Annotated in this window: 55 protein-coding genes (1 of these 55 only partly in view); 31 read left to right on the plus strand and 24 right to left on the minus strand. The window is 63.7% G+C overall.

Annotated elements, in window-relative coordinates; translation table 11 throughout:
- Nucleotides 1-188 precede the first annotated feature (188 nt).
- Complete coding sequence (locus C7G61_RS22315) at nt 189-1,196, minus strand: VOC family protein (protein WP_108518426.1); 1,008 nt, start codon at nt 1,194-1,196, stop codon at nt 189-191.
- Nucleotides 1,197-1,525: 329 nt separating this feature from the next.
- Between C7G61_RS22315 and C7G61_RS22320 the strand changes: the two genes are divergently transcribed.
- Nucleotides 1,526-3,688 (plus strand): anthranilate synthase component I, encoded by a 2,163-nt coding sequence (locus tag C7G61_RS22320; protein WP_108518428.1) that lies wholly within the window; start codon nt 1,526-1,528, stop codon nt 3,686-3,688.
- A 16-nt stretch (nt 3,689-3,704) separates the two neighbouring features.
- A complete protein-coding gene (locus C7G61_RS22325) occupies nt 3,705-4,244 on the plus strand; it encodes an adenine phosphoribosyltransferase (protein WP_108518430.1) in 540 nt (179 codons plus the stop codon).
- 182 nt (nt 4,245-4,426) lie between these two features.
- Here the strand turns inward: C7G61_RS22325 and C7G61_RS22330 are convergent, their stop codons facing one another.
- The 10 genes from C7G61_RS22330 to C7G61_RS22380 all read right to left on the minus strand — a co-directional run bounded on the left by C7G61_RS22330 (nt 4,427) and on the right by C7G61_RS22380 (nt 14,942).
- Nucleotides 4,427-4,756 carry a GIY-YIG nuclease family protein gene (locus C7G61_RS22330; protein ID WP_108518433.1) on the minus strand — a complete coding sequence of 110 codons (330 nt, stop codon included), beginning with the start codon at nt 4,754-4,756 and terminating at the stop codon, nt 4,427-4,429.
- A 97-nt stretch (nt 4,757-4,853) separates the two neighbouring features.
- Nucleotides 4,854-5,522, minus strand: a complete 669-nt coding sequence (locus tag C7G61_RS22335) for a P-loop NTPase family protein (protein WP_190241921.1) — start codon at nt 5,520-5,522, stop codon at nt 4,854-4,856.
- Between the two features lie 60 nt (nt 5,523-5,582).
- Nucleotides 5,583-6,335, minus strand: a complete 753-nt coding sequence (locus C7G61_RS22340) for a P-loop NTPase family protein (protein WP_108518437.1) — start codon at nt 6,333-6,335, stop codon at nt 5,583-5,585.
- Between the two features lie 166 nt (nt 6,336-6,501).
- Nucleotides 6,502-7,683, minus strand: a complete 1,182-nt coding sequence (locus C7G61_RS22345; protein ID WP_108518439.1) for a M48 family metallopeptidase — start codon at nt 7,681-7,683, stop codon at nt 6,502-6,504.
- 31 nt (nt 7,684-7,714) lie between these two features.
- Nucleotides 7,715-8,275, minus strand: coding sequence for a LemA family protein (locus tag C7G61_RS22350; protein WP_108518441.1), 561 nt, complete (start codon nt 8,273-8,275; stop codon nt 7,715-7,717).
- 260 nt (nt 8,276-8,535) lie between these two features.
- A complete protein-coding gene (locus C7G61_RS22360; protein WP_108518443.1) occupies nt 8,536-9,504 on the minus strand; it encodes a small ribosomal subunit Rsm22 family protein in 969 nt (322 codons plus the stop codon).
- A 167-nt stretch (nt 9,505-9,671) separates the two neighbouring features.
- Nucleotides 9,672-13,136 carry a chromosome segregation protein SMC gene (gene smc / locus C7G61_RS22365; RefSeq protein ID WP_108518811.1) on the minus strand — a complete coding sequence of 1,155 codons (3,465 nt, stop codon included), beginning with the start codon at nt 13,134-13,136 and terminating at the stop codon, nt 9,672-9,674.
- A 237-nt stretch (nt 13,137-13,373) separates the two neighbouring features.
- Complete coding sequence (locus tag C7G61_RS22370) at nt 13,374-14,027, minus strand: DsbA family protein (protein ID WP_190241922.1); 654 nt, start codon at nt 14,025-14,027, stop codon at nt 13,374-13,376.
- 116 nt (nt 14,028-14,143) lie between these two features.
- Nucleotides 14,144-14,623 (minus strand): DUF721 domain-containing protein, encoded by a 480-nt coding sequence (locus C7G61_RS22375; RefSeq protein ID WP_108518448.1) that lies wholly within the window; start codon nt 14,621-14,623, stop codon nt 14,144-14,146.
- Nucleotides 14,624-14,654: 31 nt separating this feature from the next.
- On the minus strand, nt 14,655-14,942 hold the full coding sequence (locus tag C7G61_RS22380; protein WP_108518450.1) for a HigA family addiction module antitoxin: 288 nt from the start codon (nt 14,940-14,942) through the stop codon (nt 14,655-14,657).
- 168 nt (nt 14,943-15,110) lie between these two features.
- Between C7G61_RS22380 and C7G61_RS22385 the strand changes: the two genes are divergently transcribed.
- Nucleotides 15,111-16,226, plus strand: coding sequence for an A/G-specific adenine glycosylase (locus C7G61_RS22385; protein WP_108518813.1), 1,116 nt, complete (start codon nt 15,111-15,113; stop codon nt 16,224-16,226).
- A gap of 38 nt (nt 16,227-16,264) precedes the next feature.
- Here the strand turns inward: C7G61_RS22385 and C7G61_RS22390 are convergent, their stop codons facing one another.
- The gene (locus tag C7G61_RS22390; RefSeq protein WP_108518815.1) at nt 16,265-16,534 is read right to left on the minus strand and encodes a DUF2798 domain-containing protein; all 270 of its coding nucleotides are present in this window, start codon (nt 16,532-16,534) and stop codon (nt 16,265-16,267) included.
- A gap of 278 nt (nt 16,535-16,812) precedes the next feature.
- Here C7G61_RS22390 and C7G61_RS22395 point away from each other — a divergent pair, with 278 nt between their 5' ends.
- Nucleotides 16,813-17,268, plus strand: coding sequence for a PaaI family thioesterase (locus C7G61_RS22395; RefSeq protein WP_108518452.1), 456 nt, complete (start codon nt 16,813-16,815; stop codon nt 17,266-17,268).
- Here C7G61_RS22395 and C7G61_RS22400 read toward each other — a convergent pair.
- Together C7G61_RS22400 and C7G61_RS22405 are read right to left on the minus strand one after the other, a co-directional pair.
- Nucleotides 17,237-18,523, minus strand: a complete 1,287-nt coding sequence (locus tag C7G61_RS22400; RefSeq protein WP_108518454.1) for a flavin-dependent oxidoreductase — start codon at nt 18,521-18,523, stop codon at nt 17,237-17,239. The genes C7G61_RS22395 and C7G61_RS22400 overlap by 32 nt on opposite strands.
- A gap of 97 nt (nt 18,524-18,620) precedes the next feature.
- Nucleotides 18,621-18,995 (minus strand): nuclear transport factor 2 family protein, encoded by a 375-nt coding sequence (locus C7G61_RS22405; RefSeq protein WP_108518456.1) that lies wholly within the window; start codon nt 18,993-18,995, stop codon nt 18,621-18,623.
- A 323-nt stretch (nt 18,996-19,318) separates the two neighbouring features.
- On the opposite strand from C7G61_RS22405, the gene C7G61_RS22410 reads away from it, so the two are divergent.
- The 3 genes from C7G61_RS22410 to C7G61_RS22420 all read left to right on the plus strand — a co-directional run bounded on the left by C7G61_RS22410 (nt 19,319) and on the right by C7G61_RS22420 (nt 21,212).
- Entirely contained in the window at nt 19,319-19,969 is a 651-nt protein-coding gene (locus C7G61_RS22410; RefSeq protein WP_244608417.1) for an MmyB family transcriptional regulator, read from the plus strand.
- Nucleotides 19,970-19,988: 19 nt separating this feature from the next.
- Nucleotides 19,989-20,465 carry a nuclear transport factor 2 family protein gene (locus C7G61_RS22415; RefSeq protein ID WP_190241923.1) on the plus strand — a complete coding sequence of 159 codons (477 nt, stop codon included), beginning with the start codon at nt 19,989-19,991 and terminating at the stop codon, nt 20,463-20,465.
- Between the two features lie 129 nt (nt 20,466-20,594).
- Complete coding sequence (locus C7G61_RS22420) at nt 20,595-21,212, plus strand: glutathione S-transferase family protein (RefSeq protein ID WP_108518463.1); 618 nt, start codon at nt 20,595-20,597, stop codon at nt 21,210-21,212.
- Nucleotides 21,213-21,229: 17 nt separating this feature from the next.
- On the opposite strand, the gene C7G61_RS22425 is transcribed toward C7G61_RS22420, so the two are convergent.
- On the minus strand, nt 21,230-22,150 hold the full coding sequence (locus tag C7G61_RS22425) for a LysR family transcriptional regulator (protein ID WP_108518818.1): 921 nt from the start codon (nt 22,148-22,150) through the stop codon (nt 21,230-21,232).
- An 88-nt stretch (nt 22,151-22,238) separates the two neighbouring features.
- Here C7G61_RS22425 and C7G61_RS22430 point away from each other — a divergent pair, with 88 nt between their 5' ends.
- Together C7G61_RS22430 and C7G61_RS47495 are read left to right on the plus strand one after the other, a co-directional pair.
- Nucleotides 22,239-22,670, plus strand: coding sequence for a nuclear transport factor 2 family protein (locus C7G61_RS22430; protein WP_108518466.1), 432 nt, complete (start codon nt 22,239-22,241; stop codon nt 22,668-22,670).
- 97 nt (nt 22,671-22,767) lie between these two features.
- Entirely contained in the window at nt 22,768-22,899 is a 132-nt protein-coding gene (locus C7G61_RS47495; RefSeq protein ID WP_420836787.1) for a DUF1127 domain-containing protein, read from the plus strand.
- 53 nt (nt 22,900-22,952) lie between these two features.
- Here C7G61_RS47495 and C7G61_RS22440 read toward each other — a convergent pair whose 3' ends face one another.
- From C7G61_RS22440 to C7G61_RS22450, 3 genes are all read right to left on the minus strand, one after another.
- Nucleotides 22,953-23,639 (minus strand): glutathione S-transferase family protein, encoded by a 687-nt coding sequence (locus tag C7G61_RS22440; RefSeq protein WP_108518470.1) that lies wholly within the window; start codon nt 23,637-23,639, stop codon nt 22,953-22,955.
- A 183-nt stretch (nt 23,640-23,822) separates the two neighbouring features.
- Complete coding sequence (locus tag C7G61_RS22445) at nt 23,823-24,119, minus strand: hypothetical protein (RefSeq protein ID WP_244608418.1); 297 nt, start codon at nt 24,117-24,119, stop codon at nt 23,823-23,825.
- 279 nt (nt 24,120-24,398) lie between these two features.
- Nucleotides 24,399-25,532 carry a site-specific DNA-methyltransferase gene (locus tag C7G61_RS22450; protein ID WP_108518475.1) on the minus strand — a complete coding sequence of 378 codons (1,134 nt, stop codon included), beginning with the start codon at nt 25,530-25,532 and terminating at the stop codon, nt 24,399-24,401.
- A 279-nt stretch (nt 25,533-25,811) separates the two neighbouring features.
- Here C7G61_RS22450 and ypfJ point away from each other — a divergent pair, with 279 nt between their 5' ends.
- Together ypfJ and moaB are read left to right on the plus strand one after the other, a co-directional pair.
- Nucleotides 25,812-26,750, plus strand: a complete 939-nt coding sequence (ypfJ, locus tag C7G61_RS22455; protein ID WP_108518478.1) for a KPN_02809 family neutral zinc metallopeptidase — start codon at nt 25,812-25,814, stop codon at nt 26,748-26,750.
- A gap of 127 nt (nt 26,751-26,877) precedes the next feature.
- Entirely contained in the window at nt 26,878-27,441 is a 564-nt protein-coding gene (gene moaB, locus C7G61_RS22460; protein ID WP_108518481.1) for a molybdenum cofactor biosynthesis protein B, read from the plus strand.
- Between the two features lie 147 nt (nt 27,442-27,588).
- Here moaB and C7G61_RS22465 read toward each other — a convergent pair whose 3' ends face one another.
- Both C7G61_RS22465 and C7G61_RS22470 read right to left on the minus strand, forming a co-directional pair.
- Nucleotides 27,589-28,518, minus strand: a complete 930-nt coding sequence (locus tag C7G61_RS22465; protein ID WP_108518484.1) for a bifunctional helix-turn-helix transcriptional regulator/GNAT family N-acetyltransferase — start codon at nt 28,516-28,518, stop codon at nt 27,589-27,591.
- A gap of 153 nt (nt 28,519-28,671) precedes the next feature.
- Entirely contained in the window at nt 28,672-29,244 is a 573-nt protein-coding gene (locus C7G61_RS22470) for a glycosyltransferase family protein (RefSeq protein ID WP_108518487.1), read from the minus strand.
- Between the two features lie 189 nt (nt 29,245-29,433).
- On the opposite strand from C7G61_RS22470, the gene C7G61_RS22475 reads away from it, so the two are divergent.
- The 5 genes from C7G61_RS22475 to C7G61_RS22495 all read left to right on the plus strand — a co-directional run bounded on the left by C7G61_RS22475 (nt 29,434) and on the right by C7G61_RS22495 (nt 34,271).
- The gene (locus tag C7G61_RS22475; RefSeq protein WP_108518490.1) at nt 29,434-30,594 is read left to right on the plus strand and encodes a PA0069 family radical SAM protein; all 1,161 of its coding nucleotides are present in this window, start codon (nt 29,434-29,436) and stop codon (nt 30,592-30,594) included.
- 151 nt (nt 30,595-30,745) lie between these two features.
- A complete protein-coding gene (locus C7G61_RS22480; RefSeq protein ID WP_108518492.1) occupies nt 30,746-31,195 on the plus strand; it encodes a VOC family protein in 450 nt (149 codons plus the stop codon).
- Between the two features lie 61 nt (nt 31,196-31,256).
- Nucleotides 31,257-31,832: a GNAT family N-acetyltransferase gene (locus C7G61_RS22485; protein ID WP_108518820.1), complete on the plus strand. Its 576-nt coding sequence runs from the start codon at nt 31,257-31,259 to the stop codon at nt 31,830-31,832.
- Between the two features lie 58 nt (nt 31,833-31,890).
- Nucleotides 31,891-32,682, plus strand: a complete 792-nt coding sequence (locus C7G61_RS22490; protein ID WP_108518495.1) for a ribonuclease HII — start codon at nt 31,891-31,893, stop codon at nt 32,680-32,682.
- 80 nt (nt 32,683-32,762) lie between these two features.
- Nucleotides 32,763-34,271 (plus strand): glycosyltransferase family 39 protein, encoded by a 1,509-nt coding sequence (locus tag C7G61_RS22495; protein WP_108518497.1) that lies wholly within the window; start codon nt 32,763-32,765, stop codon nt 34,269-34,271.
- A 48-nt stretch (nt 34,272-34,319) separates the two neighbouring features.
- On the opposite strand, the gene C7G61_RS22500 is transcribed toward C7G61_RS22495, so the two are convergent.
- Complete coding sequence (locus tag C7G61_RS22500) at nt 34,320-35,156, minus strand: uracil-DNA glycosylase (RefSeq protein ID WP_108518822.1); 837 nt, start codon at nt 35,154-35,156, stop codon at nt 34,320-34,322.
- A gap of 133 nt (nt 35,157-35,289) precedes the next feature.
- Between C7G61_RS22500 and C7G61_RS22505 the strand changes: the two genes are divergently transcribed.
- The 3 genes from C7G61_RS22505 (at nt 35,290) to C7G61_RS22515 (ending at nt 39,905) form a co-directional block, all read left to right on the plus strand.
- Nucleotides 35,290-36,948, plus strand: a complete 1,659-nt coding sequence (locus C7G61_RS22505; RefSeq protein WP_108518500.1) for an electron transfer flavoprotein-ubiquinone oxidoreductase — start codon at nt 35,290-35,292, stop codon at nt 36,946-36,948.
- Nucleotides 36,949-37,211: 263 nt separating this feature from the next.
- Nucleotides 37,212-38,993 (plus strand): tetratricopeptide repeat protein, encoded by a 1,782-nt coding sequence (locus C7G61_RS22510; RefSeq protein ID WP_108518503.1) that lies wholly within the window; start codon nt 37,212-37,214, stop codon nt 38,991-38,993.
- A 27-nt stretch (nt 38,994-39,020) separates the two neighbouring features.
- Nucleotides 39,021-39,905, plus strand: a complete 885-nt coding sequence (locus C7G61_RS22515; protein WP_108518506.1) for a 4-(cytidine 5'-diphospho)-2-C-methyl-D-erythritol kinase — start codon at nt 39,021-39,023, stop codon at nt 39,903-39,905.
- Nucleotides 39,906-40,001: 96 nt separating this feature from the next.
- On the opposite strand, the gene C7G61_RS22520 is transcribed toward C7G61_RS22515, so the two are convergent.
- On the minus strand, nt 40,002-40,631 hold the full coding sequence (locus C7G61_RS22520) for a LysE family translocator (protein ID WP_108518508.1): 630 nt from the start codon (nt 40,629-40,631) through the stop codon (nt 40,002-40,004).
- A gap of 105 nt (nt 40,632-40,736) precedes the next feature.
- Nucleotides 40,737-41,744 (minus strand): polyprenyl synthetase family protein, encoded by a 1,008-nt coding sequence (locus C7G61_RS22525; protein WP_108518510.1) that lies wholly within the window; start codon nt 41,742-41,744, stop codon nt 40,737-40,739.
- A gap of 133 nt (nt 41,745-41,877) precedes the next feature.
- Between C7G61_RS22525 and C7G61_RS22530 the strand changes: the two genes are divergently transcribed.
- The 7 genes from C7G61_RS22530 to C7G61_RS22560 all read left to right on the plus strand — a co-directional run bounded on the left by C7G61_RS22530 (nt 41,878) and on the right by C7G61_RS22560 (nt 48,104).
- Nucleotides 41,878-42,105, plus strand: a complete 228-nt coding sequence (locus C7G61_RS22530) for a putative signal transducing protein (protein WP_108518513.1) — start codon at nt 41,878-41,880, stop codon at nt 42,103-42,105.
- A complete protein-coding gene (locus tag C7G61_RS22535) occupies nt 42,098-42,865 on the plus strand; it encodes a tRNA1(Val) (adenine(37)-N6)-methyltransferase (protein WP_108518516.1) in 768 nt (255 codons plus the stop codon). The genes C7G61_RS22530 and C7G61_RS22535 overlap by 8 nt, the downstream gene beginning before the upstream one ends.
- Nucleotides 42,866-43,107: 242 nt before the next feature.
- Nucleotides 43,108-44,019, plus strand: coding sequence for a S49 family peptidase (locus C7G61_RS22540; protein WP_108518518.1), 912 nt, complete (start codon nt 43,108-43,110; stop codon nt 44,017-44,019).
- A gap of 120 nt (nt 44,020-44,139) precedes the next feature.
- Nucleotides 44,140-44,331, plus strand: coding sequence for a hypothetical protein (locus tag C7G61_RS22545; protein ID WP_108518521.1), 192 nt, complete (start codon nt 44,140-44,142; stop codon nt 44,329-44,331).
- Between the two features lie 120 nt (nt 44,332-44,451).
- Entirely contained in the window at nt 44,452-45,399 is a 948-nt protein-coding gene (locus tag C7G61_RS22550) for a glycine--tRNA ligase subunit alpha (RefSeq protein ID WP_108518523.1), read from the plus strand.
- Complete coding sequence (glyS, locus tag C7G61_RS22555) at nt 45,399-47,498, plus strand: glycine--tRNA ligase subunit beta (RefSeq protein ID WP_108518525.1); 2,100 nt, start codon at nt 45,399-45,401, stop codon at nt 47,496-47,498. Before C7G61_RS22550 ends, glyS begins: the two co-directional genes overlap by 1 nt.
- A gap of 3 nt (nt 47,499-47,501) precedes the next feature.
- Complete coding sequence (locus tag C7G61_RS22560; protein ID WP_108518527.1) at nt 47,502-48,104, plus strand: class I SAM-dependent methyltransferase; 603 nt, start codon at nt 47,502-47,504, stop codon at nt 48,102-48,104.
- A 119-nt stretch (nt 48,105-48,223) separates the two neighbouring features.
- Here the strand turns inward: C7G61_RS22560 and C7G61_RS22565 are convergent, their stop codons facing one another.
- A complete protein-coding gene (locus C7G61_RS22565; RefSeq protein WP_108518824.1) occupies nt 48,224-48,586 on the minus strand; it encodes a DUF1236 domain-containing protein in 363 nt (120 codons plus the stop codon).
- A 235-nt stretch (nt 48,587-48,821) separates the two neighbouring features.
- Here C7G61_RS22565 and C7G61_RS22570 point away from each other — a divergent pair, with 235 nt between their 5' ends.
- The 5 genes from C7G61_RS22570 to acuI all read left to right on the plus strand — a co-directional run.
- Nucleotides 48,822-48,977, plus strand: coding sequence for a DUF3096 domain-containing protein (locus C7G61_RS22570; RefSeq protein WP_082649707.1), 156 nt, complete (start codon nt 48,822-48,824; stop codon nt 48,975-48,977).
- Between the two features lie 190 nt (nt 48,978-49,167).
- Nucleotides 49,168-52,038 (plus strand): pyruvate, phosphate dikinase, encoded by a 2,871-nt coding sequence (gene ppdK, locus C7G61_RS22575; protein WP_190241924.1) that lies wholly within the window; start codon nt 49,168-49,170, stop codon nt 52,036-52,038.
- 415 nt (nt 52,039-52,453) lie between these two features.
- Complete coding sequence (locus C7G61_RS22585) at nt 52,454-53,902, plus strand: cell wall hydrolase (RefSeq protein ID WP_108518535.1); 1,449 nt, start codon at nt 52,454-52,456, stop codon at nt 53,900-53,902.
- A gap of 286 nt (nt 53,903-54,188) precedes the next feature.
- Entirely contained in the window at nt 54,189-55,439 is a 1,251-nt protein-coding gene (locus C7G61_RS22590; RefSeq protein ID WP_108518826.1) for an MFS transporter, read from the plus strand.
- A 43-nt stretch (nt 55,440-55,482) separates the two neighbouring features.
- A protein-coding gene (gene acuI, locus C7G61_RS22595) for an acrylyl-CoA reductase (NADPH) (RefSeq protein ID WP_108518538.1) crosses the window boundary here: on the plus strand, nt 55,483-56,304 show its 5' portion. 165 nt of this gene lie beyond the right edge of the window; 822 of the gene's 987 nt are visible here — the first part of the coding sequence; it begins with the start codon at nt 55,483-55,485; its stop codon lies off the right edge, out of view.

A 56,304-nucleotide genomic window follows, 5' to 3' on the forward strand; every position in this document is an offset into this window, starting at 1 on the left:
CACGAACTCAAGGAGCGCATCATGGCCGGTATCGACGACGTCAATCGCCATCCGGTCATCCACACGTGGACCTACAAACTCGCCGACGCCGCCTGATATGATTCGAACCAAGAAAACGCTAATCTAGTCATCGTTCACGTTCGACATGCGCGCCGCGATGCGCCGTCAGAAATACAGGGATCGGTCCGCTAGCGAGAACCGCTTTCGCGCACCCCATCCCACCACGCGCACGTCCCCGACATCAGCTTGTAGTTGCCTTCCATCACCTGCACCGGCGCGCGCAGTCCTGACGCCGCCGCTCGCAGGCGCATCTCGCGCGCGACCGCGCGGTCTTCGGGCGGCAGCCAGACCCGTTCATGGCCCCACAGGCTCGGGCCGTCATGCATCTCGACCGGCTGCCACGTCGCGGGGTCGATCTCGCGGCCGCCCCAGCCGCATTCGATCATGAAGGACGACGGCGTTTTGGCGTAGAACGAGGTCATGAAATCGTTGGTGTGCCGGCCGAGCGTGACGCCGACGCGGTCTTCTTGCGTCAGCGCGATGTCGTAGCACTGGCCGACATCGTCGAGCGAGAACAGCTCCACCATCAGATGGTGCATGCCGTTCCTGCCGGTCTCGATCAGGGCGAGGCTGTGATGCCGCGCGTTGACGTGGAAGAAGTAAGCGCGGAACGGTTTTTCGATGTAGTCGGAAAGCCCGAAGCCGAGCACGTCGACATAGAACGCCATCACCGGGGCGATGTTTTCGACCGTCAACACGGCGTGTCCAAGCCCGAGCGGGCCGGTGCGGAATCCCGAAATCGATCGCCCCGGCAAGAAGGGCGTGTCGTCGATCTCGGCGCCGTAAAAGGCCTCCAGCCGGTTGCCGGCTGGATCATGAAACGAAATCAGGCTGCGGACGCGCCTGGCATCGGCCAGCGTCTGCGGCTCGGCGGTGACAGACACGCCGGCTTTTTCCAGCCGCGCCGCCAGCGCATCCAGCGCCGCGCTGTCGGCGACCTCCCAGCCGAAGAAGCGCGTCCCTTCGCCCATCGCGCGGTCGATCACGATGCGCTGCTTGCGGTCGTCCATCCGGAACGCCAGCAGCGAATTGCCGCGCTCGACCGCCTGCAGCCCGACCATGCCGGTCCCGAACTGCCGCCAGTCCTCGAGGTTATCAGATCCGAAGCCGGCATATCCCAGACCCAGCAATGCCATCGCCTGCCTCCCTTGTCTGCAATCTTTGCGCGTCAGAAAGCGCCGCTGCTTGCTCAAATCCTACGCAAGTTTTCCGCTTTCCGACACCCCAAGATGGACCCGGGGCGGGGGCGTCCTGGCCTGTCCCTCACTTGACATCGTCCGCGGCGGATGTGATTAGGCTCCCATGAACACCGTTATCAGCCAATCCCGTCTTTGGTGGCGCACCTCTTAAAGAGGTGGCCGGTGCGATTTCATTATTTCAATCGTCGAAGGTCGCCATCGCAGTGCGACGGTCCCTTCGTTTGTCCTGTGTGGCGCTCCCTCCCGAAGTTTCGTAAGAGGATCACATGAACAGGACAGCCTTCTCCCTGCCGGAGCACAGCGAGTACCGGACCAGCGGCGGCCTCGCGATTTCGCGCGCCGTCGAGCAGTTCACCGGCAACGCCAAGCGCCTCGACGACCTGATCGAATTGCTCGACCGCCGCCGCGGTGTGGTGCTGTCCTCCGGCACCACGGTGCCGGGCCGCTATGAGAGTTTCGACCTCGGCTTTGCCGATCCGCCGCTGGTGCTGGAAACCGCAGGCTCCAATTTCTCGCTCTCTGCGCTGAATGCGCGGGGCGAGGTGCTGATCGCGTTTCTGGGCGACGTGCTGCGCGAGCCCTGCGTGGTCATCTCTGAAAAAAGCCCGACGCGGCTGGCCGGCCATATCATCCGCGGCGCCGCGCCGGTCGAGGAAGACCAGCGCACCCGCCGCGCCAGCGTGATGTCGCTGGTGCGCGATCTCGTCGCCGCCTTGTCAGCCAATGACGACCCGCTGCTCGGCCTGTTCGGCGCCTTCGCCTACGACCTCGTATTCCAGATCGAGGACCTCGTGCAAAAGCGTGCGCGCGAGAGCGACCAGCGCGACATCGTGTTGTATGTGCCGGATCGCCTGCTGGCCTATGACCGCGCCACCGGCCGCGGCGTGCTGCTGAGCTATGATTTCACCTGGAAAGGAAAATCCACCAAGGGTCTGCCGCACGACACCGCCGAGAGCGTTTACGCCAGGACGCCGCGGCAGGGCTTTGCCGACCATGCGCCCGGCGAATATCAGGCCACCGTCGAGGTCGCGCGCGCGGCGTTCGCGCGCGGCGATCTGTTCGAGGCGGTGCCGGGGCAGCTCTTCGCCGAGTCCTGCGAGCGCTCGCCGGCCGAAGTGTTCCAGCGGCTATGCCGCATCAACCCGTCGCCCTACGGCGCGCTGATGAATCTCGGCGACGGTGAATTTCTGGTGTCGGCCTCGCCGGAAATGTTCGTCCGCTCCGACGGCAGGCGGGTCGAGACCTGCCCGATCTCGGGCACGATTGCGCGCGGTGTCGATGCGATCGGCGATGCCGAGCAGATCAGGCAATTGCTGAACTCGGAGAAGGACGAGTTCGAACTCAACATGTGCACCGACGTCGACCGCAACGACAAGGCGCGGGTGTGCGTGCCCGGCACCATCAAGGTGCTGGCACGGCGGCAGATCGAGACCTATTCAAAGCTGTTCCATACCGTCGATCATGTCGAAGGCATGCTGCGCCCGGGCTTCGATGCGCTGGATGCGTTCCTGACCCACGCCTGGGCGGTGACGGTGACGGGCGCACCGAAATTGTGGGCCATGCAGTTCGTCGAGGACAATGAGCGGTCGTCGCGGCGCTGGTATGCCGGCGCGATCGGTGCGGTGAATTTCGACGGCAGTATCAATACCGGGCTCACCATCCGCACCATCCGCATGAAGGACGGCTTGGCCGAAGTGCGCGTCGGCGCCACCTGCCTCTTTGATTCAGACCCCGCGGCGGAAGACCGCGAGTGCCAGGTCAAGGCGGCGGCACTGTTTCAGGCGCTGCGCGGCGATGCGCCAAAACCGCTGTCGGCATTTGCGCCTGATGCCACCGGCTCTGGCCGCAAGGTGCTGTTGATCGACCACGACGACAGTTTCGTGCATATGCTGGCGGATTATTTCCGCCAGGTCGGCGCCAGCGTCACCGTGGTCCGGCACGTGCATGCCCAGGAGATGCTGAAGAAGAATTGGGATTTGCTGGTGCTGTCGCCCGGGCCGGGACGTCCTGAGGACTTTGGGATTTCGAAAACCATTGGCACGGCGCTCGACCGGAAGCTTCCAATATTCGGCGTCTGTCTTGGCGTGCAGGCGATCGGCGAATATTTCGGCGGCCAGCTCGGCCAGCTCACCCATCCCGCGCACGGGCGGCCGTCGCGGGTTCAGGTGCGGGGCGGGCGGCTGATGCAGAACCTGCCGAATGAGATCGTGATCGGCCGCTATCATTCGCTCTATGTCGAGCGCGACAGCGTGCCGGAAGTTCTCGAGGTCACCGCGACTACCGAGGACGGCGTCGCGATGGCGATCGAACACAAGACCCTGCCGGTCGGCGGCGTGCAGTTTCACCCGGAATCGCTGATGTCGCTCGGCGGCGAAGTAGGATTGCGTATCGTCGAGAACGCGTTTCGTCTGAGCGTACCCGTCAATTGAGGATTGCGAGACACCGATGACATTCGATCATGATCTGAAGGCCACCGTCCGCACCATTCCGGATTACCCGAAAAAGGGCATCCTGTTTCGCGACATCACGACACTGTTGGCGGATGCGCGCGCCTTCCGCCGCGCGGTCGACGAACTGGTGCAGCCCTGGGCCGGTTTGAAGATCGACAAGGTCGCCGGCATCGAGGCGAGGGGATTCATTCTCGGCGGCGCGGTGGCGCATCAGGTCTCCGCCGGCTTCGTGCCGATCCGCAAGAAAGGCAAGCTGCCGCATACCACAGTGCGCATCGCCTATTCGCTGGAATACGGCCTCGATGAAATGGAAATGCATGCCGACGCGGTCCATCCCGGCGAGCGCGTCATCCTGGTCGACGATCTCATCGCTACCGGCGGCACCGCGGAAGGCGCGGTGAAATTGCTGCGCCAGATCGGCGCCAACGTCGTCGCGGCCTGCTTCATCATCGACCTGCCCGATCTCGGCGGCGCCGCCAAATTGCGCGCGATGGAAGTGCCGGTGCGTACGCTGATGGCGTTCGAGGGGCATTGAGTTTTGATCTAACGCACTCGTAGCCCGGATGGAGCGCAACGAAAATCCGGGGCCTGTCCTTTCGGTCGAATTGGTTTTCCCGGATTACGCTTCGCTCCATCCGGGCTACGCATCTGCCATCTTGCCCTCAACCGCGAGAGCAACGCGGTATGGGACCTGCGTTCGCCGGGACGACAACAACGTCACACCGCCTCTGCATTGAGCTGCGACCGCCAGTGCAGCGCGCGCTCCTTCAGCAGCGCATCGCGGATGTAGGACGTTTCTTCCTCTTCCAGCCGTTCGCATTCCTCGAACGTCAGGCTGTCAGGCCCATGCGCGGTCCATGCCGCCTGCATGCTGCGGCAGGTGTGGCTGCCCTGGCGCAGCGTGAACCAGATCCGGTTCTGGATCTTCTCCAGATTGGGCGTCTGGCCGACCCATGCCTGGGGCGAGGCCTTGCAGCGGATGACGAAAACCCCTGCGAAGGTTTTCCGCTCCTTGTAGGCGATCGCCGCCTTTCTGTCTGATGTCACGGGATGGCCTCGCCAGTTGCGGTCAGGCGGAGGCGATACCAGACGAGGCGGACTACGTCAATATTACCCGGGTAATATTATCAACCTTGCGGAGGCTTCACGACCGTTCTGAAAGCAGGCTGAACTCAAGCTCGCGAAAGCTGGTGTAGTTCCTGCGGATCCACTGGTGCAGCTCGGTCGATGAATCCCGTTCGTTGCGCAGATAGTCCGTGAAGGAAAAGGTCAGCCGGCCGACATAGGTCTTCAGGAACGAGGGCAGGGCCGTTATTCGCAGCACGCGCCCCAGGCCCATCTGCTCGGGCAGTTCGCCTCGCACCACATACTCGTTGTCGACCGTAATCAGCGCTTTCAGTGGAATCTGCTCCCGTAACGTCGGATAGGCGCGCGCGGAAACGCGGTCGGTATCGGCTACGAACAGGATGATCGGCGCGACGCTGCGCCGTGTGGCCTCTTTCAGGAAACCGATCTCGTTGGTCATCTTGAAGAACTCGTCGAACGCATGAAAGCCGAGGTCGACCACCTTGGCGATGCCGTCATGGACGATCAGGCGGTCCATGAGCTGCATCTTGCCAAAGGTGTCCATGACGTCGGCCGTCTCGGTCAGGCGCGGCAGATATTCGAGCAGCGAGGGTTCCTTCAGGTTGATGTCGAAGGAGGACACCGCGCCGTCTTTCAGCAGCAGGAACTCGCTCAGGAGCCGCGCGAGCAGCGTCTTGCCGACCAGCGGCCGGGGCGAGCAGATGATGTAAACGGGCGTGGAGCTCATCACCCGCTATATCAAGGGAATTCTTCGCCTATTCCAGCCCCCATCGCGGCGGGTGCGCGACTATTTTTCACCGCCGCGCACGCCAGGCTTGGCGCCGACCAGATCGGTCAGCTTGATGCGGTCGAACTCGCTCCAGACATTGGCGAGCCAGTGCCGGACATAGCCGCGCAGCACGAACGAATAGTTCGCGGCTTCGTCTTCCTTGCCCTTGTTGGCGACGAATTTGAGGAACGGCACCGAGGAGACCTCGACCTGCTCATAGGCCATTTCATTGAGCTTGGGGATGACGAGGTCGGTGGCGTCCTTGATGCGGTGAAAGTAGGAGTTGTAGGTGGACTGGTCCCACTGGAAGAACTGGGTGTCGTTGATGAAGTTCTTCACCAGGAAATATTTGGCGCCCTGCATGAAACCTGCGGTCTCGGCGATTTCATCCAGCGAGGCGATCGAGGGGCCCAATATATGGAACACGGCGAAGGTGATCTGGCCCGCCTTTGCCGCGTCGAGAAAGCCGATGTCGCGCAGCGAGGCGAGCGCCGGCGACAGCAGTCCGGCGCGGACGTCGATCACGGTGACGGACGGGCTGGCCGCGTTCAACGTATCGAAGATCTTCATCTGATCCGACGTCGTCGTCATGTCGACGATCTCGGTGATCTCGGGGTGGAAGCGCTTCAGGGTGCCGCGCGGCGATTCGGTGTCGAATGCCCGAGTCGGCACATTGTTGGCGCTGAAGTAATCCAGGAGCGTACGCGACACGGTCGTCTTGCCGACCCCGCCCTTGTCCGCGCCCACCACAATCACAACTGGCTTTGCCATGGAATTCCCTTGAACAACGTCCCCGATCGCGGGAGCGATCGGTAGGCCCCATTCCCTGCTTTGGGCGCGAACATGGCAGAAACAAGGGAGAATTCAATTCCTTAGACGGCCATCGCCATTATTCATACGGGAATTCGTTAATCCGGGGCGGCGACAGGGCGGCTGCTTAGCGGTGCGGGCCCCAAGGGCCCTCTGATGGGCCGGGACGAGTGCCCGGAACACCGGCGGGCTCGCTGGGATCGCTCCACGGGCCGCGGGGAACCGGCGGTTGGAGTTGCCCGGTGGCCGATTCCTCCGGCTCGTCCGATTCGTCCGCCGTATCGGACGGCAAGGCGAGCGGGCCGGGATCATGACCGCCGGCAAACTGCACCAGCGCCTTGACGCGGTTGTCGACCGACGGATGGGTCGCGAACAGGTCGGCAAATCCTTCGCGCGGATTGTCGACGCAGAGCTCCATAACCGCGGACGTTGCGCCGGGCAGCTCGCCGCGGTTCTCGATCTTGCGCAGCGCCGTGATCATGGCGTCGGGATTCTTGGTCAGTTCGACCGAGCCGGCGTCGGCCAGCAATTCGCGCGACCGCGACAGTGCCAGCTTGACGACCTGCGACAACAGCCAGGCCAGCAGGATCAGCGCCACCGCAATGATGATCGCTATGATCGCGCCGCCGCCACCCTTGCTGTCGCGGTCGGATGATGACGACGAGGAGGAAGAAGAGGACGACGACCCGCCGCTCGAATTCCACGACAGGTTAGTGAACATGCGAAAGAACAGTTCGCCGAAGAAGCCGACCACGCCGGCAATGATGACCGCGATCACCATCAACTGAACGTCGCCGTTGCGGATATGTGTCAGCTCGTGGCCGAGCACGGCCTCGATTTCCTGGTCGTTGAGCGCCTGCAGAAGCCCCGATGTCACCGTAACGGCGTATTGCCGCTGGTTGAGACCGCTTGCGAACGCGTTCAGCGCCGGGCTGTCCATCACCTTCAGCTTCGGCATCGGGATGCCGCGCGAGATGCAGAGATTTTCCAGGAGATTATAGAGCCGCGGCTGCTGCTGCCGCGTCACGCTCTCGCCGCCGGTCACGGCGTCGATCATGTTCTGGTGGAAGAAATAGGCGATGACGATCCAGAGCGCGGCGGCAAGGGTGGCATAGGGGAAGGCCGCGATCAGGTCGCGCCGGGCTTGTATCAGGTAGAAATCGACCGATTTGTTGCTGTACAGCAGCACCTCGGCGACCAGCGCGCCGGCAAAGACGATGACATAAATCAGGAGAAACAGCCCGGCGAGCAGCAGCATCGAACGAATCTTGTTCGACGAGATATGCGTGTAGAGACCGTACGCGGCCATGATGGGGCTGCTCTGCCGGATGTTTGAAGCGTCAGAACTTCACGGTCGGCACGGCCTCGACTTCGGTGCGGCTGGCGCCGAGATCGAAGAACTCCTTGCGGGTGAAGCCGAACATGCCGGCGAACAGCGCCGCGGGAAGCTGCTGGATGCCGGTGTTGTATTCCTGGACGGCGTTGTTGAAGAAACGCCGGCTGGCCGCGATCTTGTTTTCGAGGTCGGACAGTTCGCTCGCAAGCTGCTGGAAATTGGCGTTGGCCTTGAGGTCCGGATAGGCCTCCGACAGCGCGATCAGGCGCCCAAGCGCGCCGCTGAGCTGGTTTTCGGCGGCGGACACCTGCGCCGGCCCCTGCGCCGACATCGCCGAATTGCGCGCCTTGATGACGTCGTCGAGCGTGCCGCGCTCGTGGCTGGCGTAGCCCTTCACGGTCTCCACGAGGTTCGGGATCAGATCGTGGCGCTGCTTGAGCTGCACGTCGATGTCGGCAAAGGCCTGGCTGACGCGCTGGCTGAGCGCGACCAGGCGGTTATACGCCGCGAAGGCAAACAGCACGATGATGACGATGACGCCGAGAACGATCCAGCCGGTCGACATGACGGACAACTCCTGTGGGACGAAAAGACAGGGAAACTAGACGAAAAACCGGGCAGGCGGCAGCCCACCCACGATTTGGGGCATGGCTTTAGTCGGAAGTGGGGCGGGATAAGTTCAAGGCCAACGCTCCGCGGTCATTCCGGGGCGATGCAAAGCATCGAACTCTGGTGCGCAATTGCGCACCTGAGAATCTCGAGATTCCCCGATGCGCAATTGCGCATCTGAGGTCTGGTCCTTCGGACCATCCCGGAATGACCGGATCAATTGACCGCATCGCCCCAGCGCCAGCGCCGAGCGCCGGCATAATCCGCCTTGGCGCGGCGGGGCACCTTTGTGACGGCAAGGCCAGCGGGCGTGCAGAGCTTCGCTGTTATCTCAATCTTGGTAACCGCGGGTTGCGCCAGCACGCGGGAGGGCCGTGTTTCAATCAGTTCACGCGTCAGCGCGACATAGGCGAATTTTTCGTCCTCGAACGGCAGCTCCGCGCCTTTGACCTGCTTGTGCGCGCGCGAGCGCTGCAGGCGCTGGGTGAAATGGCACCAGTCGGGCGTTTGAAGCGGGCATCTGCCGTCATGCGGGCAAGGCGCGGCGACATGCGCGCCCAACGCGATCAAGTGCTCACGCAGCGCGATGATCCGGGCATAGCCGGCAGGCGTGCCGGGTTCGACGACGAGCAGCGTGTCGTGGGTCTTTGCCCACATCAGTTCGGCGAGCGCGCGCTGTTCGGTATCACTGATTTCGCTGATCATGTAGCTCGCCATGACAAGGTCGGCGGCATCCGCTTTGGCGAGCGCGGCGCGGGCTTCGCCGCGCTCGTAGCTGAGGTCACGCAGGCGAAAGCTGTCGCTGACGAGGTCGAGCGCCAGCGCACGCAAGGTGACGTTTGCGTCAAGCAGCGCAAATTTTTGCAGCGATGGGAATGCCTCCGCCGCCGCCCAGGTGGCCGTGCCCGGCCCGGCGCCGATATCGAGCAGGCTATTCGGGGCGAAATCGGGCTTGATCTCGACCAGCGCGTTCAGGCTCGCCGTGACCGCGGCATAGGTCGCGGGCATCCGCGCCAGCGCATAGGCCAGCGCATCGGCCTCCGAGCGGATGGCGCCGGAGCCGCCGCCGTCGCGGTAGGTTTTCGAGATCGACGCTGCGCGGCCGGCGGCGTCGCTGCGCGAAAAACCGCGCAGCTTGCCGTCGAGCGCGGCTTTCAGTTCGGCGGGGAGGTCAGGCGAGGTCATTTCGTGTTCTTTCCCTCTCCCCTTGTGGGAGAGGGTGGCACGGACGCGCGGAAGCGCGTTCGTGACGGGTGAGGGGTATCTCTCCGCGAGTTGTGTCTTCGTGGAGAGATACCCCTCATCCGGCGCTTCGCGCCACCTTCTCCCACAAGGGGAGAAGGGAAGACAGATCACGCCACGTTCTGGTCGAGGATTTTCACGGCGTCGTCGAGGCCGACCGAGACCAGTTGCGACACGCCGCGTTCGGCCATGGTGACGCCGAACAGCCGGTTCATCCGCGCCATCGTGATCGGATTATGCGTGATGATGATGAAGCGGGTTTCCGTCGACGACGTCATTTCGTGCAGCAGGTTGCAGAACCGCTCGACGTTATGGTCGTCGAGCGGCGCGTCGACTTCGTCCAGCACGCAGATCGGCGACGGGTTGGTGAGAAACACCGCAAAGATCAGCGCCAGCGCGGTCAGCGCCTGCTCGCCGCCTGACAGCAGCGACAGCGTCTGCGGCTTCTTGCCGGGCGGTTTTGCGATGATTTCCAGACCGGCTTCCAGGGGATCGTCGCTTTCGATCAGATGAAGCGCCGCTTCGCCGCCGCCGAACAGTTCGGTGAACAGCCGCTTGAAGTGCTCGTTGACGGTCTCGAACGAGGTCAACAGCCGCTCGCGGGCTTCCTTGTTGAGGCTCTGGATGCCCTGGCGCAGCCGCTTGATGGCCTCGACCAGGTCGTCGCGTTCCGTGGTCAGCGCGGTGTGCTGGGTCTCGACCTCGCGCAGCTCTTCCTCGGCGCGCAGATTGACGGCGCCGAGACGTTCGCGGTCGCGGCGCAGCTTTTCGAGGCTTTCCTCGATCTCGCCCAGCGGCGGCAGTTCCGCGCCCGGTTCGATCTCGGCGAGCGCTGCAACCGCATGCGGCTCGACTTCGAGCATGTCGTGGATTTCGCGCTCGATGTCGGAAAGCCGGCGCTTGGTGCCTTCCATGCGTTCCTCGGCGCGGGCGCAGGCCTCGCGGGCGGAGGAGAGCGCTTCGAGCGAGGCCTTGGCTTCGCGGTCGGTCTGCGCCATCACGCTCTCGGCGGCGGCGAGCGCGTCGGCGGCGACGCGGCGGGCGCTTTCGGCGGATTCGATTTCGTTGATCAGCGCGCGGCGCTTTTCGGCAAACAGCGCCGGGGCATCGTCAAGCCCGGCGCGCTCGGCCGTCACTTCGGTGATACGCGCCTCGACGGTGGCGACCTGGGAGGCCGAGCTTTGCCTGCGGTTCTGCCATTCGGTGCGTTCGGCCGTGATCGCCTGCACACGTTTGTCGGCCAGTTCGGCCTCGCGCGCCAGCGCCTGGGCTTCGGCCCGCACCTGCGCGGCAAAGCGGCGGTGCCCGTCAATCTCGCCGCGAACGGCGGCGAGCCGCGTCTCGGTGTCGAGGGTCGGCGGCAGCTCGGCCAGCGCGGCGTTGGCGCTCTCATGCGCGGCTTCGGCCTCGCTGCGGTCGGCGGCGAGACGGGTATGGGCTTCGGTCAGCGCGGATTTGCGCGCGGCGTGGCGATTGATCTCGCGCTCGGTCGCGGCATGGCGTTCGCGCGCCGCATCCGCCTCGCGCTGTGCGGCCCGCCAGGCCTCGCGGCCGGCGGACTCGGCGGCGGAGGCCACCTTCAGCTCGGCCTCGGCTTCTTCCAGCGCCTGCCGCTTGTTGGCGGTATCGGTGCGGGCCTGCTCCAGCTCATGCTCAATATCGACCAGACGCGCGCGTTCGGCGAGACGCCGTGCGGCGCCGGTCGGCGCATGGGCGGCTGTTACAAAACCGTCCCAGCGCCAGACGTCGCCCTCCAGCGACACCAGCCGCTGGCCGGTCTTCAATTGCGACACCAGTTCCGCGCCGCGCTCCTTCGGCACGACGCCGATCTGCGCGAGCCGTCGCGCCAGTTCGGACGGTGCCTCGACGTGAGCGGCGAGGGCCTCGACGCCGTCAGGCAGGGCCGGATCGTCGAAGCTCGCACCGGCATTGGTCCAGCGCATCGGCGCCGAGGGATCGACGGGCGCGTCAAGATCGTCGCCGAGCACGGCGCCAAGCGCCTTCTCATAGCCTTTGGTGACGGTGACGCCGTCGATAATCGGCGGCCACAGATTTTTGGTCTCGCCATTGACGAGTTTTGAAATGGTGCGCGCCTCGGTCTCAAGCCGCTGCACGCGCTTTTCGGCCTCAGTGAGCGGGGCGCGGGAGGCTTCGAGCTTCTGTCGCGCGGCGACGTGGCCGGTCTCGCTGGCCTGTGCGGCGGCCTCGGATACCGCCAGCGTTTCCTGCGCGGTCTCCATGGCCGCGGCGAGCGCGTCGAGGTCACCGAGATTGCCGGTTTCCTGTGCGAGTTTTTCCTCGTCGGCCTGGACGCTGGCGATTTCCTGATCGAGCCGGGCCAGCCGGTCGCGGTGGGTGCGCACGCCGGCTTCGAGCTGGTTGCGCTTGGCGGTGAGGTCGGCGAGCGCGGTGGTGAGTTCGCCGAACATGCGCTCGGCGGCGGAAAGCGTCGCTTCCGCTTCAGAAGCACGTTCATCAACGCCGGAGCGCTTTTCGACGCGCGACTTGATCTCTTCCTTTAACTCGGCGTCTTCGGCGTCGAGCCGCTGCAGCGCCACCTCGGCATCCGAGGTCTGCTGCTGTTCGCGCGCGATGTCGGCGGCGAACTGCGTCAGCCGCCGGTCGAGCTCGGCGACGCGCTCCTTGGCGCGCTCTTCCTCGCGGTCGAGCAGTTCGCGCGCATTGGTGAGCCGCTGCAGTCCCGCCGCGGCGCGGGCTTCGCCCTCGCGCAAGGCAGGAAGCTCGGAGGCGCGGATTGCCTGGATGCGCGCAGCCTCGGCCTGCTCGCGGGTGCGCTCGGCCATCTCGCGAACGTTGATGTCGTGGGTATGCCCGGCTTCCGCGACGTCGGCATTGGCCTCTAACCAGCGCAGATGGAACAGCGTGGCCTCGGCCTTGCGCACCTTGGCCGCAACTTCGCGGAAGCGAATGGCCTGGCGCGCCTGCTTCTTCAACCCGTCGATCTGGCCGGACAATTGCCCGATCACGTCCTCGACGCGGGTGAGGTTGGTTTCGGCCGCCCTCAGCCGCAGCTCGGCTTCGTGGCGGCGGGCATGAAGTCCGGCGACGCCGGCGGCGTCTTCCAGCACGCGGCGGCGCTGTTCGGGCTTGGCCTGAATGATCTCGCCGATCTTGCCCTGGTGAACCAGCGCCGGCGAACGCGCGCCGGTGGCGGCATCGGCAAACAGGATCTGCACGTCGCGGGCGCGCACGTCGCGGCCGTTGATACGATAGGCCGAGCCGGCCTCGCGCTCGATGCGGCGAGAGATCTCAAGAAGCTGGCTATCATTGACGGCGGCCGGCGCCGTGCGATCGGAATTGTCAATCGTCATGACAACTTCGGCGTGGTTCCGCGCCGGGCGGTTGCCGGAACCGGCGAAGATCATCGCATCCATGTCGGCGGCGCGCAGCGATTTGTGCGAGGTTTCGCCCATCGCCCAGCGCAGCGCCTCGACCAGATTGGATTTGCCGCAGCCGTTCGGCCCGACCACGCCGGTGAGGCCGGGTTCGATCATGAAATCAGTGGGTTCAACGAACGACTTGAAGCCGTGGAGGCGGAGGCGCGTGAGTTTCATGAACACAAATCTCGGTTGGCCGGGCGCGAATCTCCCTGCCGTGACAATACCATAGAAGGCAATGTCGGTGTGGATGGATAGCCCATTGCGGCTCTTATGAGCCGCGACAATGGCGAGGCCGGGGCCGAAGGGCAACGGCCCTACGCGGCTTTTCCCAAGGGTTTTAAGAGGGTTTTGATGCGTTTTTGTCCAGCCTTTTGCTGGACTTATGGCCGGATATGAATCCGGCGGCGCGAATCAGCTCTTCAACAGCGAATTGATGCGCTTCGAGAATTCCTCGAAGCTCTGCTCGCCCTTGAGCATCTCGCCGTTGATGAAGAAGGTCGGCGTCGACTGCACCTTCAGCACCTCGGCGGCAAACTTCTGGTCGGCCGCGATCTTGTCGAGCAGCGCCTGATCCTTCAGGCAGTCCTCGACCTGCGTCTGGGTGAGGCCGGCCTGCTTGCCGATCCGGCTCAGCGTCTCCGTGGTGTTCTTCACCATCCAGTCGTTCTGCTGCCTGAACAGCAGATCGATCACGGCAAAAAATTTCGGCGCGTCGTCCTTGGCGATGCAGCGTGCCAGCATCGATCCCGCGGCGGCCTTGATGTCGAGCGGGAATTCGCGGAACACGAAGCGGATCTTGCCGCTATCGATGAATTCCGACTTGATCTTCGGAAACACCTTTTCGGTGAACGCCGCGCAATGCGGGCAGGTCATCGAGGCGTATTCGGTGATGGTGACGGTAGCATTGGCCGGTCCAAGCGCCATGTCCGGCAGGGATTGCGGCTTTGCGACGTCGGCGCCCTGCGCCATCGCGCCCGTGATCAGCCGCAGCGGCGAGAAGCCGGCGAGGGCGGTCAGCCCGGTCAACGACAGGGCGGCGGTGAAGGCGCGGCGCGTGATCATCAAAGTCTGCTCCCGAATGGCGCGTTCACGCCCGAAAGAAGTACGAAAAGAAGCCTTCGCTAGCTTGAAACGCCAGTTGTGGCAATGGCGCGTTGCAGGGGCGGCGCTGCGCCCAGGGCTCAATTTCGCTTGATCGCAGCGCCGAGCCGCGCCAGTGCGGCACGCAGTTCCTCGTCCTCCACCGCGGACAGGGTTTCTGCGACTTTTGCCACCGCTTTCGGGTCCGGCGCGCGAGAGGGCGCGGGGCGATTGCGGCGCGACAGCGGCGCCTGCCGCAGCGCCAGCCGCCCGACCGCGCTCCAGCCGAAGAAGCGGTTGACCCGTTGCAGGATGACGTCGGACGAATGCTGGATCTCCAGCGCCATCGGGCCTTCGACCCGCAATATCAGCGTGGCCGGTTCCTGCGGCTGCCCTTCCACCGGCCGCGGCCATTGCATCTTCAGCGGCTCGGAATGGGCGGCGATCTGAGGTCCCGCGATCTCGGCCCAGCGCGTCACCAGTTCCCGCGCGGCAAATCCCTGCTTGGCGTAGGCATCAGAAAACACGTCGCTGAGCAGGACGGAAAGCGGTTTTGCCGAGATCGGGCCGGGTTTGGACATGGGTGTCTTATAACCGGGGCGGCGACCTGGGTCACGCCGCGCGTGGCCGTATCGCTTTCAGATCGCGGTCGATCTCGCGCCGCCGCTGCATCAGATCGTAGTCCATCTGCAGGCCCAGGAAGAATCCTTCGGAAAGACCGAAATAGCGCGCGAGCCGAAGGTCGGTATCCGCGGTAATGTCTCGCTTGCCCAGCACAATTTCGTTGATGCGGCGCGGCGCCACGTGAACGGCACGCGCCAGCCCGTTTTGGCTGAGCCCCATCGGCTTAAGGAATTCCTCAAGCAGAATTTCGCCGGGATGCGGGTTGGGTTTTGCCATGTGGGATTGTATCACGTTGCAGATTTCGATGGGAATAGCGGTACGTCATGGCCGGGCCTGTCCCGGCCATCCACGTCCTGAGCCAAAGCATCGAAGAAAGACGTGGATGCCCGCGACAAGCGCGGGCATGACGTGGAGAGGTCGCCATCCAACGACTACACTGCCTTCATGAATCCTGCCGTGGCATCTAAACCGAAACGACGAGGAAGTGACACGGCCAGTCGCCCCGCGCTGCTGCTCGACTGGTACGACCGTCATCGCCGCCGCTTGCCGTGGCGGCCGCCGGCGGGCGAACGTCCTGATCCGTATCGGGTCTGGCTGTCCGAAATCATGCTGCAGCAGACCGGCGTCAAAACGGTCGGGCCGTATTTCGAGAAGTTTCTGGCGCGCTGGCCAGATGTCGCCTCGCTCGGCCGCGCCTCGCAGGACGACGTGCTGCGGATGTGGGCAGGGCTCGGCTACTATTCGCGCGCGCGCAATCTGCACGCCTGCGCGGTCGCGGTGCTGCGCGACCATGGCGGGGTGTTTCCGGATACCGAGGAAGGCCTGCGCAAATTGCCGGGGATCGGGCCCTACACGGCGGCGGCGATCGGCGCGATCGCCTTCGACATCAGGACCATGCCGGTCGACGGCAATATCGAGCGCGTGGTGTCGCGGCTGTTTGCGGTGGAAGAACCGCTGCCGCAGGCGAAGCCACTTATTCAGCAATTGGCGGCGACGCTGCTGGGTCCATCCCGCGCCGGCGACGAGAAGTCCCGCGCCGGCGATAGCGCGCAGGCGCTGATGGATCTGGGCTCCTCGATCTGCACGCCGAAGAAGCCGGCCTGCGCGCTGTGTCCGTTGAACGAGGATTGTGTGGCCCGCACGCGCGGCGATCAGGAGACGTTCCCGCGCAAGGCGCCGAAGAAGACGGGAACTCTGCGCCGCGGAGCCGCCTTCATCGTCACGTGCGGCGACGAACTTCTGGTTCGAACGCGGGCTGAAAAGGGCCTGCTAGGCGGCATGACCGAAGTACCGGGCTCGGAATGGCTGGCTGGACAGGACGACAAGGCGGCGCTGAAGCAGGCACCTGCGCTGAAAGGTGTTGAACGCTGGCATCGCAAGGCCGGCGTCGTCACCCACGTGTTCACGCATTTCCCGCTCGAGCTTGTGATCTACACCGCCGACGTCACCGCGTGCACGCGGGCGCCCGAGGACATGCGCTGGGTGCCGATCGCAACGCTCGCTGGCGAGGCGCTTCCCAATGTGATGCGCAAGGCGATCGCACACGGGCTGGGGGAATGAGGCGCGCCCACCTCGCGGCGGCGCGCGCCTGTATCGGGTTAGTTTGACCGCGGAGTCTCGACGGCGAACGCCACGATCTTTCGCACCAGCGGCAGCACCGCGAGCAAGGTCGGAAACGCCACCAGCCACGATATCGCCCATGCAGCGGGCCAAGTCGCAACGAAAGCAGGCGTTGGACCGAGACTCCTCAGGGTCGAGATCGCGGATACAACGAAAGTCATCAGCACTGACAGCACCAGCGGCATGACGATCGCCGCGTAGCGCGCTGGCAATTTTCCGCGCGGGCGCGGAGCATGAAACCTGGTCATGATATCACTCTTTGGAATTTGGTCGGTCGATCGCGAGCGGCGCATGACGCATTCCTCCGGGGTCGAACCGACCGGTTGAATGCGTTGCCTGACGTGAGACGCTTACGGTGCGCATAGGCGCAGCAGCCGTTTCCTATCGAAGGTGCAGGGCTGGCGCCAGCCCTCTCATCTGGAAGCTGTCAAAATCGGCAGCCGGCGGCCGGTGAGCAACGCCCGCAGCTTGCTGACACCATGCTGGCAGCAGGCCTGCCGTAGGAAGGGGCCTCACGGAGGTTTCCATGATCCGCACCGCTCTCGACAATATCCCCACGCCGCCGTCTTCCAGACTGCTCGGCTGGCACGTGCTCGACGCGCGGCCGAAGGACGGCTGGATCCGGATCGGCTTCGACGGCAAACGGGATTTCTGCAACCCGGCCGGCTTCGTGCAGGGCGGCATTCTCTCGGCGATGCTCGACGACACCATGGGGCCGGCCGTTTTCGTCATGACCGAAGGAAAACTCTACACGGCGACCATCACCATGACCGTGAATTATCTCGCGCCGGCCAAACCCGGGCCGATCACGGGCGAGGCCAAAGTCACCCAGCTCGGCAAGACCGTTGCCTTTGTGGAGGGGCGGCTGACGGCCGTGGATGGCACGCTGCTGGCGACAGCCACGACCAGCGCGCGGCTGGTCGAGACCGCGAAGGCCATCGCTTCCTTTGTCAGCTCGCAGCCCGCGGCGTTGCCTGCGTGATCTGGACGATCGGCGGCTTGGCGTTGAGGCCTTCGACCTGGAAGCCGGCGACGCGCTTGTAGTTGGCGGCGATGTCTTCCAGCTCCGGCAGCGAGAGCACGTCGGTGACGACGTCGTAGCCGTCGGGCGCGCGCTCTTCGATCATCTGCATGACCTGCTCGGGACCGTTGCGGCGGTTGAGCATCACGAGATCGGTGGTCGCCGGGCGGCGCTCGGCTTCATATGCGACCAACGCGGCGTTGGTCGCGCCATGCGCCAGGATTTCGCGGGTGATGACGCGGGCGTCCAAAATCGCCTGCGACGCGCCGTTGGAGCCGATCGGGTACATCGGATGCGCGGCATCGCCCATCAGCGTGACACGGCCGAACGTCCATTGCGCAACGGGATCGCGATCGACGAGGGGGTATTCATAGGCGTGCGGGCACCTCTCGATCAGGCCGGGCACATCGAGCCAGTCGAATTTCCAGTCCTTGAACCAGGGCAGAAACTCTTCGAGCCGGGCGGTCCGGTTATAGTCCTCGCGCCGCCACTGATAGGTCGGCGGCATATGCCGCTCGGCCACCCAGTTGATTTTGAACTTGTCCGCGCTGTCTGCCTGTTTCGAAATCGGATAGCAGACGAATTTCAGGATCTCGTGGCCGGCCATGATCATGGTGCGGCCGGACAGGAAGGCGTCGCTTTCGGTGATGCCGCGCCACAGGATACGCCCGTTCCAGATCGGCGGGCCTTCGCCGGGATAGAGCTTTTCGCGAACCGCCGAATGGATGCCGTCGGCTGCGATCAGCAGCGCGCCCTCGTGAGCGCCTTTCGATTTGCCGGTCGCCTTGTCGATGAATTCGGCGCGCACGCCATTCTCCGTCTCGCTCCAGCCAGTGAGGTGATGGCTGGTCAGGATGTTCTCCGGCCCCAGCCGCTCGATCGCGGCATCGAGCAGGATCTGCTGCAGCGTGCCGCGATGGATCGAGAATTGCGGCCATTTGTAACCGGCCTCGATGCCGCGCGGCTCGCTCCAGATCGGCTTGCCGTGCTTGGAGAAATACGCGAGCTCCCTGGTGCGGACAGCGTGCGCATCGAGCCTGTCGTGCAGGCCGAGCTCGATCAATTCGCGTACCGCATGGGGCAGCACGTTGATGCCGACGCCGAGGGGTTTCAGCTCGGACACGCTTTCGAAAACTTTGGCGGGAACGCCGATCTGGTGCAGGCTGAGTGCCAGCGTCAGCCCGCCGATGCCGCCGCCCGCGATGAGAACAGTCATGTTACGCCCCTCTTACTGCCTGGGCGTCATGGCATGAGAGGCGGCAAGGGGGCAACTGCGAAGGTAGGCGGCGGATAGGCTCACGGCGGCAGACGATTCAACCGAGCGGTGGCGGAGCACCGAAGAAGCCGACGATTTTGACCAGCCGGCCGTCGGGACCGACCTCGCCAAAATCGATCGACGTGTCGCCGCTGGTTCCATCCGCGCGCACCAGGCGCCAGAGGAAGCGGACCACATGGTGGTGCACATCGATGCCGCTCATGAACTCGAGCCGTGCGCCGGGCCGGCTGGCCAGCACCTCGCCGATCTTCGTCGCCAGCGCGTCACGCCCGGCCAGCGAGACGTTCGGATCGAGATAGATGCCGTTGTCGCTCCAGCATTGCTCGAGCAAGGCGTGTCGGGCCGCATCGTCCGGCTCGTTCCATGCCGCCATATATTGTGTCACGATCTTCGTGATCGCATCGTCTTCCATGAGCGCTCCTGTCCTTCCCTGTATTCCCTGCACGATCGAGGCGGGCAACTCATCGCGCGTTTCGCCGTGAACTCTTGCAAGGAATCGTCGGACAGTCACTTACATCCGAGGTAATTGCCCTTCCGACGTGATGGTCTAGATTGCCGCACATGAGCGCGCCAAACCAGAATTCGCAGGACGTCGCGAACGGGCATTTCAGCAGCCTGCTGAAGCACTGGAGAAACGTGCGCCGCCTTACCCAGATCGAACCGGCGGTTGATGCAAATGTCTCGGCCAAACATCTGTGTTTTCTGGAAACCGGCCGCTCTCAACCGAGCCGCGAGATGGTGCAGTTGCTCGGCAGTGCGCTCGATCTGCCGCTCGAGGAGAGGAACGCGCTGCATGTCGCGGCGGGCTTCGTGCCGCCCTACGGCGACAAGGGGCTGGCCGCCGATAATCTGCAGCCGGTGCAGCAAGCGCTGGATTTCATCCTGCGTCAGCAGGAGCCGTACCCGGCGATTGTCATCGACGGCCGCTGGGACGTCCGCATGCGCAACCAGGGATCGGCGCGCCTGCTGAAACCCTTTCGCGATTCATACGAGATGGCGGCCGGGCTCGCCGACAACGCCATGCACGTCGTCTTCCATCCGAAGGGGCTGCGGCAGTTCATCGTGAACTGGGATGAGTTCGCCGGCCAGCTGATCCAGATCCTTCATCGCGACGTCGCGCAAGGCAGCCGGGCTGCGGCGCAGCTGCTCGGCGAAATCATGGCCTATCCCGGGCTGTCGGCCGAATGGAGGCTTCCGCGACAAGCGTCGGCATCCGCTCCGGTCATGACGATGCACCTTGCCAAGGGTGACTTTCACCTCGCCTTCTTCTCCACCTTTACGACGCTGGCGATGCCGATGGATGCGGCGCTGCAACAGATCAAGATCGAGTGTTTTTTCCCGGCGGACGACGCGACCGCCGAGAAGGCGCGACAACTGGCACTCTAACAAAACTCAGGAGATGGAAATGCAACATGCTCTGCGTAATCAATCGGCTGAGACGATGAACGAATTGCGTGCGTTGAACGCCCGCTTCATCCATAATTTCGTGACCAACGACGTGGCTTCGCACGACGCCATTCTGCATCCCGGCTTCATCAACATCTTGCCCACGGGCCAGCGGTGGGATCGCGCGACATATCTGAAATACTGGGCTACGGCCTTCGATCCTGATGTCATCGTCTACTGGGACGTCCGCGATGAACTCATTACCGTCATCGGCGACGTTGCGCTGGTGCGCTCCACCAACAAATGCACGCGCCGCCGCGATGGCAATGAAGTCACCGGCATGACCACCTATACCGACACCTACCTGTTCGAGAACGGTGCGTGGAAGTGCATCCAGGCCCAGATCACGGCGGTCGCGCCTGAGCATTATCCCGCCGATGACACGATCGTCAGCGTCTATATCAAGGGAAAGCTCCAGCACCGCGCGGCGGCGTGAATGCGCCGGCTGCGGGCAAGCCGGCCGGCATGCCCTGGCTTGCGTGTAGCGCAGGGGCGCTTCAACGCGCCGGGGATGGACGGCGGACAGGCGCGCGGTTAACCTCCGGCTTCCCCCGTGAGGATCACCATGTTCAAGCTCTATACCGCCCCCGGCACCTGCGCGCTGGCTTCGCATATCGCTCTGGAGGAGGCCGGCGCCTCCTATGCGGCGGAGCGGCTCGACTTCAAGAACGGCCAGCAGACTACCCCGCAATATCTTGCGATCAATCCAAAGGGGCGGGTGCCGGCGCTGGTGACCGACCGTGGCACCCTGACCGAAACGCCGGCGATCCTCGCCTACATTGCGCAAAGCTTTCCGCAGGCCAAGCTGATGCCGGACGACCCGTTCGCCTTCGCGCAGGCGCAGTCCTTCAACAGCTATCTCTGCGCGACGGTGCACGTCAATCATGCGCACAAGGGGCGCGGCTATCGCTGGGCGGTCGAGGAATCCTCGTTCGCCGACATGAAGCGCAAGGTGCCGGAAACCATGGCCGCGGCGTTCGCGCTGATCGAGCGCGACATGCTGAAGGGACCGTGGGTAATGGGCGAGCAGTACACGGTGTGCGACCCCTATCTGTTTACGATCGCCGGTTGGTTGGAGGGCGATGGTGTCGATCTCGCGGCGCTGCCGAAGGTGGCCGCTCACCGCAAGCGGATGTCGGAGCGGCCGGCCGTGCAGAAGGTGCTGGCGGACGTGAAAGCCTGAACGCGCAGGGTGGCACCCTACGCAACCTTTTTCCCGCGCTCCATTTCGCGACCGATGCCGAGCATGATGTTGCGCAGCCAGATCGAGCCCGGGTCCATCTGGGCGCGGGTCGGGTAGAACATGAACTGCTCGTCGATCCCGGGATCGAGCGGTGGCGAGACCGTTGTCAGCGATAGTTGCTTCGACAGCGCGGCGATCAGCCGGCGCGGCACGAAGGCGACGAGATCGGTGCGCGCGGCGACATGCAGCGCCTCGATATAGCCGGGCACGACCAGCGCGATCCGCCGCTCGATGCCCTTGGGGCGCAGCCAGATGTCGATCAGGTCCTCGCTCTGGCCGCGGATCACGACCGCGACGTGGCGCGCGTCGAGAAACACGTCCGGCCGCTTCAGCCGCGCGCCGACAGGGTGGCCCCGCCGCACCGCGAGCGCGTCGCTGTCGGTGTAGAGCCGTTGCCGGTGAAATCCGGTAAAGGCGTTGCCGATCGAGATCACCATGTCGATCGTGCGGGCGAACTCCGCGGTGAAGATCGCAGGTCCGCGCCACGGCACGACGTCGATCCGGACGTTCGGCGCTATCTTCGTGATCTTCGCCATCAGCGGCGGCATCAGAAGCTCGACCGCCAGATCCGGCATCATCAGGCGAAACTGGCGCTCGCTTCTGGCGGCGTCGAACTCATCGGCGATGAACAGGGAGCGCACCTGATCGAGCGCCTGCGCCAGGGGCGCGCGCAGCGCCTGTGCCCGCGGCGTCAGCTCCATCCGCGCTCCATTGCGAACCAAAAGGGGATCGCCGATCAGGTCGCGCAGCCGCTGCAACGCATGGCTGGCGGCCGGCTGCGACAGCCCGATCCGCATCGCGGCGCGGCTGACATTGGCTTCCCTGAGCAGCGCGTCGAGCGCGACCAGCAGGTTGAGGTCAAGCGAGCTCAAATTCATGGGGTGAATATATATCATACTCATTATCGATTGGAAGAATGGCATGCCGCGCGCGATGATCTGCAGCACAGATCAAAGGAGAGCCGCCATGAGCGCAGAAGCGAACAAGAAACTAGTGCAGCAGGTCTACACAGATTCCGCCAACCGGAGCGGCACCACCTTCGTCGATAACCTCGCCGAGGATGCCACCTGGATCGTGACCGGCCAGTATTCCTGGTCACATGAGTTCAGGGGCCGCGACGCTATCCAGAACGGCCTGATGGGCCATTTCCGCTCGTTCTTCGCCGTGCGGCCGCGCACGGTCGCGTTCAACTTCATCGCGGAGGGCGATTATGTCGTGGTCGAAGCCCGCGGCGATAACGTCACCAAGGCCGGGCTCCGCTACGACAATCAATATTGCATGGTCTGGCGCATCGAGGACGGCAAGATCAAGGAGATCAAGGAATATTGCGATTCAGCGCTGGTCGAGCGCGTGCTTGGGCCGTTTCCGGCAGAGCGAAAGCTCGCCGCCGTGGTTTAAGCGATTGAGCAGTGTTTGCGCGGAGAGCAGGCCGCATCGACGACCTGGCTCGCAAAAGTCCGGAACCTTTGCCGTCGCGGCAAGCGCGCTCGCGCTTGTGCGCATCTGGCGGAAGCGCAGCCGCACACGGCGTCAATTGGCGGCGATGAGCGGGCGCGAGTTGCAGGATATCGGCACGTGCTGGGCGGAAGTTGCCAATGAGGTGGCCAAGCCGTTCTGGCAAAGATGAAGACTGAAACGAAAACGGCGCCCTTGCGGGCGCCGTTTCTAATGATGCTGCGCTCAGGCCGCCTTCACCGACATATGCTTGAACATGTTGCTGCGGGCCTCGTCGTCCATCTCGGCCTTGAACTTGAAGCTGTCCTTCAGCGCGATCGCCTTTGCCGCCGCCGGACGGGCCGAAATCTCGTCGACCAGCCGCTTGACGTTGGGATATTTCGCGACTGCGTCGTCGCCGAGAACGAAGGGGAGCATGCGGGCCCAGCCCCAGACGTCCATGTCGACGATGGTGTAGGTGTCGCCGACCATGTAGCGGCGGTTTGCGAGGTGGTCGTTGAGAATACCGAAGTGCCGCTGCGCCTCGAACTGGTAGCGGTTATGGGCGTAGTCGATTTTTTCCGGCGCAAAATGCTTGAAGTGGACGGCCTGGCCGGAAAACGGGCCGACGCCGGTGGCGGCGAACATCAGCCATGACAGCAATTCGCCGCGGTTGGCCGGCGTGTTCGCAGGCAGAAACTTGCCGGTCTTTTCGGCGAGGTAGAGCAGGATGGCATTGCTGTCGAACACCTTGACGCCGTCGTCGTCGATCGCGGGCACCTTGGCGTTCGGATTGATGGCGAGATATTCCGGCTTGAACTGGTCACCCTTGCGGGTGTCGACGGCGACCGGCTCGTAGGCAAGACCGGCTTCCTCGAGGAAGAGGGCGACCTTGGTCGGGTTGGGCGATCCGTTGAAATAGAATTTGAGCATTTGGAATTCTCCCGCATTGCTTCTTGCCAGGACACTTGTTGCGACACGCGGCGGCATTGCCGCCTTGCGTCACGTCCATGCTCAAATTTTTGCGGGATGCGCAAGCGACGAGTTTGTTACCGGCCGGAGCCGGCGCTCTCGAGACGAGCGAAGCTCGCTCTGGAGACGAGCGAAGCTCGCTCTCTACGATAGCGCCAGACCGGCTATGCCGGCGACCGCAAGGCCGGCACCGGCAGCGATCATGAGGGATGCGAAACGTATTTCCGAACGCAGCGCGGTTCGTTGCCCCGTGCGCTCCGATCCTCGCGCATAGCCGTGCACAATGATCTGCTCACTGAAGGAGCCGCTGGCGTCAAGAATGTCGGTCAAGCCCGCACTGGCGACCAGGATGCCGAGGATGATCAGTCCGGCGGGGCCCATCAAACTCAACAGCAGTATTGGAAACAAGCCGATCAGGAAGATCGGCAGCAGCGGCAGCACAATGAACGACTCAGAGCCTCGCGTGCGCATGGCAGTAATCTCTTATGCAGAAATGAATGTATCACGTATCTCGTCAAACACATAGGAGCGAAAAGGCGCATCGCTACCCGCGTGCATGGCACGGCTGCTATGCTGGCGGACGGCGCCGGCTGCGCGGAGTATGGGCAAAGCCGAATTTCGCGCCATCGCCGGCCCGGCGGGCCATGCGCACGGTGCGGTGCTTTGGTGCGGCCGTGCCATGGGGCCTCTGGGCGTGGCGCGATGACGTGAAAATGAGGCTTACCCGGCCGCCATCCCGGAGCGGATTTCGGCGCGCAGCTCGTCGATCAGCTTCAGGCCGCTCTTGGTCTCGACATGCCAGAAGGTCCAGCCGTTGCAGGCGCCCGAGCCCTGCGCCACCGCGCCGATGCGGTGGATCGAGCCGACCTTGTCGCCGAGCATGATGGCGCCGTCGGCGCGAACCAGCGCGCCGTGACGCTTCTTGGAGTCGACCAGTTTGGTGCCGGGCGGAATCATGCCGCGCTCGATCAGTTCGGAGAAGGCCACGCGGGGGGCGTCGCGCGCGGTCATGAACGGCGCCAGCGTCGCGTCGGGCAGCGGTTCGACCGCCGCGATGCGCGCTTCGGCCGCTTTCGCATACGTCTTGTCGCGCTCGAAGCCGATGTAGCGGCGGCCGAGACGTTTTGCCACGGCGCCTGTGGTGCCGGTGCCGTTGAAGGGATCGATCACGAGGTCGCCGGGCTTCGACGACGACAGCAGCACGCGCGCCAAAAGGCCCTCGGGCTTCTGGGTTGGATGCACTTTCTTGCCGTCGGCGCCCTTGAGGCGTTCTTCGCCGGTGCAAAGCGGGATCAGCCAGTCGGAACGCGCCTGCACGTCCTCGTTGGCGGCCTTCAAGGCTTCGTAATTGAACGTATAGCCCTTGGCCTTCTCGTCGCGCGCCGCCCAGATCATGGTTTCATGGGCATTGGTGAAGCGGCGGCCGCGGAAATTCGGCATCGGATTGGTCTTGCGCCAGACGATGTCGTTGAGGACCCAGAAGCCGAGGTCCTGCATGATCGAGCCGACGCGGAAAATGTTGTGATAGGAGCCGATCACCCACAACGTCGCCGACGGCTTCATGACCCGGCGGCAGGCCAGCAGCCAGGCGCGGGTGAAATCGTCATAGGCGCCAAAGGATGAGAACTTGTCCCAGTCGTCGTTGACGGCATCGACATGGGATTCATCGGGGCGCTTGAGGTCGCCCTTCAGCTGCAGGTTATACGGCGGATCTGCGAACACCAGATCGACGGAACCCGCCGGAAGCTTCGACATCTCGGCGACGCAATCGCCGACGACGATGCGAGCGCTGGACTCAGACTCAAATTTAGTGCGGGGCGCCCTTGCAGACGCCCCGCGACGCGACACTACCATGACTCAATTACTCTGACTCAGGCGACGCTGTCGGCGACGCGGGACTAAACAACCGACTGGCGATACATTGACCCCGCAAAGTAAAAATCGACTTAACCAAGTCTGCTGCCGACAGAGAATGCGGAAGAGAGTCTGCCGATTACATTACCAGCAGAGATTGCGGCCGCTTGCGCACTAGGCAATTTTTGCCGGGCGGGCTATTGATTAATGGAATGGAAATTTTACGTGATTGCCGCGTTGGGTATTCGAGCAAACAGCCGGGGATGAGGAAACACCGCCATGCGTTACGATGATTTCCGCCGCAGCGACGACATTGAAGACCGTCGCGACGATAGCGGCGGCGGAATGGGTGGCGGTGGTGGCGGTTTTGGTCTGCCGATGGGCGGTGGCGGGCTCGGCATCGGCACCATTATCGTGCTCGGTCTGGTCGGCTATGCTTTCGGAATCGATCCGCGCATCCTGATCGGCGGCGCCGAAATCTTGACCGGCGGCAACCAGGCGCCGACCTACCAGACCGATCGCCGGTCGGGGCCGGCCAAGACCGGCGCGCCGAAAGACGAAGTCGGCAGCATGATCGCCGGCATTCTTGGCGAGATCGATGACCGCTGGAGCGAGATCTTCCAGTCCAGCGGACAGAATTACACGGGACCGCGCATCGTGCTGTTTCGCAACGCCACCAATGGCGGCCGCTGCGGCATGGCGCAGTCGGCGATGGGACCGTTCTACTGCCCGCCGGACAAGCAGATCTTCCTCGACACCGGTTTCTTCCGCGAAGTCGAGACGCGCTTTCGCGGCTGTTCGGGCAGCACCTGCAAATTCACGACAGCCTATATCATCGCCCATGAAGCGGGACATCACATCCAGAACCTGCTCGGCATCCTGCCGCGGGTGCAGCGGCTGCAGCAGCAGGCCGGCAGCAAGGCGGAAGCCAACGCGCTGCAGGTCAAGGTCGAACTGCAGGCGGATTGTCTTTCCGGCGTCTGGGTCAACCGCGAGGAAAAGAAACGTCCGGGGTTCGTCGAAGCCGGCGACATCGACGCGGCATTGAAAACAGCAACCGCGATCGGCGACGACACGCTGCAGCGACAGTCGACGGGCAGGGTGGTGCCGGACAGCTTCACCCACGGCTCCGCGGCACAGCGCAAGCAATGGTTCATGACCGGCTACCAGCAGGGCACGGTGCAGGCCTGCAACACGTTTGCCCAAGGCGCTTTGTAATTAAGGCGCTTTGTAATTTGAAGGCGCGTTATAGTTTCGCGTTGTAGTTTGAAGACGTGATGCCCGGCCTTTTCAACGCGAAGACGCGCTTCGCGCTTTAGGCCGGGCACGACGGGAAGAAGCGGTCATGTCCTCCATCGATGAATCAAAACAATTCGTGCCGCTCAACATCGCGGTGCTGACGGTCTCCGACACCCGCACGCTGGCCGATGACAAATCCGGCACCACGTTGACGGAGCGGCTGACGGCGGCGGGTCATCGGCTTGCCGCGCGCGAGATCATCGTCGACGACATCGATGCGATCCGCGTCATCATCAAGCGATGGATCGCCGACGAGGGCGTCGATGCCATCATCACCACCGGCGGTACTGGATTTACCGGCCGCGACGTGACGCCGGAGGCGGTCGAGCCGCTGTTCGAGAAGCGGATGGATGGCTTTTCCATCGCCTTCCACATGCTGAGCCACGCCAAGATCGGCACCTCGACGGTGCAGAGCCGCGCCACTGCCGGCGTTGCGGGCGCGACCTTCATCTTCTGCCTGCCGGGATCGCCGGGCGCCTGCCGCGATGCGTGGGACGGCATCCTCGCCGCCCAACTCGATTACCGCACGCGTCCCTGCAATTTCGTCGAGATCATGCCGCGACTCGACGAGCACTTGCGGCGGCCTAAAGCACAAGGCGCGTCGGCCTGACGAAGATTCAGCGTGGCCTAACCAGCCACGACCAGATCGCATGCCACATGTTGCGATACCATTCTTCGCGCAACTCATGTGCACGCTTGATGTAAAAATCCAGGAGGTCCGGCGTGACGCGCCGCGGGATATCGCGACGCCCCGGCTTCACAGTTCGAGTTCCCAGGTTTCGCCGATCAGGTCCTGGCCGAAACTGCGGTGCGGCTCGGTGGCAACCAGCTTGAATCCGGCTTCCTGGTAGATCTTGCGGGCGGCGACGAGGATGCTCTGGGTCCACAGCGTGATCCGCCGATAGCCGCAGGCCTTCGCGAACGCGATGCATTCGGCGACCAGCCGATGGCCCAGACCCTGGCCACGCCCGGCCGGGTCGACCAGCAAGAGCCGCAGCTTGGCGATATCGTCGGTGTGCCGCACCAGAAATATCGAGCCGACCTGCGCTCCCTCGATATCAGCGATCCAGCAACGTTCCCGCGATGCGTCGAACGAGCTGAGGAACTTGGCCGCGATCTCGGCGACGAGCCCCTCGAACGAGGAATCCCAGCCGTATTCGCGGGCGTAGAGCGCGCCGTGGCTCTGCACCACCCATCCCATGTCGCCGGGACGCGGCTCGCGCAGCGTCGCCGGCTTTGGCGCTACACTGCCATCACCGAGCAGCCGCTCGATGTCGGTCATTGCCCCGATCAGGCGCTCCCTGCCGCCGCGTGTCAGCGCGGCAAGCATCGCTGCGACGTCGTCCTTTGTATTGCGCTCGAGTTTGGCGAACGCCTGACGGCCTTTGGCGGTCAATCCGAGCCGGTATTGCCGGCGGTCGGACGGCAGCGGTTCGCGGGTGATCAACCCGGTTTCATCGAAATTCTGCACGATGCGGCTGAGATAGCCGGCATCGAGGCCCAATTCGGCGCCAATCTCCTTGGCTGAGAGATCTTCGCGGTGGGCGAGCTCGTACAGCACCCGGGCTTCGCTCAGCGAGAACGGGCTTTTCACGACCTGCTGGTCCAGCACGCCGAGCCTGCGGGTGTAGAAGCGGTTGAAGGCGCGAACCGCCGCGACTTCCCGTTCGGAATCCGGTTGTGGCATGATACTCCCTCGATATTTGCCATTGTCAAATATATAGTTGCTTTTGGCAAGTATATATTTGACGGCAGGCATCGTGCGAGGCGCGCCAGCCCCGTTCTACTTTGCATGGGGTTGTTTTCGATATTTTGTGTCTGGGCCCTGCGGTGTACCGCTTCAGGCGACGACCATGATCCGGCTGCGCAACTGGGTGCGCGCCGAGCGGCCGAGCTGGCGCAGCAGCCGCGTCTCGGAACGGCGCGAATCCGGCCGGTGGCCGCCAAGCCGCTCATAATGATCGCGCGCGATCAGGAGGCCCTGTTCCGCCGACGGCCCGGTAATCATGCGGGCGACGAATTTGAAGCCGTCGCGCAGCCGCGTGTCGGCGTAGGGCGAGCGGGCATAGCGAAAGACCCCGGCGCGCGGCCGGTCGCTGCTCGATACGTTCTGGATGAACTGCGTGGTCTCGTCGATCCATCCGTTGTCGAGCACCGCGCCGGCGTGCAGGAACATCAGCCATGGCGAGCGCGCCGCCCGCGCACCGGCGGCCAGCGCCGCGGCGCGTGTTCCTTCAAACTTGAGAAAGCCGCAGCCGGCGACGTCGGCCACCCGCTCGATCACGCCGTTGCCGGCCCTGTCGACCAACAGGACCTCGCGGATGACGCCGGCTGCAGCTCCCGGCACAAGCGCCGCAAGCGTTGCGACGGCGGGCTGCTCGACCCCTTCGGTTGGAATGATCACGCTCAACATGAATGAGGCTTCGGTGGCTCATACGAGGAAAAACGCTGCACTGTTATCACCTTGTCATAATCAAAGCAGCCGCTTGCGTGCAGTTTTTTGCGGCACCTGGCGCCGCTGCCTTCTACGACGTTTGCGCTTCATGTGAATTGTTGTCGATGATGTTCTTGATTTGTTCTTTTGACGTGCTATGTTCGCTTCATGAGCCGAGCATCCTCTCATGCCCTCAAGCACCCGCCGGTCACGGCGCCCTCCGAGCCGGCGGGTGCGACACCTTTTCCTGAGCTTGCGGTCACCATCGAAGGCAAGCGACGGCGTGGCCGCGGCGCGCAGTCCAACGATAGCGGCCGGTTCGAGGCCGAGGCGCGGGTTGCCTTCGACGATGGCTGGCAGAGCCTGGACGAGCTGCCGCCGTTCAAGACGACGGTATCGCTCGATACCTCGCGCAAGGTCATCACCCGCAACGACTCGCCCGACATCGGGTTCGACCGTTCAATCAATCCGTATCGCGGCTGTGAGCATGGCTGTGTCTACTGCTTCGCGCGGCCGACCCACGCCTTTCTCGGGCTGTCGCCCGGGCTCGATTTCGAATCCAAGCTGCTGGCCAAGCCGGACGCGCCGGAACTGCTCGAGAAGGAACTGGCCGCCTCCGGTTACGAGCCGCGCATGATCGCGATCGGCACCAACACCGACCCGTATCAGCCGATTGAGCGCGAGCACAAGATCATGCGCGGCATTCTCGAAGTGCTCGATCGCGCCGGCCATCCCGTCGGCATCGTGACCAAATCGGCGCTGGTGACGCGCGACATCGATATTCTGCAGCGGATGGCGAAGCGCAATCTGGCCAAGGTCGCCATATCCGTGACCACGCTCGATCCCAAGCTCGCGCGCACCATGGAGCCGCGCGCCTCGACGCCGCCGAAGCGACTGGAGGCGCTGCGGCAATTGTCGCAGGCCGGCATTCCCGCGACCGTGATGGTCGCCCCCGTCATTCCTGCGCTGAACGATTCCGAGATCGAACGCATTCTCGATGCCGCAGCCCATGCCGGCGTCAAGGAAGCAAGCTACGTGCTGCTGCGGCTGCCGCTGGAAGTGCGCGACCTGTTTCGCGAATGGCTGATGGCGAACTATCCCGATCGTTACCGTCACGTCTTCACCCTGATCCGCGACATGCGCGGCGGGCGCGACTACGACTCGCAATGGGGAACGCGGATGAAGGGCACCGGCCCGATGGCCTGGATGATCGGGCGGCGGTTCGAAATCGCCTGCGAAAAGCTCGGCCTCAACAAGCGCCGCTCGAAGCTGACGACCGATCATTTCATCAAGCCGAAGCGAAGCGGACAGCAACTGAGTTTGTTCTAGAAGCCGTCATTCGGGCGCAAGCGACTTGTCCGCCGTAGCTCGAAGAGCGAAGGCGGAATGTCGCCACGGAACAATGGATTGTTTCGTCGCTTACGCTCCCTTGCGCAAACGCTTCGCGTTTGTCGCAGGCAATGACGGATAGGAGAGTAGCATGAGTACCAAAGCGCCAACCCCCCGGTTCACGGTAATCACGCTCGGCGTAACCGACATGCGCGCCAGTATCGCGTTTTACGAAGCGCTCGGCTTTGCCCGAAAAATGCAGGCAACCGGCGAGGCGGTCGCTTTCTTCGACACCGGCGGCACGCTGATCGCGCTATTCCCGTGGGATCAACTCGCCCGCGACGTCACGCTGCCGGATGAGCCGCGGCCGAAAACCTTTCGCGGAACGACACTCGCCTGGAATTGCAGCTCCGTCGAGGAGGTCGACACCGTGCTGGATTTCGCAATCTCCTGCGGTGCGTCGCTATTGAAGCCCGCGCACAAGACCGATTACGGCGGTTACTCCGGCTATTTCGGCGATCCCGACAACCATCCCTGGGAAGTCGTGGTCGCGCCCGGCATCGAGGTTGGCAACGACCGGCGGGTTCATCTGCCGGATTAGAACCCACGATGCGATGGCCGCGCCGCTTCTCTCTGCCGGCAAGTTGCGGTATTGCAGCTTGATGAACCAGAAGCCCGCACCGCTATCGGAACAGCAGCCGCTCGTCATCTTGACGACGCCGCGGCTAATTCTGCGCGCTGTGGTCGAAGACGACATATCGGTTCTGCACAGTCTGATCTTCGGTGACAGCGATGTGATGCGCTTTGCATTTTCCGGAGCGCCGATGGCAGGGGACGCCGCCGAAGATTTCATTCGGCGATTCTTCACCTTCGGCCGCAGCCTCACGGGGTTTGCGGTTCTGATGGAAAAGCCTGCGGGCGAAATCATCGGCTTTGCCGGCTTGGCCCGATGTGACGCGCTGGGAGCCGACGATTTTGAGATCGGGTTTGTCCTTGCGCGCCGGGCATGGGGCAAGGGGATCGCAACCGAAATCGGCGAGGCGCAGCTTGCCTTTGGGTTCGAGCAACTCAAATGCGGCAGATTGCTCGGGCTGGTCGATCCGAGAAATGCACCATCCATTCATGCGCTCGAGAAGCTCGGAATGCGCTATCAGGAGACGATTGCGGATCCCGAACGCGGAAGTCGGAGCGTTTATGTGATTGAGGCCACGGAGTGGCAACGGCGGCGCGCTGAATAACGGGAATTGTGCCGGGTTTCCGGTTGCGCCCGGGCGCGCGCTTTCGCACGATCCCGGCATGATTCGGGACAAGTCCGCCAAGAAAAACGCCAAAAAAACCGATAAGAAGGCCGGTATGGAAAAGGCCGAGGCGCCCAAGGGCGTGATCGCGGTCGCGCCGCCGAGCTTTCGCCGCGAAAGAGCGCTGATCAAGCGTGGCATCTGGCCGGTGGCCGGCTGCGACGAGGCCGGCCGCGGTCCGCTGGCAGGTCCGGTGGTGGCGGCCGCCGTTGTGCTCGACCCCAGGCGAATTCCCAAAGGGATCGACGATTCCAAGCGGCTGACCGCCGAGCGCCGCGAGGAACTGTTCGAGGAAATCTGCGCGACATCGTCCTTTGCGGTCGCCTTTGCCTCGCCGGCGCGGATCGATCGCGACAATATCCTGCGCGCCTCGCTCTGGGCGCTGGCGCGGGCCGTGCGCGCGCTGCCCGAAATGCCGCAGCATGTGTTTGTCGATGGCCGCGACAAGATCGACGTGCCCTGCGACTGCGATGCAGTAATCGGCGGCGATGGCATCGTCATGTCGATTGCAGCCGCCTCGATCATCGCCAAGGTAACGCGCGACCGCCTGATGTGCGCATTGGCGCTGGATTGCCCGGGCTACGGCTTCGAAACCCACAAGGGCTACGCCGTGCCGGAACATCGCGAGGCGCTGGACCGGTTAGGCCCGAGCATCCACCACCGCCGATTTTTCGCGCCGGTGATCGCCGCGCGGCTGAAACATTACCCCGAGACGGCCCAAGAGACGGTCGAACCCGATCTCTTTACCGTGGACGGAGAGATTACTTCCGAGATTTCAGTCACGATCTGAGGCCGGTTGCCTCGGCGGCTGCTGCGCTCTATCAAACGTCCTGGGGACAGGGCTGCTCGGCCCTGGCATTCGGACGTTTCATGCGCTTCACCTCGCTCGTTGTCGAACTGATCCGCGCCCGGCCGCGGCTGGTGGTCTGGATCGTGGTGCTGGCCCAGGCCGGACTTTGGCTGATCCTGCCGATGCTGCTCTACCGCAGTCCGCCTGGCGACCTTGCCACCGCGCTGGCCTTCGGACGGGAATACCAGGTCGGAACCTGGCTCGGTCCGCCGCTGGCGTTCTGGCTCGCCGACATCGCTTTCCGCGCCGCCGGCAACAACATGTTCGGTGTCTATCTGCTGGCGCAGGCCTGCGCCGTCGTCACCTTCTGGATCTATTATCAACTGGCCCGCGCGATCGTCGGCGGGCAGCAGGCGGTGCTCGCGGTACTGCTCTCGCTGACGGTGGTGGCGTTCAGCTCGCCCGGCGTCGAGTTCGGCCCGCTGGTGCTGGCGCGCCCGCTGTGGGCGCTGCTTTTGCTGCATTCCTGGCAATTGATCGGCCAGAACCGGCGCAATGCGTGGTTCGCCTGGTCGATCGAGGCCGGGCTGCTGCTGCTGACGACGTCGGCCGCGCCCGGGATGCTGCTGATGCTCGCCGGATTTGCCGTTGCCACCGTGCGGGGGCGGCGCGTGCTGATGTCGCTCGACCCGCTCTATGCGCTGCTCGTGATCGTCGTCCTGGTGTTGCCCTATCTGATCTGGCTGCTCCGCGCCGACGCACTCGCCATGCCGCAATGGCCCGCGATCTCCGATCTCGGCGCGCGCATCCTGCAATGGGGTGAGCTGCTCATCGGCCTGGCGCTGGCGATGTCCGCCATCGTGCTGCTGGCAATCCTCAATTCCGGCTGGTTCGCCCGCAATGCCGGGGAAGCGCCGATCATCTACCGGCCACCGGTCGATCCGCTGGCGCGCGACTTCGTCTATTTCTTCGCCATCGCCCCAGCGCTGCTCGGAAGTTTCCTGGCCGGGCTGTTCAATTTCGACCACGTCGTGGGCGGCGCGGGCGTTGCATTGCTAATGTCGGGGCTTGCCGTGATCGTGGCGACCGGCGATCTGATTCACCTGCGGCGTCAGCGCGTGTTGCGCGCGGTCTGGGCCGCGGCGGTCGCCGCTCCCGCCGTCGCGGTGATCGCGACCGCGTTTGTTCTGCCGTGGACCGGCGCTGCCGAAGTGCCGACCGCGTTGCCGGCGAAGGCGATTGCGCATTTCTTCGGCGACAATTTCGAACGGCGAACCAACCAGAGGCTGCGTGCGGTAGCCGGCGATCCACAGCTGGCGAGTTTCATCGCGATGAGCGCCGGGCGGCCACATCTGTTGCTCGACGCCACGCCGGAACGAACGCCGTGGCTGTCGGCCGCGAAATTCAACCAGACCGGCGGCGTCGTGGTCTGGCGCGCCTCCGACACCTCAGGCACGCCGCCTCCCGAGATCGCGCAACGCTTTCCGGGCCTGGTGCCGGAAGTGCCGCGCGCTTTTGAATGGATGGTGAACGGCCGCCAGCCGCTGTTGCGCGTCGGCTGGGCCATCGTGCGGCCGAAAGCGCCGTAGTCGGTCCCTCGGCCCATCCTTCGAGACGCGCCCGCTTTTGCAGGCTCCTCAAGATGAGGGAGACACTGTCTGCTCAAGTGCCTTCGCAATGGCGCGCAGGTCCTGCCACGACATCCGCTTGTAGGAGGGCGACCGCAACAGGTAGGCCGGATGGAACGTCGCCATGGCGCGGATGGTGCGGGTGCCGGTGTCGTAGTCGAACCATTTTCCACGGGTCCTCATGATGCCCTCGCGGGTCGACAGCAGCGTTTGTGTCGAGGGATTGCCGAGCGTCACCAGCACGTCCGGGTTCACGAGCTCGATCTGCCGCTGGATGAACGGCAGGCAGATTTGCGTTTCCTGCGGCGTCGGCGTGCGGTTGCCGGGCGGCCGCCAGGGGATCACGTTGGCGATATAGGCCTTGCTGCGGTCGAGCCCGATCGCCGCGATCATCCGGTCGAGCAATTTGCCGGAACGCCCGACAAAGGGCAGGCCCTCGATGTCTTCGTCCCGCCCGGGCGCTTCGCCGACGAACATGATGCGGGCTTGCGGATTGCCGTCGGCAAACACCAGCCGCGTCGCGGTGTTTTTCAGCGCGCAGCCCTCGAAATTTTCCAGGAGCGTGCGCAGCGCTTCCAGCGTCGGCGCCGTTCGCGCCGCTTCGCGCGCGATGGCGATCGCCGCTTCCGGCGGGGGCGCTATTTCACTGCGCGGAACCGCCGGCGTCGCGGCGGGGGTTTCCCGCAACTGGCGGGGTGGCGCCGTCTCGCGGACCGGGACGGGGGCTATAGGGGCGTCGGGCTCGCTCAGCCGATCGACCGGCTCCTCCGTCAACGCGCAATCGACCCCGGCCTCCAGATAAAAGGCCAGCAATTGCCGAAGATTAGGCGCGGGTTCGGGGATCAAATCCATTATGCCAATCTAATATGGATCGAGCCGGCGTGAAACGCCTCGCATTGCATTTCCATGGTTGTCCTCCCCGCAAAAATCGGAAACAACGAGCCTTTAGAGCCGTTCTCAATCGGGCTGAGATCAGATCATGAGTGCAGAAGAACTTCCTCCCCGCGAATCCATGGAATTCGACGTCGTGATCGTCGGCGCCGGGCCGTCGGGCCTTGCCGCGGCGATCCGGCTGAAGCAACTCAATGCCGATCTCAGCATCGTCGTGGTGGAGAAGGGTTCCGAAGTCGGCGCGCATATCCTCTCAGGCGCCGTGATCGATCCGGTGTCCCTCGACAAACTGATCCCGGACTGGCGCGAGGATGCCGATTGTCCGCTGAAGACCCAAGTCAAGGACGATCGTTTCTACTGGACCACCGCAACCAGCGCGATCCGGCTGCCGAACTTCGCGATGCCGCCGCTGATGAATAACCATCACTGCTATATCGGCTCGCTCGGCGATGTCTGCCGCTGGCTGGGGCCGAAGGCGGAGGCGCTCGGCGTCGAAATCTATCCCGGCTTTGCCGCGGCCGAAGTGCTGTACGACGACAACGGCGCGGTGCGGGGTATCGCGACCGGCGACATGGGCATCGCCAGGGATGGCAGCCTCAAGGATTCTTTCACGCGCGGCATGGAACTGCTGGGCAAGTACACGCTGTTCGCCGAAGGTGCGCGCGGCAGCCTGAGCAAGCAGTTGATCGCGAAATACTCGCTCGACGCCAAGAGTGAGCCGTCGAAATTCGGCATCGGGTTGAAGGAAGTCTGGGAGATCGATCCCGCAAAACACCAGAAGGGCCTGATCCAGCATTCGTTCGGCTGGCCGCTCAACAATTCGACCGGCGGCGGCTCGTTCCTCTACCACTACGACGACAACAAGGTGGCGGTCGGATTCGTTGTGCATCTCAATTACGACGATCCGTATCTGTCGCCGTTCGACGAATTCCAGCGCTTCAAGACCCACCCTGCGATCCGTACCGTCTTCGAAGGCGGCAAGCGGCTTTCCTATGGCGCGCGCGCCATCACCGAGGGCGGCTATCAGTCGGTGCCGCGTCTGAGTTTCCCGGGTGGTGCGCTGATCGGCTGCGCCGCCGGCTTCGTCAACGTGCCGCGCATCAAGGGCGTGCACAATGCGATGGGCAGCGGCATGCTCGCTGCCGAACATGTCGCCGCAGCGCTTACCGCCGGGCGCGCCAACGACGAACTGGTTGAATATGAGAACGCCTGGCGGGATTCCGCCGTCGGCCGAGACCTGCACCGGGTTCGTAACGTCAAGCCGCTGTGGTCGAAGTTCGGCACCATCATCGGCGTCGCGCTCGGTGGCTTCGACATGTGGTGCAACACGCTGGGCTTCTCGCTGTTCGGAACCCAGTCGCACGCCAAGCCCGACCGCAAGACGCTGGATGCGGCGAAGGCGCACACCCCGATCGCCTATCCCAAGCCAGACGGCAAGTTGACTTTCGACAAGCTGTCGTCGGTGTTCCTCTCCAATACCAATCATGAAGAGGACCAGCCGATCCACCTCAAGGTCGCCGACATGAACCTGCAGAAGGCGTCAGAGCACGACGTCTTTGCCGGTCCGTCGAACCGCTATTGCCCGGCTGGCGTGTACGAATGGGTCGAGGAAGCCTCCGGCCCGCGCTTCCAGATCAACGCCCAGAACTGCGTCCACTGCAAAACCTGCGACGTGAAGGACCCGAACGGCAATATCACCTGGGTTCCGCCCGAGGGCGGCGGCGGGCCCAACTACCAGGGTATGTAGCGAGGCCGTAGACCACGATTGCGTGAGCTGGAGGAGGGTGATACCGCCTCCGGCCACGATACCGCCATAGTAAAAGCGTTTCCGGGTTGGGCTGGCTAAATCGAAGCCTCAAGGGCCTAATCTGCCAATCGATTCGCCAACCCGTATCCTTGCGGTTGAGGGCCAAAAGCGGCATTGTCGCTGCCCGAGATGCCGCCGCTTGGGTTTGCATTCGAGACCGATCGTAACGATCCCGCCATACATCCTGGAGCAAGGCGAACGTGATGCTTTCCACTCGTATGAATCGTTGGACCTTCGCCGCAATTACTCTCGCCGCACTGGCCGCACCGGCTGCGGTTTTGGCCCAGACGCCCGAACACACGGGCGATAACGCCGCGCAATTCCCGAGCAAGGCCGATCTGAAATCGCTGACGACGTCCGGCAGCTATCTGGCCGCGCGCCACGCCAGCGTCGAGCGCGACGCGGCTTCGGCCGCTGCGTTCTATCGCTCCGCGCTGCGCACCGATCCGAAGAACAACGAACTTTTGGACCGCGCCTTCATCTCCTCGCTGGCCGATGGCGACATCGATGAAGCGGTCAAGCTCGCCGATCGCATCCTGACGATGGACAAGGCGAACCGCGTCGCGCGGCTGGTGGTCGGCGTCCGCGACCTCAAGCAGAAGAAATATCCCGCCGCGCAGCTCAACATCAACCAGTCGATCCGCGGACCGATTACCGACCTGGTGGCGACGCTGCTGTCGGGATGGGCGAGCTACGGGGCGGGCGATGCCAAGGCGGCGGTTGCAGGTATCGACAAGCTGACCGGCCCCGAATGGTATCCGATCTTCAAGGATCTCCACACCGGGATGATCCTGGAAATATCGGGCAAGGACAAGGATGCCGGCACGCGGTTCGAGCGCGCCTACAAGCTCGACGATTCGATGCTGCGCGTGTCTGACGCCTATGCGCGCTGGTTGTCGCGCAACAAGGACGGCGCGGCGGCGGCCGGCATTTACGAGGCGTTCGACAAGAAGCTGCCGCGGCATCCGCTGGTGCAGGAAGGGCTGCGCGACACCCGGGCCGGCAAAAAGATGTCGCCGCTGGTCGATTCGGCGCAGGCCGGCGCAGCCGAGGCGCTGTACGGCATCGGCGCCACGCTGACCCGCCGCGGCGGCGAGGATCTGGCGCTGGTCTATCTGCAGCTTGCGCTCTACCTGCAGCCCAATCATCCGCTGGCTCTGCTGTCGCTCGCCGATCTCTATGAGTCCGTGAAGAAGCCCCAGATGGCGATCAAGGTCTACGAGCGCATGCCGGCCAGTTCGCCGCTCAAGCGCAATGCGCAGATCCAGCTTGCCACAAATCTCGACGCCGCCGACCGCAGCGAAGAGGCGATCAAGATCCTGAAGGGCGTCACTGGGGAAGCGCCGAAAGACATCGAGGCCATCATGGCGCTCGGCAACATCGAGCGCGGCCGAAAGAAATTCAACGATTGCGCCAACACCTATTCGCTGGCGATCGATGCGATGCCCGGGGTGACCGACAAGAACACCTGGGTCACCTATTATTATCGTGGTATTTGCGAGGAACGTTCCAAGCAGTGGAACAAGGCCGAGGTCGACATGCGCAAGGCGCTGGAGCTGCAGCCCGAGCAGCCGCATGTGCTGAACTATCTCGGCTATTCCTGGATCGATCAGGGCATCAACCTCGACGAAGGCATGAAGATGATCAGGCGCGCCGTCGATCAGCGCCCCGACGACGGCTACATCGTGGATTCGCTGGGCTGGGCGTTTTACCGGATCGGTAATTTTGAGGACGCGGTGAAGAATCTCGAGCGTGCGATCGATCTCAAGCCCGAGGATCCGACCATCAACGACCATCTTGGCGATGCCTATTGGCGCGTCGGGCGCACGCTGGAAGCCAAATTCCAGTGGGCCCATGCCCGCGACCTCAAGCCCGAGGCGGAGGAATTGCCGAAGATCGAGGCCAAGATCGCCAACGGTCTGCCCGAAGATACCTCTTCTGCGGCTTCCGCCGACAAGAAGAAAGAAGACGGCAGGGGCGGCTGAGGCAAGGACTTTGGGGGCTGTTCGGTAATGCCGGCATTGAGTGATGAGGCGCGCGCCAAGGTCAACCTGACCTTGCAGGTGAACGGCCGTCGTGCGGACGGCTTTCATGATCTCGAAAGCGTGGTGGCGTTCGCCGACTGCGCCGACCGGCTGACGCTGACGCCGGGTTCGAATCTGGAATTGACGATGTCCGGGCCGCTGGCGCTGGCCTGCGGCGAGACGTCGGACAATCTGGTGCTCAAGGCCGCGCGCCTGTTGGCCGAGCGCGTACCAAATATGAAGGCCGGCAGCTTCTCGCTCGACAAGGTCTTGCCGGTGGCGGCCGGAATCGGCGGAGGTTCGGCCGATGCCGCGGCGGCGTTGCGGCTGCTTTCGCAGTTGAATGGGCTCGCGCTCGACGATCCCCGCATCATCGAGGTCGCGGAACTGACCGGCGCCGACGTGCCGGTCTGCGTCAACTCATGTGGCTGCGTCATGACCGGCGTCGGCGAAACGCTGCAGCCGCTGAATTTGCCGAAAATGCCCTGCGTGATGGTCAATCCCGGCGTTCCCGTCGCGACCAAAGACGTCTTTGCCGCGCTGGGCCTGCGCAACGGCGAATTGCTGGTCGGCGCCACCGACGTGCTGCTGCAGGACCGCTGGCCCGACGATAACGCATCGCTCGAAGACTGGGTCGAAGCGCTCGCCGCCAGTTCGAACGATCTGGAAGCGCCGGCCATGCGCGTCCAGCCCGTGATCGGTGACGTCATCGCGGCGCTCAACGCGACCAACGGCGCCTGGCTGGCGCGAATGTCCGGATCGGGCGCCACCTGCTTTGCGATCTACGAGAACACCGCCGAAGCCGGCCGCGCGGCGGAGAAGATCCGGCGCGATCACCCCGGATGGTGGGTGCATGCAGGAACGTTGAGCTGAGATTCTCTTCGTAGGATGGGTAGAGCGAAGCGAAACCCATCAATTCAATTCATGCCATTGGCGACAATTGATGGGTTTCGCTGCGCTCTACCCATCCTACGAGTTGGGCCGCCGCGCCAGCGCCAGCGAAATGCCGAGGCCTGCGATGAACAGCCCCGAGCCCTGTCGCAATCGTTGAAGCAAATTCGGATTGCGCGTGAGACCGGCGCGCGCCGTGGCCGCCATCATCACTACGACGACATCGGCAAGCGTGTTGAGCGCCACCGAGATCAGGCCGAGCGCGATGAACTGGAGCGCAGGGTAGCCGCCGGCCGGGTCGAGGAATTGCGGAATGAAAGCCAGAAAGAAGGCCGCGGTCTTCGGGTTCATGGCTTCGACCAGCACGCCTTCCCGAAACACCCGTTCTGTACCGGCAGCGATGGCCTGTTGCGGCAGCAGATCGCGCGCCTCGCGAAACGTCTTGAGGCCAAGCCAGACCAGATAGATCGCGCCGGCAAATTTGAGCACAGTGAACAGTTCGGCGCTGGCCAGGATGATCGCCGAGACGCCAAGCGCGCCCGCGATCACATGCACGAGCCCGCCGAGCGCCGTTCCAAATGTCGAGGAGAAGCCGGCGCTTTTGCCGCCCGACAGCGTCCGTGCCGCGACGTAGAAGATTCCCGGACCAGGGACGACGGCGATGACAAGTGCGGCCAGGAGAAACAATGTGAAGTTGGTGCTGTTCAATGCGATCTCTCTTGTAGGATGGGTAGAGCGCAGCGAAACCCATCAATGGGCTGCCAACGGCGTGAATGATGGGTATCGCTTCGCTCCACCCATCCTGCGGACGTCTTAATGCGATCTTGCGAGACAGAACGCCACGACCTGCTCCAGCGCGGTCTTCATCGGTGAGGCCGGGAACAGCGCCAGCGCGTCGACGGCCATCGCGCCGTAATGTTGGGCGCGGCTGATCGTGTCTTCCAGCGCGCGGTGCTTGGTCATCAACCCGATGGCATGATCGAGGTCGCTGTCGCCGATCTCGCCGCGTTCCAGCGCCTTGACCCAGAACTTGCGCTCGCTGTCATTGCCGCGGCGGAACGCCAGCACCACCGGCAGCGTGATCTTTCCCTCGCGGAAATCGTCGCCGATGTTCTTGCCGAGTTTCGCGGCCTTGCCGCCATAGTCCAGTACGTCGTCGACGAGCTGGAACGCGATGCCGAGATTCATGCCGACCGAGCGGCACGCGGTCTGCTCGGCCTTCGGCCGGTTGGCGATCACGGGCCCGACCTCGCAAGCCGCGGCAAACAGTTCGGCGGTCTTGCCTCGGATGACGGCGAGGTATTCGTCCTCGGTGGTCGCAGTGTTCTTGGCGGCCGCAAGCTGCATCACTTCGCCTTCGGCGATGGTGGCGGCGGCGGAGGAAAGGATGTCCAGGGCGCGCAGCGAGCCGACCTCGACCATCATGCGAAAAGCCTGGCCGAGCAGGAAGTCGCCGACCAGCACGCTCGCCTCATTGCCCCACAGCATCCGCGCCGACAGCTTGCCGCGGCGCAGCTCGCTCTCGTCGACCACGTCATCATGCAACAGCGTCGCGGTGTGCATGAATTCGACGGAGGCCGCGAGCTTGATATGGCCGTCGCCGGAATAGCCGGTGAGGTTTGCCATCGCCAGCGTCAGCATCGGGCGGAGACGCTTGCCGCCCGACGAGATCAGGTGGTTGGCGACTTCCGGAATCATGGTGACTTCCGACCCCGTCCGCGACAGGATTGTGGCGTTGACCCGCTCCATGTCGGCGGCGACGAGCCCGACCAGCGCATCTATCGATGCGTTCGGGCTTTCGAAGGGTACAATAACCGCCACGCGGGTCTCCAATTTTGGCAAATTCGCACTATCCTTATTCTACAATAGAAAGTGCCGGCTAAGGCGGCAAGGGCACGTAGCGGTTGACAGACCCGGCGCCGCTGTCGCACCCGGGCGAAAAGGAGAGCGTCCCTTGCGGGAATTGGTCAGGACCAACGATATCGTGCTGGTTTCCGCAGTCGGCGCGCTGCTCGACGGCGCCAATATCCATCATCTGGTGCTGGATCAGAACATGAGCGTCATCGAGGGATCGCTCGGCATCCTGCCACGCCGCATCCTGGTTCACGAGGATGACAATCGCGCGGCCCGCCAGCTGCTGTCCGAGGCGGGCCTGGCTCACGAATTGCGCTCCGATGACTGACCCGGTCCTCGAACTCACCGAGGATGCGTTTCTCGGCGGGCAATTGCGTTTGATGCAACTAAAATCCGGACACCGCGCCGGTCACGATGCGGTGCTGCTGGCGGCGGCGACGCCAGCCCGTTCGGGCGACCGCGTCGCCGATCTCGGCGCCGGCGTCGGGGCCGCGGGCCTGGCGGTCGCCAGGCGCGTGACCGGCATCGATCTGGTCCTGGTCGAGATCGACGCCGCGCTGGCAGGGCTTGCGCGCGCCAATGCGGATGCCAATGCGATTCACGCTGACGTGATCGTGCTCGATGTGGAAGCCGATGCCACGGCTTTTGCCGCTGCCGGATTAGCGCCTGATAGCGTCGATGCGGTGCTGATGAACCCGCCCTTCAACGATCCCGCACGGCATCGCGTCTCGCCGGACACGGCGCGCGGGACCGCGCATATGGCGACCGCAACGACGCTCTCGAAATGGGTTCACGCGGCGCGGCGCATTCTCAAATCGAGGGGAGCGTTGGCGCTGATCTGGCGCGCCGATGGAATTGCCGAGGTGCTCTCGGCGCTCGATCACGGTTTCGGGAGCTTGCAGCTCCTGCCGGTTCACGGCGAGCCGCGGGCGCCTGCCAATCGCATCCTGGTTCGCGCCACCAAGGGCGGGCGGGCGCCGACGCAAATCCATCCCGCCCTGATGCTCAATGACGAGCAGGGCGCGCCCAATAAAAGAGTGCAGGAGATTCTGGCCGGGAAGGGGAGCTTGCCGCTCGCGTCCCCGTAACGGTAGCTCGCACGCCCAGTTTCCGGAACAGGACGCTATTGCGGAAGCGTCTCTGACTGTTGTTTGGGTGCCGATGTAAAGTGGATCGCGGCCAGAAGGCTGCCGATGAGCATTATCAGCAGGTAGATTTTCATGTCAGTCTCCGCTGCACCATTGCAGCTTTAACGTCTGCAATGCAAAAGGCGTTCCGGCCTTTGCAGTGACACTGGTGCGATAAAAAATGGTTAATTCGAGGTAACGGCATGAGTGAACAATTAAGTGATCGCGCGGGATTGCCGAACCTCATTGACAGGGTGAAGCAACTCATTCCGGCAAAATTCCGGCGCGACGTCCCGGTCGTTCCGGTTGTGCGCCTGTCGGGCGTGATCGGTGCGGTGACGCCGTTGCGGCCGGGGCTGACACTGGCGGGCATCGCCAAGACGCTGGAGCGCGCTTTCGCCACCAAACACGCCAAGGCGGTGGCGCTGGTGATCAATTCGCCCGGCGGTTCGCCGGTGCAATCGCGGCAGATCTATTTGCGGATCAGGCAGCTTGCCGCGGAAAAGAAACTGCCGGTGCTGGTGTTCGTCGAGGACGTCGCAGCCTCCGGCGGCTACATGATCGCCTGCGCCGGCGACGAGATATTCTGCGATCCGTCCTCGATCCTCGGCTCGATCGGCGTGGTCGGCGGCGGTTTCGGTTTTCAGGACCTGCTCAAGCGAATTGGCGTCGAGCGGCGGCTTTACACGGCAGGTGAGCACAAGGCGACACTGGATCCGTTCCTGCCCGAAAATCCTGATGATGTCGCGCGCCTGAAGGCGCTTCAGCGCGAGATCCACGCCATCTTCATCGCGCTGGTCAAGGGGAGCCGCGGTGCGCGACTTAAGGGAACCGAGGACCTCCTGTTCACCGGCGAGTACTGGGCGGGCGAGAAGTCCGTGTCGTTGGGCATTGCGGACAAGATCGGCGATATCAGGTCGACGCTGCGCGAACGTTACGGCGAGAAGGTGCTGACGCCTGTCATTGCGCCCGCCAGCGGGATGCTGTCCGGGCTGTTGGGCCGCAGGTCGCCGGGGGCGGGTTCGCTGGCCGCATTCGACGGTATCGGGGGACTGCCCGATGACCTGATTTCGGCGCTCGAAACAAGGGCGATTTGGGCCAAATTCGGGTTCTAGAAATCAACTGCAGGTCATCGAGCCGCGCCATTTAGTCCCAAAAGCGGAATTGCGGCGCAGGCTGGCTTGGGCGACAATGCACCCATTGGGGGCTGACACGTGAACGACAAGGATCGACCGATGCCGCCGCTGATCGCATTCGCGGGTGCCCTGGGTGGGCTCGCCGTGGTCCGATGGGCCTACAAGACTGCCGTACGGATCAACAGGGAACTGGAAGACGCGCGCCTGGCCCGCGTCGCCGAGGCCGCCCAGACCGCCGACATTCCGACGCTGCGCCGCGACCCCGTCACCGGCGCTTATCGGCCGGGCTAGACAAGCCACACAAACCGCCAATTCGGCGATGCCGGACCTCCGGCATCGCCTTGATTCCCTGCCGCCGCGTCGATACGGTCCCGCGCTCTTAAACCCCCCTTCGCGAGACCGATTCTGCCGATGGACGCACTTCCTGCCCATATGCGCCCGGAACGTTCGTTCCAGGGCTTCATCCTCGCCCTGCAACGGTTCTGGGCAGAGCAGGGCTGCGTGATCCTGCAGCCCTACGACATGGAAATGGGCGCCGGCACGTTCCATCCCGCGACGACGTTGCGCGCGCTAGGGCCGAAGCGCTGGAACGCGGCCTATGTGCAGCCCTCCCGCCGACCCAAGGATGGCCGCTATGGCGAAAATCCCAACCGGCTGCAGCACTACTATCAGTTTCAGGTGATCATGAAGCCGTCGCCGCCGAACCTTCAGGACCTGTACCTGAAGTCGCTGGCTGCCATTGGCATCGATTCCAGCCTGCACGACATCCGCTTCGTCGAGGACGATTGGGAGAGCCCGACGCTCGGCGCGTGGGGACTGGGCTGGGAGTGCTGGTGCGACGGCATGGAAGTCAGCCAGTTCACCTACTTCCAGCAGGTCGCGGGCGTCGAATGCGCACCGGTCGCTGGCGAACTCACCTATGGGCTCGAGCGCTTGGCGATGTATGTGCAGGGCGTCGACCGCGTCTACGATCTCAATTTTAATGGCCGTGACGGCGCCGACAAGGTCACCTATGGCGACGTGTTCCTGCAGGCCGAGCAGGAATATTCGCGGCACAATTTCGAATATACCGACACCACGATGCTGTTCGAGCAGTTCAGGATGGCGGAAGACGCCTGCCGGAAATATCTCGCGGCGGGGTGGCAAGAAAACTTGAAGTCGGGCGGCAATCAGAAGGAACATCTGATGGCGCTGCCGGCCTATGATCAGTGCATCAAGGCGAGCCACGTTTTCAATCTCCTGGATGCGCGCGGCGTGATCTCGGTGACCGAGCGGCAGAGCTACATCATGCGCGTGCGCGAACTGGCAAAGGCCTGCGGCGAAGCCTGGGTTCACACCGAAGCGGGCAGGGCGGTCTGATGCCTGATCTTCTGCTGGAACTGTTCTCCGAAGAAATCCCCGCGCGCATGCAGGCGAAGGCGGCGGACGATCTGCGCCGCATGGTCACTGACAAGCTGGTAGCCGAAGGTCTCGTCTACGAAGGCGCAAAGGCGTTCGCGACGCCGCGGCGGCTGGCGCTGACCGTGCACGGCATCCCGGCGCGGCAATCCGATCTGAAGGAAGAACGCCGCGGCCCGCGCGTCGGCGGCGCCGATGCGGCGATCCAGGGATTCTTGAAGGCCACAGGTTTGGCCCGGATCGAAGACGCGAAGATCCAGACCGATCCGAAGAAGGGCGATTTCTACATCGCGCTGATCGAAAAGCCGGGACGCGCCACGCTCGACGTGCTCGCCGAGATTCTGCCGGTCATCGTCAGAACCTTCCCGTGGCCGAAATCGATGCGCTGGGGCGAACGTTCGGCCAAATCAGGCTCGCTCTCCTGGGTGCGGCCGCTGCATTCGATCATCGCGACCTTTGGTCCGGAGACCGAAGAGCCCGACGTGGTGAAGTTTTCCGTCGACGGCATCGAGGCCGGCCAGACCACGTTCGGTCACCGATTCATGGCGCCGGCTGCGATCTCCGTGCGCCGCTTCGAGGATTACGAAGCCAAGCTGAAGGCGGCGAAGGTCGTGCTCGACTCGCAGGCGCGCAAGGACATCATCCTCGCCGACGCCAAGCAATTGGCGTTCGCGCAAGGTTTTGAACTGGTCGAGGATCAGGTGCTGCTGGACGAGGTCGCGGGCCTCGTCGAATGGCCGGTCGCGCTGATGGGGTCGTTCGACGAGGAATTCTTGTCGATCCCGGGCGAGGTGATCCGCGCCACCATCCGCAACAACCAGAAATGCTTCGTCGTCAGCGATCCCAAGACGGGCAAGCTGACCAACAAGTTCATCCTCACCGCCAACATCGAAGCTACCGATGGCGGCAAGACCATCATCGGCGGCAACGAGCGCGTGATCCGCGCGCGGTTGTCGGACGCAAAGTTCTTCTACGAGACCGACCTGAAGACGAAGCTCGAAGCGCGCCTGCCGAAGTTCGAGCAGATCGTGTTTCATGAGAAGCTGGGCACGCAGGCGGAGCGGATCAAGCGGATCGAACGGCTGGCCGCCGAGATCGCGCCGCTGGTCGGCGCCGACGTCGAGAAGGCGAAGCGTGCGGCTCATCTGGCAAAAGCCGATTTGCTGACCGAGGTGGTTGGCGAATTCCCGGAGCTGCAGGGCTTGATGGGAAAATACTACGCGCAGGCGCAAGGCGAAGATGCCTCCGTCGCCGCCGCGAGCGAGGAGCATTACAAGCCGCAAGGCCCTGCCGATCGCGTTCCCACTGATCCGGTGAGCGTGGCGGTCGCGTTGGCCGACAAGATCGATACGCTGGTTGGTTTCTGGGCGATCGACGAGAAGCCGACGGGGAGCAAAGATCCGTATGCGTTGCGGCGCGCGGCGCTGGGTGTCATCAGGTTGATCGTCGAGAATGCGCTTCGGCTGCCGCTCTTGAACGTGGCGGAGTCGACCATGGTTGGCTTGCCGGCAAAGGGCGACGCTCAGAAACTTCCGGGAGATCTCCTTTCCTTCTTCGCCGACCGTCTGAAGGTCCAGCTCCGTGACCAGGGCGCACGTCACGATCTCGTGGATGCCGTGTTCTCGCTCGGCGGCCAGGACGATCTGCTGCTGGTGGTGCGCCGCGTCGAGGCGCTTGGAAAGTTCCTTGACACCGACGACGGCAAGAACCTGCTTGCAGGGACCAAGCGTGCGAGTAACATCCTTGCGATCGAGGAGAAAAAGGACAAGCGCACGTTTGACGGCGCCCCGGATACCGGGCTTTACAATTTGCCTGAGGAAAAGGCGCTCGCCAGCGCGATCGATCAGGTCAAGGGCGAAGCCGGCTCCGCCGTTGCCAAGGAAGATTTCGCCAGCGCAATGAGCGCGATGGCCAAGTTGCGTCCGGCGGTCGATGCGTTCTTCGACAAGGTCAAGGTCAATGACGATGAACCCAAGGTGCGCGAGAACCGACTAAAGCTCCTGAACGAGGTCCGCGCGGCGACCCGCGCGGTTGCGGATTTTTCGAAGATCGAAGGCTAGATCATGGACCGTCAGACGCTCGCCGCTTACGAACTGGATGCGGCGGCGTTCGCGAAGGACTGGCTCGCTCAGCCGGCGCCCGTCGACCTGCAGGAGGTCGTCGAGCGGTTTTTCGTGCGCGGCGGCACTTCGGCCGATATCGGCTGCGGCTGCGGCCGCGAAGTCGCCTGGCTCCACGCAAACGGTTTTTCGGCCGTGGGCTTCGATCCTTCCGAAGGGCTGCTCAACGAGGCGCGCCGGCGATATCCCTCGTTCAAGTTCGCGCATGCCGAATTGCCCGAGCTGCGCGGTGTAGGCACCTTCGATAACGTCCTGTGCGAAACCGTGATCATGCATCTCGACCGCAAGCAGATAGCGGCATCGGTTCGCCGTCTGCTCGATATCGTCAAGCCCAGCGGCATTCTCTATCTGAGCTGGCGCGTTACCGAGGGCGCCGATCAACGCGACGCGCAGGGACGGCTTTACGCGGCCTTCGATTCCGCTTTGGTGCTGGCGGAATTGAAGGCGACGACGGTGTTGCTGGATGAAGAGGCAGTCAGCGCCTCATCCGGAAAGAAGATTCATCGGCTCGTGGTGAAGAAGCCGGGGCTGGAAATTCGCGAGTAGCCCCGGGCCAAAGAAAACCCCGCCCGGAGGGGACACACCGGGCGGGGCTTTTTGTCCGGTCGTATCTCGCGCACATCCGCTTGCGCGGCGCCCGGACCAATCGTTCAGGCTACTGAAGGTCAATCGACCACCTGAACGATGCGGCGCGAACGCGGTTCGACCAGTATCGTCTGGCCGTTCACCACGGTGTAGCGATAGGGCGTCATGCCGAACGATTGCGGCACGTCGTAATAGGTCACGCCGGCTTCCGGCAGCACGGCGCCAACCGTCACGCGCTCCGAAATCGTGTAGTTCGGCACGCGCTCACGCACGATGTATTCGCGGAAGGCCGGCCGCTGGTCGGCAGTGATGCCTTCGTGTTCGCCGATGACGACCGTGCTGCTTCCGGCGGTGCCGGTGGTGATCGTGCTTTGCGCCTGAGCCGCGATCGGGGCAGCCATCGCACCGGTGATCGCCGCAATGGCAAGTAGTCTGTTCCGCATGGTCAACTCCTTCGCGAGAAGAAAGGCGCCGGCTTTCGCCAGCACTCACATGCGGGCCAATTCATCGCGCGCGGCATTGTTCCGGCAAAACCGCGGCCTCATACGCGGCATTTCTGGGGAATTGTTGCGGAGCCTGGAACCCTTTGAAGTCGTGAGCGTCTTGCTATTCCGAAACCGCGCCAGCGGTTAAGTTGCGGCCCTCGATTCGATTCCCACCCATCAGCCGGAGATTTCAATGACCATCACTGCTGCGCACATTTCCCCGATCGTCGCGCTGATTGCGGGAGTCTTGATTCTGATTATGCCGCGGTTCCTGAATTTCATCGTCGCCATCTACTTGATCGTAGTCGGTTTGGCCGGTCTCGGCGTGTTCAAGATGCTTCGGTTCTAGCGTTTCGGTTCTGATTGAATCAGAACCGAAACTCTAGATTCCTGTTTGACGCGTTTTCTTCACGCGAACCGGTATCCACTTTGCTCGAAAACGCTATACCGCAGGAAAGCAGGGTTTCGCGGCTTGCGCGGAACCCTTCAAAGTGGTGTAAGGCGCGCAATCTTCTCACCTTTTCGGATAGTTGGAATCCATGGCCAAAGCCGTCGCGAAGTCCAAGAAGGCTGCAGTGAAATCTGTAGCGAAATCAAAGCCATCGGCCCGATCCAAGGCCGCTGTGGCCCCTTCCGCCCGCAAGGCGCTGAAGAAGGCCCCGGCCAAGCCGGCCGCCAAGGTCGCGGCCAAGAAGGCCGCAGTCCGCAAGCCGGCCGCTGTGGCGGTAAAATCCGGCAAGTGGGTCTATACCTTCGGGGACGGCAAGGCGGAGGGCAAAGCGGGCCTGCGCGACCTGCTGGGCGGCAAGGGCGCCAATCTCGCCGAAATGGCCAATCTCGGCCTGCCGGTGCCTCCGGGCTTCACCATTCCGACCTCGGTCTGCACCTATTTCTACGCCCACGACAAATCCTATCCCGCCGCGCTGAAGGCGCAGGTCGAGAAGGCGCTCGATCATGTCGGCAAACTGACCGGCAAGTCGTTCGGCGATCCGAAGAATCCGCTTCTGGTCTCGGTCCGCTCCGGCGGCCGCGCCTCGATGCCGGGCATGATGGATACCGTGCTCAATCTCGGCCTCAACGACAAGACGGTTGAAGCGCTCGCCGACCTCTCCGGCGATCGCCGCTTTGCCTATGACAGCTATCGCCGCTTCATCACGATGTATTCGGACGTGGTGCTCGGCTTCGAGCATCATCACTTCGAGGACATCCTCGACACCTTCAAGGATGGCCAGGGCTATACGCTCGACACTGATCTCTCCGGCGACGACTGGGTCGAACTGGTCGGCAAGTACAAGGAAGCCGTGGCGCGCGAGACCGGCAAGGATTTCCCGCAGGATCCGCACGAGCAATTGTGGGGCGCGATCGGCGCGGTGTTCTCGTCCTGGATGAATACGCGTGCGGTGACTTACCGCCGCCTGCACGACATCCCGGAATCCTGGGGCACCGCCGTCAACGTCCAGGCCATGGTGTTCGGCAATATGGGCGAGACGTCCGCGACCGGTGTAGCGTTCACCCGCAATCCCTCCACCGGCGAGAGCAAGCTCTACGGCGAGTTCCTGATCAACGCGCAGGGTGAGGACGTGGTGGCGGGCATTCGCACGCCGCAGGACATCACCGAGGAAGCGCGCCAGGAATCCGGCTCCGACAAGCCGTCGATGGAAAGCGCGATGCCGGAAGCCTTCAAGGAGCTGACGCGGTTCTACACGCTGCTCGAAAAGCACTACCGCGACATGCAGGACATGGAGTTCACGGTCGAGCAGGGCAAGTTGTGGATGCTGCAGACCCGCGGCGGCAAGCGCACGGCGAAAGCCGCGCTGCGCATCGCGGTCGAGCTCGCCAATGAAGGCCTGATCTCGAAAAAGGACGCGGTGATGCGGATCGATCCGGCTTCGCTGGATCAATTGCTGCATCCGACCATCGATCCCGCGGCCAAGCGCGACGTGATCGCGACCGGCCTGCCGGCCTCGCCCGGCGCCGCATCGGGCGAGATCGTGTTCTCGTCCGACGAAGCCGCAAAACTTCAGGCCGACGGCCGCAACGTCATTCTGGTGCGCGTCGAAACCAGCCCGGAAGACATTCACGGCATGCACGCCGCTGAAGGCATTCTCACCACCCGCGGCGGCATGACCTCGCACGCCGCCGTGGTCGCGCGCGGCATGGGCAAGCCCTGCGTCTCCGGCTGCGGCGCCATTCGCGTCGATTACGGGCGGGGCACCATGAGCATCGGCTCGCGCACCTTCAAGACCGGCGACGTCATCACCATCGACGGTTCGCTCGGCCAGGTGCTGGCCGGCCGCATGCCGATGATCGAGCCGAAACTGTCGGGCGAATTCGGCACGCTGATGGGCTGGGCCGATCAGGTTCGCAAGCTCGGCGTTCGCGTCAACGCCGACACGCCGGAAGATGCGCGCACCGCCATCAAGTTTGGCGGCGAGGGCATCGGGCTGTGCCGCACCGAGCACATGTTCTTCGAGGAAACTCGCATCCGCACCGTGCGCGAGATGATCCTTTCCGAGGACGAACAGTCGCGCCGCGCGGCGCTGTCAAAACTGCTGCCGATGCAGCGCGCCGATTTCGTCGAGCTGTTCGAGATCATGAAGGGCCTGCCGGTCACGATCCGCCTGCTCGATCCGCCGCTGCACGAGTTCCTGCCGCACACTCAGGCCGAGATCGAGGAAGTCGCGCGCGCGATGAACACTGATCCGCGCCGGCTCGCCGATCGTGCCCGCGATCTCGCCGAGTTCAATCCGATGCTGGGCTTCCGCGGCTGCCGCCTTGCGATTGCCTACCCGGAAATCGCGGAGATGCAGGCGCGTGCGATCTTCGAAGCGGCGGTCGAAGCCGAGAAGCGCACCACCAAGGCCGTCGGCCTCGAGGTGATGGTGCCGCTGATCGCGACCAAGGCCGAGTTCGACCTGGTCAAGGCGCGGATCGACGCGATGGCGCAGTCGGTGATGAAGGAGACCGGCAAGAAGCTCGCCTATCAAGTCGGCACCATGATCGAGCTTCCGCGCGCGTGCCTGATGGCCGGCGACGTGGCGCAGACCGCGGAGTTCTTCTCGTTCGGCACCAACGACCTGACCCAGACCACCTACGGCATCAGCCGCGACGACGCCGCAAGCTTCCTCGGCACCTATGTCAGCAAGGGGATTTTGGAAATCGATCCGTTCATCTCGGTCGATCGCGATGGCGTCGGCGAACTGGTGAAGATCGGCGTCACCCGCGGCCGGAAGGTCCGGCCCGGTCTCAAGGTCGGCATTTGCGGCGAGCATGGCGGCGATCCTGCCTCGGTGGCGTTCTGCCACGAGATCGGGCTCGACTACGTGTCGTGCTCACCCTATCGCGTGCCGATTGCGCGCCTCGCCGCCGCGCAGGCCGCGCTCGGCAAGACGGTCGCGAGCCAGGCGTAGTTTAAACGCTCGCTATCAACGGATACGACGTCATGCCCGGGCAGAAGCGCGTCTTCGCGCTAGATGTCCCGGGCATTCGCGTTTTGGCGCACGCGTGAAAGCCGTCATTGCGATTGACTGCTTTCAGCATGATAGCGTGAATTGGAACTCGCGCGTCGCGACGTGGGCGAGCGTGGTGCGTACGTGCGCAAAAATTTTCTTCATCATCTTCGTTGACGGGATATTTACCACTTTCATCGCGCGTCTGTTTACCAACACTTCTCATGCGGTCCGCGAAAATCCCGCGATGCCTTGCGTGTAGCACGCAGGCCACGCCGATTAACTCCCCGGCAACCTAAATTCGATACCAACAAATAAGGTCGAATTGCACGGATGTACTGACGTTCGATCGTGTAAGTGTTGCGTGAGCGTATCGATGTTTGTGTTGCGTAGCCAGCCGAAGGGCGCGCGGTTCGCGTCCTTCGGCCTCGGTCTCTGCGTCTTCGCTTTGATGCCGACCGAGATCGGATATCAGGATATTGCTTCGCTGCTGGCGCGCCAGCCCGGCGTCGCCGAGCGCTGGCAGAAGCGGGTGTTCTCCTCCGCCGGCACCATACAGGTCGCAACCTTCTCTTTCGGCCGTCCGATCGGAACCTCCTCGCCGCAAACCGCGACCTACCGGCTGGCGAGCCTCGACAATCAAGGCATCGACATCGCGGGATCCGTGACGCGCAATCCGCTGGTCGCGCCGCCGCCGCGTTATCACGCCGCCGATTTCCCCAAGGTCGATCGCACGCTGAAAGGCGATCGCCTCGTCGTGACGCCGCCGCCTGCTGAAACCGCAAGCCCCGCCGGGCGCGCGCCGGCGACCGAGGACCCCGCGACATCGAATACATCGGTCAAGGGCGCCAAGACCGCCGAGACGGCGCCATCCGTCGAGCGCGCGGCGCTCGATCCGGAGCTGCAGGCCGCGCTGCGCGCGCCGCCGCTGGCGCAATACGACATGTCGCTGTCGCTCGAAACCAGGCCTCAGGACGATCTCAAGACTGTTCCGGAAAAGCGCGAGGCCGCGCGCACGTCCGCGCCGCGCGACGGCTTCTCGTTCAAGACTTCGAGCCTGTTCTTTGGTTCGTCGCTCGGCTCGCCGGAGAGCATCGAGCGCTGGCGACCTGGCGAAGAGCCCGTCATCGTGATGCCGGGCGCTGTTCCCGATCCCGACATGAAAGTGATGGCCTCGCTGCCGGTCGATGCCGATGGTCCGGTGCGGGCCGGCGAGATGGGCGAGAGCGTTGCCCCGAAGGGCGAAGTCAATTCCGACAACCAGCGCACCAAGACGCCCGCCGAACGCCTCGGCCTGTTCGACGACAAGTCGCGCGCCAAGTCGGAGAAGTGTTTGGCGGAAGCGGTCTATTTCGAAGCCCGCGGCGAAGCGGTACGGGGCCAGATCGCGGTGGCGCAGGTGGTGCTGAACCGCGCCTTCTCCGGCAAATATCCCGAAACCGTGTGCGGCGTGGTCTACCAGAACAAGCACCGCCATCTGGCCTGCCAGTTCACCTTCGCCTGCGACAACAACAAGGACGTCATTCGCGAGCCCGATATGTGGGAGCGCGCGCAGAAAATCGCGAAAGCGATGCTCGACGGCCAGCTCTGGTTGCCGGAAGTCGACAAGTCGACGCACTACCACGCCTATTGGGTGCGGCCGTCCTGGGCCAATGAAATGAAGAAGATGTACAAGACCGGCGTGCACACCTTCTACCGGCCGCGCGCCTGGGGCAACGGCAACGACGCGCCGAGCTGGGGAAGCCAGGCCGAAACCGCGGCAATCTCCGCCAAGCTCGCCGAAGCCGCACAGAGCTCCGCCGAGCAGGCGAGCGCGAAACGGTAGCTCTCGACGTCGTCCCTGCGAACGCAGGGACCCATAACCACCGGCGGTGGTTGTTGAACGAAGCCGGATGACGGGCACTTCCTCAAAGCGCGCGGCCGCGGCGTATGGGTCCCTGCTTTCGCAGGGACGACGTCTTGGTGGGCTACGAACTGAATTTGCTCTCATTGCACTCGCCGATTTTGCAGGGCTGCCCTGCAGTGAGAATTTTCTTGCGGCTCCCCTTGGGGTTTTCATGCAAATGCATTAAGTCATGCCGGCGCATTGGTTCGGCCCGCAGGAAATTCATATGTCAGCAACGACCGGCGATCTTCGTCCATCCTCCGGCCTTGGCACCTGGCGGACGCCGCTGGTGATCATCATTTGCGGATGCTTGATCGCGCTGCTGAGTTTTGGGCCGCGCTCGAGCCTTGGATTTTTCGTCCAGCCGATGAGCCGCGAGTTCACCTGGGGGCGCGACGTCTTCGGCCTCGCGCTGGCGCTGCAGAACCTGTTGTGGGGCCTGGGCCAGCCGATCGCGGGCGCCATCGCCGATCGCTTCGGTGTCCTGCGTGTGATGATCGTCGGTGCGCTGCTCTATGCCGGCGGTCTGCTGCTGATGCGGTATTCGACGGCGCCGTTGTCGCTCGATCTTGGCGCCGGGGTCCTGATCGGCTTCGGACTATCAGGCTGTTCGTTCAACCTGGTGCTGTCGGCGTTCAGCAAGCTCTTGCCGCCCGAGAAGCGCGGCTTTGCGCTCGGTGCCGGCACCGCGGCCGGCTCGTTCGGACAATTCCTATTCGCGCCGTTCGGCGTCGCGATGATCGACAATTTCGGCTGGCAGGCGGCGCTGACGGTGTTCGCGCTCCTGATGCTCTTGATCGTGCCGCTGTCGCTGGCGATCGCGACGCCGCCTTCGACGTCATCGAACGAGCCTGTCGGGGACCAGCAATCGTTCAAGACTGCGCTGGCGGAGGCGTTCGGCCATCGCTCCTATGTTCTGTTGGTGCTCGGCTTCTTCACCTGCGGCTTCCAGCTCGCCTTCATCACCGTGCATCTGCCGGCCTATCTGGCCGATCGCGGGGTTGCTGCGTCGACCGGCGGCTGGGTGGTCGCGGCCATCGGCCTCTTCAACATCATCGGCTCGCTCAGCGTCGGCTGGCTGCAGAACAAATATCCGAAGCGCTATATTCTCTCGCTCATCTACTTCGCCCGCGCGCTGTCGATCATGGCGTTCATCTCGTTTCCGATCACCACCTTTTCGGCGATCGTATTCGGCGCCGCTACCGGCCTGACCTGGCTCTCGACGGTGCCGCCGACCTCGGCGCTGGTGGCGCTGATGTTCGGCACCCGCTGGTTTGCGACGCTGTATGGCTTTGCCTTCGTCAGCCATCAGGTCGGCGGTTTCCTCGGCGTCTGGCTCGGCGGCGTGGTGTTCGAGCAGTTCGGTTCCTATACGCCGATCTGGTGGCTCTCGATCTTCTTCGGCGTGCTGTCGGCGCTGATCAACCTGCCGATCGTCGAGCAGCCGGTCGCGCGCCCGGTTGCACAACCCGCCTGATGCGGTAAACACTCCTGACTGAGAAAAGTCCGGGGAGTTTGCCGTGGGAACGTTCAAGGCCATCAGGATCGACAAGGCGGAGAAGGGCACCACCGCCGCACTGACGCAGTTCGACGAAGCCGAGCTGATGGAAGGCGACGTCACGGTCGCGGTCGAGTGGTCGACGCTGAACTACAAGGATGGCCTGGCCGTCACCGGCAAGGCCCCTGTGGTGCGGCGCTTCCCGATGATCGCCGGCATCGATTTCGCAGGCACCGTCGAGCAATCCTCACATCCAGCGTGGAAGGCCGGCGACAAGGTCGTCTGCAATGGCTGGGGCATGGGCGAGACCCATCTCGGCGCCTATGCCGAGAAGGCGCGCGTCAAGGGCGACTGGCTGGTGCGGCTGCCCGACAACATTTCGACCCGCGACGCGATGGCGATCGGCACCGCCGGCTACACCGCGATGCTCTCGGTGCTGGCGCTGGAGAAGCATGGCCTGACGCCTGCGAGCGGCCCTGTCGTGGTGACGGGAGCTGCCGGCGGCGTCGGTTCGGTCGCCACCGCCGTGCTCTCGAAACTCGGCTACCACGTCATCGCATCCACCGGGCGCATGTCGGAGGCCGACTACCTGAAGGGCCTCGGTGCCGCCGAGGTGATCGACCGTGCCGAACTCGCAGGGCCCGCCAAGCCGCTGGCGAAGGAGCGCTGGGCAGGCGGCGTCGACAGCGTCGGCTCGACCACGCTCGCCAACCTGCTTTCGATGACGAAATATGGCGGCGCCATCGCCGCCTGCGGGCTTGCCGCCGGCATGGACCTGCCGTCTTCGGTCGCGCCTTTCATTTTACGCGGGGTGTGCCTTCTGGGCATCGATTCCGTGATGTGT

Source organism: Bradyrhizobium algeriense (genome assembly GCF_003062295.1).
GTDB lineage: Bacteria > Pseudomonadota > Alphaproteobacteria > Rhizobiales > Xanthobacteraceae > Bradyrhizobium > Bradyrhizobium algeriense.

Coding starts and splice junctions, on each gene's coding strand:
- C7G61_RS22315 (WP_108518426.1), bottom strand. CDS start 1,196: ATGGCATTGCTGGGTCTGGGATATGCCGGCTTCGGATCTGATAACCTC.
- C7G61_RS22320 (WP_108518428.1), top strand. CDS start 1,526: ATGAACAGGACAGCCTTCTCCCTGCCGGAGCACAGCGAGTACCGGACC.
- C7G61_RS22325 (WP_108518430.1), top strand. CDS start 3,705: ATGACATTCGATCATGATCTGAAGGCCACCGTCCGCACCATTCCGGAT.
- C7G61_RS22335 (WP_190241921.1), bottom strand. CDS start 5,522: ATGAGCTCCACGCCCGTTTACATCATCTGCTCGCCCCGGCCGCTGGTC.
- C7G61_RS22340 (WP_108518437.1), bottom strand. CDS start 6,335: ATGGCAAAGCCAGTTGTGATTGTGGTGGGCGCGGACAAGGGCGGGGTC.
- C7G61_RS22345 (WP_108518439.1), bottom strand. CDS start 7,683: ATGGCCGCGTACGGTCTCTACACGCATATCTCGTCGAACAAGATTCGT.
- C7G61_RS22350 (WP_108518441.1), bottom strand. CDS start 8,275: ATGTCGACCGGCTGGATCGTTCTCGGCGTCATCGTCATCATCGTGCTG.
- C7G61_RS22360 (WP_108518443.1), bottom strand. CDS start 9,504: ATGACCTCGCCTGACCTCCCCGCCGAACTGAAAGCCGCGCTCGACGGC.
- smc (WP_108518811.1), bottom strand. CDS start 13,136: ATGAAACTCACGCGCCTCCGCCTCCACGGCTTCAAGTCGTTCGTTGAA.
- C7G61_RS22375 (WP_108518448.1), bottom strand. CDS start 14,623: ATGTCCAAACCCGGCCCGATCTCGGCAAAACCGCTTTCCGTCCTGCTC.
- C7G61_RS22380 (WP_108518450.1), bottom strand. CDS start 14,942: ATGGCAAAACCCAACCCGCATCCCGGCGAAATTCTGCTTGAGGAATTC.
- C7G61_RS22385 (WP_108518813.1), top strand. CDS start 15,111: ATGAATCCTGCCGTGGCATCTAAACCGAAACGACGAGGAAGTGACACG.
- C7G61_RS22390 (WP_108518815.1), bottom strand. CDS start 16,534: ATGACCAGGTTTCATGCTCCGCGCCCGCGCGGAAAATTGCCAGCGCGC.
- C7G61_RS22395 (WP_108518452.1), top strand. CDS start 16,813: ATGATCCGCACCGCTCTCGACAATATCCCCACGCCGCCGTCTTCCAGA.
- C7G61_RS22400 (WP_108518454.1), bottom strand. CDS start 18,523: ATGACTGTTCTCATCGCGGGCGGCGGCATCGGCGGGCTGACGCTGGCA.
- C7G61_RS22405 (WP_108518456.1), bottom strand. CDS start 18,995: ATGGAAGACGATGCGATCACGAAGATCGTGACACAATATATGGCGGCA.
- C7G61_RS22410 (WP_244608417.1), top strand. CDS start 19,319: ATGGTGCAGTTGCTCGGCAGTGCGCTCGATCTGCCGCTCGAGGAGAGG.
- C7G61_RS22415 (WP_190241923.1), top strand. CDS start 19,989: ATGCAACATGCTCTGCGTAATCAATCGGCTGAGACGATGAACGAATTG.
- C7G61_RS22420 (WP_108518463.1), top strand. CDS start 20,595: ATGTTCAAGCTCTATACCGCCCCCGGCACCTGCGCGCTGGCTTCGCAT.
- C7G61_RS22425 (WP_108518818.1), bottom strand. CDS start 22,150: ATGAATTTGAGCTCGCTTGACCTCAACCTGCTGGTCGCGCTCGACGCG.
- C7G61_RS22430 (WP_108518466.1), top strand. CDS start 22,239: ATGAGCGCAGAAGCGAACAAGAAACTAGTGCAGCAGGTCTACACAGAT.
- C7G61_RS22440 (WP_108518470.1), bottom strand. CDS start 23,639: ATGCTCAAATTCTATTTCAACGGATCGCCCAACCCGACCAAGGTCGCC.
- C7G61_RS22450 (WP_108518475.1), bottom strand. CDS start 25,532: ATGGTAGTGTCGCGTCGCGGGGCGTCTGCAAGGGCGCCCCGCACTAAA.
- ypfJ (WP_108518478.1), top strand. CDS start 25,812: ATGCGTTACGATGATTTCCGCCGCAGCGACGACATTGAAGACCGTCGC.
- moaB (WP_108518481.1), top strand. CDS start 26,878: ATGTCCTCCATCGATGAATCAAAACAATTCGTGCCGCTCAACATCGCG.
- C7G61_RS22465 (WP_108518484.1), bottom strand. CDS start 28,518: ATGCCACAACCGGATTCCGAACGGGAAGTCGCGGCGGTTCGCGCCTTC.
- C7G61_RS22470 (WP_108518487.1), bottom strand. CDS start 29,244: ATGTTGAGCGTGATCATTCCAACCGAAGGGGTCGAGCAGCCCGCCGTC.
- C7G61_RS22475 (WP_108518490.1), top strand. CDS start 29,434: ATGAGCCGAGCATCCTCTCATGCCCTCAAGCACCCGCCGGTCACGGCG.
- C7G61_RS22480 (WP_108518492.1), top strand. CDS start 30,746: ATGAGTACCAAAGCGCCAACCCCCCGGTTCACGGTAATCACGCTCGGC.
- C7G61_RS22485 (WP_108518820.1), top strand. CDS start 31,257: ATGAACCAGAAGCCCGCACCGCTATCGGAACAGCAGCCGCTCGTCATC.
- C7G61_RS22490 (WP_108518495.1), top strand. CDS start 31,891: ATGATTCGGGACAAGTCCGCCAAGAAAAACGCCAAAAAAACCGATAAG.
- C7G61_RS22495 (WP_108518497.1), top strand. CDS start 32,763: ATGCGCTTCACCTCGCTCGTTGTCGAACTGATCCGCGCCCGGCCGCGG.
- C7G61_RS22505 (WP_108518500.1), top strand. CDS start 35,290: ATGAGTGCAGAAGAACTTCCTCCCCGCGAATCCATGGAATTCGACGTC.
- C7G61_RS22510 (WP_108518503.1), top strand. CDS start 37,212: ATGCTTTCCACTCGTATGAATCGTTGGACCTTCGCCGCAATTACTCTC.
- C7G61_RS22515 (WP_108518506.1), top strand. CDS start 39,021: ATGCCGGCATTGAGTGATGAGGCGCGCGCCAAGGTCAACCTGACCTTG.
- C7G61_RS22535 (WP_108518516.1), top strand. CDS start 42,098: ATGACTGACCCGGTCCTCGAACTCACCGAGGATGCGTTTCTCGGCGGG.
- C7G61_RS22540 (WP_108518518.1), top strand. CDS start 43,108: ATGAGTGAACAATTAAGTGATCGCGCGGGATTGCCGAACCTCATTGAC.
- C7G61_RS22545 (WP_108518521.1), top strand. CDS start 44,140: ATGCCGCCGCTGATCGCATTCGCGGGTGCCCTGGGTGGGCTCGCCGTG.
- C7G61_RS22550 (WP_108518523.1), top strand. CDS start 44,452: ATGGACGCACTTCCTGCCCATATGCGCCCGGAACGTTCGTTCCAGGGC.
- glyS (WP_108518525.1), top strand. CDS start 45,399: ATGCCTGATCTTCTGCTGGAACTGTTCTCCGAAGAAATCCCCGCGCGC.
- C7G61_RS22560 (WP_108518527.1), top strand. CDS start 47,502: ATGGACCGTCAGACGCTCGCCGCTTACGAACTGGATGCGGCGGCGTTC.
- C7G61_RS22565 (WP_108518824.1), bottom strand. CDS start 48,586: ATGCGGAACAGACTACTTGCCATTGCGGCGATCACCGGTGCGATGGCT.
- C7G61_RS22570 (WP_082649707.1), top strand. CDS start 48,822: ATGACCATCACTGCTGCGCACATTTCCCCGATCGTCGCGCTGATTGCG.
- ppdK (WP_190241924.1), top strand. CDS start 49,168: ATGGCCAAAGCCGTCGCGAAGTCCAAGAAGGCTGCAGTGAAATCTGTA.
- C7G61_RS22585 (WP_108518535.1), top strand. CDS start 52,454: ATGTTTGTGTTGCGTAGCCAGCCGAAGGGCGCGCGGTTCGCGTCCTTC.
- C7G61_RS22590 (WP_108518826.1), top strand. CDS start 54,189: ATGTCAGCAACGACCGGCGATCTTCGTCCATCCTCCGGCCTTGGCACC.